General features: G+C 67.8%; 37 protein-coding genes and 1 tRNA gene. 24 read left to right on the forward strand and 14 right to left on the reverse strand.

Annotated features, from left to right (window positions below; genetic code table 11):
- The first annotated feature begins 344 nt into the window (after nucleotides 1-344).
- Nucleotides 345-818, forward strand: coding sequence for a hypothetical protein (locus HOV77_RS02300; protein ID WP_290856840.1), 474 nt, complete (start codon nucleotides 345-347; stop codon nucleotides 816-818).
- Between the two features lie 100 nt (nucleotides 819-918).
- Entirely contained in the window at nucleotides 919-1,545 is a 627-nt protein-coding gene (locus tag HOV77_RS02305) for a hypothetical protein (protein ID WP_290856842.1), read from the forward strand.
- A gap of 2 nt (nucleotides 1,546-1,547) precedes the next feature.
- Here HOV77_RS02305 and HOV77_RS02310 read toward each other — a convergent pair whose 3' ends face one another.
- The 3 genes from HOV77_RS02310 to HOV77_RS02320 form a co-directional block, all read right to left on the reverse strand.
- Nucleotides 1,548-1,952 (reverse strand): hypothetical protein, encoded by a 405-nt coding sequence (locus tag HOV77_RS02310; RefSeq protein ID WP_290856844.1) that lies wholly within the window; start codon nucleotides 1,950-1,952, stop codon nucleotides 1,548-1,550.
- Nucleotides 1,949-3,145 (reverse strand): hypothetical protein, encoded by a 1,197-nt coding sequence (locus HOV77_RS02315; protein ID WP_290856847.1) that lies wholly within the window; start codon nucleotides 3,143-3,145, stop codon nucleotides 1,949-1,951. The genes HOV77_RS02310 and HOV77_RS02315 overlap by 4 nt, the downstream gene beginning before the upstream one ends.
- Nucleotides 3,146-3,279: 134 nt before the next feature.
- Nucleotides 3,280-3,987: an XRE family transcriptional regulator gene (locus tag HOV77_RS02320; RefSeq protein ID WP_290856851.1), complete on the reverse strand. Its 708-nt coding sequence runs from the start codon at nucleotides 3,985-3,987 to the stop codon at nucleotides 3,280-3,282.
- Between the two features lie 114 nt (nucleotides 3,988-4,101).
- On the opposite strand from HOV77_RS02320, the gene HOV77_RS02325 reads away from it, so the two are divergent.
- A complete protein-coding gene (locus tag HOV77_RS02325; protein ID WP_290856856.1) occupies nucleotides 4,102-4,482 on the forward strand; it encodes a hypothetical protein in 381 nt (126 codons plus the stop codon).
- 98 nt (nucleotides 4,483-4,580) lie between these two features.
- Here the strand turns inward: HOV77_RS02325 and HOV77_RS02330 are convergent, their stop codons facing one another.
- The gene (locus HOV77_RS02330; protein ID WP_290856858.1) at nucleotides 4,581-5,147 is read right to left on the reverse strand and encodes a dihydrofolate reductase family protein; all 567 of its coding nucleotides are present in this window, start codon (nucleotides 5,145-5,147) and stop codon (nucleotides 4,581-4,583) included.
- Between the two features lie 201 nt (nucleotides 5,148-5,348).
- Between HOV77_RS02330 and HOV77_RS02335 the strand changes: the two genes are divergently transcribed.
- Entirely contained in the window at nucleotides 5,349-5,927 is a 579-nt protein-coding gene (locus HOV77_RS02335; RefSeq protein ID WP_290856860.1) for a dihydrofolate reductase family protein, read from the forward strand.
- On the opposite strand, the gene HOV77_RS02340 is transcribed toward HOV77_RS02335, so the two are convergent.
- A complete protein-coding gene (locus tag HOV77_RS02340) occupies nucleotides 5,909-6,619 on the reverse strand; it encodes a helix-turn-helix domain-containing protein (protein WP_290856862.1) in 711 nt (236 codons plus the stop codon). The genes HOV77_RS02335 and HOV77_RS02340 overlap by 19 nt on opposite strands.
- A gap of 165 nt (nucleotides 6,620-6,784) precedes the next feature.
- Between HOV77_RS02340 and HOV77_RS02345 the strand changes: the two genes are divergently transcribed.
- Complete coding sequence (locus HOV77_RS02345) at nucleotides 6,785-8,095, forward strand: ATP-binding protein (RefSeq protein ID WP_290856865.1); 1,311 nt, start codon at nucleotides 6,785-6,787, stop codon at nucleotides 8,093-8,095.
- Between the two features lie 81 nt (nucleotides 8,096-8,176).
- The gene (locus tag HOV77_RS02350; RefSeq protein WP_290856938.1) at nucleotides 8,177-8,737 is read left to right on the forward strand and encodes an RloB family protein; all 561 of its coding nucleotides are present in this window, start codon (nucleotides 8,177-8,179) and stop codon (nucleotides 8,735-8,737) included.
- A gap of 45 nt (nucleotides 8,738-8,782) precedes the next feature.
- On the opposite strand, the gene HOV77_RS34735 is transcribed toward HOV77_RS02350, so the two are convergent.
- The gene (locus tag HOV77_RS34735) at nucleotides 8,783-9,922 is read right to left on the reverse strand and encodes a cellulose binding domain-containing protein (RefSeq protein ID WP_363259496.1); all 1,140 of its coding nucleotides are present in this window, start codon (nucleotides 9,920-9,922) and stop codon (nucleotides 8,783-8,785) included.
- 207 nt (nucleotides 9,923-10,129) lie between these two features.
- Between HOV77_RS34735 and HOV77_RS02365 the strand changes: the two genes are divergently transcribed.
- A complete protein-coding gene (locus tag HOV77_RS02365) occupies nucleotides 10,130-11,047 on the forward strand; it encodes a ParA family protein (RefSeq protein WP_290856867.1) in 918 nt (305 codons plus the stop codon).
- Nucleotides 11,048-11,063: 16 nt separating this feature from the next.
- Complete coding sequence (locus HOV77_RS02370) at nucleotides 11,064-11,480, forward strand: hypothetical protein (RefSeq protein WP_290856870.1); 417 nt, start codon at nucleotides 11,064-11,066, stop codon at nucleotides 11,478-11,480.
- An 8-nt stretch (nucleotides 11,481-11,488) separates the two neighbouring features.
- Here HOV77_RS02370 and HOV77_RS02375 read toward each other — a convergent pair whose 3' ends face one another.
- Entirely contained in the window at nucleotides 11,489-13,660 is a 2,172-nt protein-coding gene (locus tag HOV77_RS02375) for a UvrD-helicase domain-containing protein (RefSeq protein ID WP_290856872.1), read from the reverse strand.
- 350 nt (nucleotides 13,661-14,010) lie between these two features.
- Here HOV77_RS02375 and HOV77_RS02380 point away from each other — a divergent pair, with 350 nt between their 5' ends.
- The 3 genes from HOV77_RS02380 (at nucleotide 14,011) to HOV77_RS02390 (ending at nucleotide 19,850) form a co-directional block, all read left to right on the forward strand.
- Nucleotides 14,011-16,170 carry a DUF262 domain-containing HNH endonuclease family protein gene (locus HOV77_RS02380; RefSeq protein WP_290856875.1) on the forward strand — a complete coding sequence of 720 codons (2,160 nt, stop codon included), beginning with the start codon at nucleotides 14,011-14,013 and terminating at the stop codon, nucleotides 16,168-16,170.
- Between the two features lie 84 nt (nucleotides 16,171-16,254).
- Nucleotides 16,255-18,123: an ABC transporter ATP-binding protein gene (locus tag HOV77_RS02385; protein ID WP_290856881.1), complete on the forward strand. Its 1,869-nt coding sequence runs from the start codon at nucleotides 16,255-16,257 to the stop codon at nucleotides 18,121-18,123.
- Complete coding sequence (locus tag HOV77_RS02390) at nucleotides 18,120-19,850, forward strand: ABC transporter ATP-binding protein (protein ID WP_290856885.1); 1,731 nt, start codon at nucleotides 18,120-18,122, stop codon at nucleotides 19,848-19,850. Before HOV77_RS02385 ends, HOV77_RS02390 begins: the two co-directional genes overlap by 4 nt.
- Before the next feature lie 25 nt (nucleotides 19,851-19,875).
- Here the strand turns inward: HOV77_RS02390 and secA2 are convergent, their stop codons facing one another.
- Both secA2 and HOV77_RS02400 read right to left on the reverse strand, forming a co-directional pair.
- A complete protein-coding gene (gene secA2, locus HOV77_RS02395) occupies nucleotides 19,876-22,281 on the reverse strand; it encodes an accessory Sec system translocase SecA2 (RefSeq protein WP_290856887.1) in 2,406 nt (801 codons plus the stop codon).
- A gap of 40 nt (nucleotides 22,282-22,321) precedes the next feature.
- A complete protein-coding gene (locus tag HOV77_RS02400; protein WP_290856889.1) occupies nucleotides 22,322-23,350 on the reverse strand; it encodes a S66 peptidase family protein in 1,029 nt (342 codons plus the stop codon).
- A 152-nt stretch (nucleotides 23,351-23,502) separates the two neighbouring features.
- On the opposite strand from HOV77_RS02400, the gene HOV77_RS02405 reads away from it, so the two are divergent.
- The 7 genes from HOV77_RS02405 to HOV77_RS02435 all read left to right on the forward strand — a co-directional run bounded on the left by HOV77_RS02405 (nucleotide 23,503) and on the right by HOV77_RS02435 (nucleotide 31,724).
- Entirely contained in the window at nucleotides 23,503-25,008 is a 1,506-nt protein-coding gene (locus HOV77_RS02405) for a family 10 glycosylhydrolase (RefSeq protein ID WP_290856892.1), read from the forward strand.
- A 95-nt stretch (nucleotides 25,009-25,103) separates the two neighbouring features.
- Complete coding sequence (locus HOV77_RS02410; protein ID WP_290856894.1) at nucleotides 25,104-27,437, forward strand: ATP-binding protein; 2,334 nt, start codon at nucleotides 25,104-25,106, stop codon at nucleotides 27,435-27,437.
- Complete coding sequence (locus HOV77_RS02415; RefSeq protein ID WP_290856897.1) at nucleotides 27,434-27,838, forward strand: roadblock/LC7 domain-containing protein; 405 nt, start codon at nucleotides 27,434-27,436, stop codon at nucleotides 27,836-27,838. Before HOV77_RS02410 ends, HOV77_RS02415 begins: the two co-directional genes overlap by 4 nt.
- On the forward strand, nucleotides 27,828-28,217 hold the full coding sequence (locus HOV77_RS02420; protein WP_290856899.1) for a DUF742 domain-containing protein: 390 nt from the start codon (nucleotides 27,828-27,830) through the stop codon (nucleotides 28,215-28,217). Before HOV77_RS02415 ends, HOV77_RS02420 begins: the two co-directional genes overlap by 11 nt.
- Nucleotides 28,198-28,785, forward strand: coding sequence for an ATP/GTP-binding protein (locus tag HOV77_RS02425; protein WP_290856905.1), 588 nt, complete (start codon nucleotides 28,198-28,200; stop codon nucleotides 28,783-28,785). Before HOV77_RS02420 ends, HOV77_RS02425 begins: the two co-directional genes overlap by 20 nt.
- Before the next feature lie 204 nt (nucleotides 28,786-28,989).
- Nucleotides 28,990-30,294 (forward strand): Ig-like domain-containing protein, encoded by a 1,305-nt coding sequence (locus tag HOV77_RS02430; protein ID WP_290856910.1) that lies wholly within the window; start codon nucleotides 28,990-28,992, stop codon nucleotides 30,292-30,294.
- Nucleotides 30,295-30,425: 131 nt separating this feature from the next.
- On the forward strand, nucleotides 30,426-31,724 hold the full coding sequence (locus HOV77_RS02435; protein ID WP_290856912.1) for an Ig-like domain-containing protein: 1,299 nt from the start codon (nucleotides 30,426-30,428) through the stop codon (nucleotides 31,722-31,724).
- Nucleotides 31,725-31,764: 40 nt separating this feature from the next.
- On the opposite strand, the gene HOV77_RS02440 is transcribed toward HOV77_RS02435, so the two are convergent.
- Nucleotides 31,765-31,840: transfer RNA gene (locus HOV77_RS02440), tRNA-His, on the reverse strand.
- 88 nt (nucleotides 31,841-31,928) lie between these two features.
- Nucleotides 31,929-32,525 (reverse strand): oligoribonuclease, encoded by a 597-nt coding sequence (gene orn / locus HOV77_RS02445; protein ID WP_290856915.1) that lies wholly within the window; start codon nucleotides 32,523-32,525, stop codon nucleotides 31,929-31,931.
- A 61-nt stretch (nucleotides 32,526-32,586) separates the two neighbouring features.
- Between orn and HOV77_RS02450 the strand changes: the two genes are divergently transcribed.
- The gene (locus HOV77_RS02450; RefSeq protein ID WP_290856917.1) at nucleotides 32,587-33,819 is read left to right on the forward strand and encodes a glycosyltransferase 87 family protein; all 1,233 of its coding nucleotides are present in this window, start codon (nucleotides 32,587-32,589) and stop codon (nucleotides 33,817-33,819) included.
- A gap of 726 nt (nucleotides 33,820-34,545) precedes the next feature.
- Here the strand turns inward: HOV77_RS02450 and HOV77_RS02455 are convergent.
- The 3 genes from HOV77_RS02455 to HOV77_RS02465 form a co-directional block, all read right to left on the reverse strand.
- Entirely contained in the window at nucleotides 34,546-35,673 is a 1,128-nt protein-coding gene (locus HOV77_RS02455) for a hypothetical protein (RefSeq protein ID WP_290856920.1), read from the reverse strand.
- 64 nt (nucleotides 35,674-35,737) lie between these two features.
- Nucleotides 35,738-37,381, reverse strand: coding sequence for a copper resistance protein CopC (locus HOV77_RS02460; protein WP_290856922.1), 1,644 nt, complete (start codon nucleotides 37,379-37,381; stop codon nucleotides 35,738-35,740).
- Between the two features lie 43 nt (nucleotides 37,382-37,424).
- Nucleotides 37,425-38,066: a zf-HC2 domain-containing protein gene (locus HOV77_RS02465; RefSeq protein ID WP_290856925.1), complete on the reverse strand. Its 642-nt coding sequence runs from the start codon at nucleotides 38,064-38,066 to the stop codon at nucleotides 37,425-37,427.
- Between the two features lie 67 nt (nucleotides 38,067-38,133).
- Between HOV77_RS02465 and HOV77_RS02470 the strand changes: the two genes are divergently transcribed.
- From HOV77_RS02470 to bcp, 5 genes are all read left to right on the forward strand, one after another.
- The gene (locus tag HOV77_RS02470; RefSeq protein ID WP_290856927.1) at nucleotides 38,134-38,694 is read left to right on the forward strand and encodes a sigma-70 family RNA polymerase sigma factor; all 561 of its coding nucleotides are present in this window, start codon (nucleotides 38,134-38,136) and stop codon (nucleotides 38,692-38,694) included.
- A gap of 53 nt (nucleotides 38,695-38,747) precedes the next feature.
- Nucleotides 38,748-39,293, forward strand: coding sequence for a MauE/DoxX family redox-associated membrane protein (locus HOV77_RS02475; RefSeq protein WP_290856929.1), 546 nt, complete (start codon nucleotides 38,748-38,750; stop codon nucleotides 39,291-39,293).
- Nucleotides 39,244-39,993 (forward strand): thioredoxin domain-containing protein, encoded by a 750-nt coding sequence (locus HOV77_RS02480; RefSeq protein WP_290856931.1) that lies wholly within the window; start codon nucleotides 39,244-39,246, stop codon nucleotides 39,991-39,993. Before HOV77_RS02475 ends, HOV77_RS02480 begins: the two co-directional genes overlap by 50 nt.
- Before the next feature lie 93 nt (nucleotides 39,994-40,086).
- Entirely contained in the window at nucleotides 40,087-41,118 is a 1,032-nt protein-coding gene (locus HOV77_RS02485; RefSeq protein ID WP_290856934.1) for a hypothetical protein, read from the forward strand.
- 4 nt (nucleotides 41,119-41,122) lie between these two features.
- Entirely contained in the window at nucleotides 41,123-41,593 is a 471-nt protein-coding gene (gene bcp / locus HOV77_RS02490) for a thioredoxin-dependent thiol peroxidase (RefSeq protein WP_290856936.1), read from the forward strand.
- Nucleotides 41,594-41,857 lie beyond the last annotated feature (264 nt).

Raw genomic sequence — 41,857 nt, forward strand, 5'->3', positions numbered from 1 at the left:
GGAGCATGGGCTAATTCACGCGGACTCTTAATCCGCGGGTTCGGGGTTCGAGTCCCTGGCGGCGCACCAGCACACAAGCCGGTCGAGTTTCGACCGGCTTTGTTCTTTCCCGGGTACTCCGACGACGTGTTGATCTCTTCGGTGGAACGTTCGAGGGCCCGTCGATCTTCAACAACCCCCCAAACGTTCCACCCGCGCGTCGGTCTGACGACGGCTGGTGAACGTCACCACTGGGCACTTGCTCTTGCCGGGCGTAACGCCGACAAACAACAGGTCTTGATCAAGAGGCGCACGTCCGCCATGATCTAGATTCGATCGACGTCTCTCGACGAAGGTGAGTACGCATGAAGCTCCAGTTCGGACAGTCCGCTCGCAGGCTGTCGACGCTCGCGGCCGTAACAGCCGGCATGGTTCTCGTCGTGTCCAACCCTGCGTCTGCGGCGTACAACGACGGCTTCGCCGCGAGCACGACGAACTCGTGCGGGTCGGCGATCTTCGTCGACTACGGCGAGGGCGCTTCGGGCGGCGGCAACAACGACGACTACGTCCTCATCCGCGACAACTGTTCCGACAGCCATGGCGTACGGGCGTGGGCGTGGGTCACCGAGCACACCTCGGCCGGTGATCTGACTTATCCGCTCGGGTCGAAGTACAACGGCAACGGAGTCGCCGGGGCTGACGTCGTCTGGGATCCGTTTCTGGACGGCAATGTGCGGGCCGGCGACACGGTGAAGCTGAAGATCTGCCTGGTCGACGGCAGTGGCGACACCACCGGTTCGTACTGCGGTTCGGCCACACACACGAGTGTTGACGGGTAAGACGCCACGTTATTGCGTACCCGCCGGTAGGCAGTCGAGTGCGGTGTATTACGTTGTCGCGCCAGGAGCCTGAACACCAGTTTGCGGAAGGCGGCGCCTGATGACTGCGTACACCGTAACGATCACCCCCGACGATCCCGGTATGGCGGTGACGACGATTCGGCTCGACATCACCGACAGTGCCGCCGCTATCAGCGAGCTGCGGCTGACCCCGGGCGCCGGTGGCGGGCTTGCCGCCGGCGGGTTGCCCGTGCTGGATCTCAACAATCTCGTGGCTGCCGTCGTCGCCTCGGTCGTGCCGGCGTCGAGGGCTCCGAAGCCCGCTGCCGCCACGACGCCGACCCCGGCCGCAGCTGGCGTATCCACTGAGGACGCAGCTCCCGCGCCACTGGCGCTGAGCCGGAAGGCAGCCGGGAAGCGGGCCGCCGCGAAGAAGCCGGCGGCCAAGAAGACGACGGCCCAGAAGACCACAGCGAAGAAGACCTCAGCGAAGGCGGCCGAAGCCAAGAGCACGCCCGCCAAAGCCGCCAGGCCCGCCAAGGCGGCGAAGAAGACCACGAGCGCGCCGGCGGAGCGTGCTAGCCGGACGTATCGCCGGGTCCCGGACGACTTCGAGCAGGTGCTACGGCAGGCCGGGGACAGCGCGAACATCGTCGCCGACCACTACGGCGTTCCCCGGCATACCGCGTACAGCTGGATTCGCAGCGCTCGCAAGAAGGTCGCCTGAGCTCAGACGCTTTCGACGAACAAGTCGTTGGCGCAGAACGCACCGGGATCGAAGTCATCCGCCCAGCCGTATGGCAGGACGGTCATCTTCAGCAGCTCCGGTGTGGCTTCGAGGTCCTCTTCGAGGAATTCGGTGATCTCGACGATCGTCGGGGAGGTCTCGCCGCCGCGGAGATAGACCGCCGCGGTGGGGGTGGCCAGCGCCAGCGGGTAGCGCACGGACACCATCGCCTGGTACCCGGCGTCGTCCGCGAGCAGGATCCATTCCTCGTCGCCGGGCTCCCAGGCCACGGTGTAACCGGCCTCGGCCGCTGCGGCGTCGGCGGCCTTCTTGGCCTGTTCGCCGGACCAGCCCGCGTACGCGGCCGGGTCCTGGAACGGGGCCAGCGCAGTGTCGAGGTTGATCACTCTGGGCTCCCCGGTGTGACGTGGACGGTTCCGTTCTTCTTACGGTAGACGTTGACGACATTCGTGGGTTGACCAGTGCTGCCGTGTACGCCGACCGGCTGGTCGTAGACCACCTTGGCCTTGTTGGCGTAGTCGCTCGGGTGGCCCGGGTTCTGCCCGTACCACAGACCTTTCTGGTCGGCGTAACCGGCGGCGTCCAGGCTGAGCTGGTCGACGTCGGTGCCTTCGTTGAAGTAGCTCTTGCCCTCGGGAGCCTCGCCGTAGGTGTGGCGCTTGTTACCGGCCGCATTGGCCCGGTAGGTGCCATCGGTGAGGACGCCGTGCCGATCTCGCTCCGACGGCCGCGGGGTGAAGTCCGGATCGTCGATCTTCGGCGGGCCTTTCGGGGTGGAGGTCGGCAGATCGTCTCCGTGCTTGCCCGCGCCGGACCGGCCGAGCTTCTTCAGCAGGTCCTTGAGCTTTTCCAGGATCTCGCCGAGCTTCTTGACCATCGGGATGAGCTTCTTGAGGCTGGACAGCAGCGCCCGGACGAACTTCTGGATCTTGTTGACCCAGGTCGTCACGAGCGACACCACCTGGCCGATGACCACCGGTGTGGCCAGACCCAGCGTCAGCCCGGCCTCGGCCAGCCACTGCGGCAGGCGGGCGGCGAGCGTACCGATGAACTGGGCGATCAGGTCACGCACGATGCCACGGACGAGGCCGACGATCAGGCCCGCTCCCATCACGGCGTAGTGGATGCCGTGGGCCGCCTTGCTGATGCCCTCCATGACGTTCAGGTGCTCACCGGCGTGCTGCCGGTACGCATCGCCCGAGGGTCCGATCCACGACGCGGTCTCCGCCTTGATCGCGTCGGCGTAGTACTTCTGCGTGTCCATGACGTATTTGGCGACGTTCTCCCAGGTCTGGGCGTGCGCCGAGATCTCGTCGGGATTGCCGGCGAGCCAGTCGAGCGCCTCCTTCAGCGGCTTGACGTGCTCCATCAGCCAGGACACGCCCCACGCCACGAGCGAGCCCAGCGGGTCGATGACCATCCCCAGCACGTCGAGCGCACCGCCGACCGTGCCGAGCGTGCCGTCGACCCAGCTGTCGTTCTTGATGCCGTCGGAGATCTGGGCGGCATCCTCGATGAGGCCGAGCCCCGTGTACCAAGTGGTCGACGACTGTGTCTGCGCTACCAGCGGATTGCCCACCCGCGTCCCTCCCCCGTCGCAGCGCCCTCCCCTAGGACTGCTCTGCCGACCCTAGACAGACGGGTGAGCCATAGACAAGACCCGACGGGTCCCTTGTGGACAACTTCATCACTCAAGCGACGGTCCTGGCTGCCTCAGGGCAGCCGGACGCGGGCCGTCTCGGTCGATCCGACGAGTACCCCATCCGCGTAGACGACCGCGACCGCCCAGATCTCGCCCCGACCGGTACGCAGAAGGTCGGACCAGTGGTAGTCGAAGGCGTACTCAGACCGGCAGGAGTGGACGACGCCGTCCGGGGCCCGGCGGATCTCCAGAGCCACCTCGACCGCATGCAGGCCGGCCAGGCGGTCGATGGTGCCGAAGCCCTCGAAGCGTGCCCAAGCCGCGCCGTGCAGAGCGGAGTACCGCAGCTGGACGCTGCCGAGGATCACGCGCCGGTCGTCGAGGGAAAGCCTTCGCGCCGTCACTGTGATGGCGTCCGGCGAGCAGCCGGCGGCGTCGGGATCGGCTCCGTCCACGACCGGTTCGGCGGGCCAAGGCGAGTCGGGGAACGCGTCGAGCGAGGCTGTCAGTTCGACTCCGTCGCGGACGTCGCACCACAACTGCCGCCACTGTTCGACGTCAGCGCCGCAGGCCTGCACGTACGCCTGAACCACCGGCCACGACGGCAGTTTGCGCCCGTCGGTGGCCTGCGCGAGAGCCGATCGCGAATAGTGCGTACGCGCTGCCAGGGTGCTGTAACTCGGTCGGCCCGCCGACTCACGCAGCTCCCGCAGCCGGCTCGCGAATCGGGCCAGGATCCCCGTCGAAGGGTCGAGTGGCTGCTCTCCCCGGCTCACCACGCTGCCCCCATCCAGTGACGTTCATTGATTGTCCACGAACGACGGCCGCATTGCCAGTGGCGCTCGCTCCCCAAAGACTCATATCTATGCAACCCGTCACCGGAAGGAGCGGACATGGTCCGTAAACGCCTGTTCCGACTGCGAGCAATCTTGCTCGCACTGCTGGTCAGTGGCGCGCTGGTCGCCGTCACCGCAGCTCCCGCCGAGGCTGTCAGCGGGGGCGGCTGCCGTGGCGGCACCATCACCGCCTGCATCAGCTACAACGCCCCCTACATCGTCGGCGACGCCTATTTCTACGGCGACACCGAGGCGTGCGGCCACACCGTCGAGATCTACGACAGCTTCGGGCGCCGCATGGCCTACCAGGGATACCGGTACTGCAACTACGGCTGGAACCCCGGGGTGATCTGGGTACCCGACCACCACGGCACCTACGAGACAGTGGCGTGCTTCGACAACTACGGGTGCAACTACAGCTACTGGCTCTACTACTGATCGACTCCGCGCGTACGCTCGCTGCCTTCAGTCGCCGGACGCGGCTGAAGGCAGCGGCCGGTACGTGGCGATGATGACGCGGCCCAACAGCATTCCGGTCAGCTGCCGGGCGGCCCGGTCAGCACGGTGGGCACGTATTCGAGCAGCTGGAGACGGCCGTCGAAGGTCCGGGTGCGGACGAGGTCGAGGGCCACGTCGGGGTAGCCGTCGTAGATCCGGTCCTGGCCCGTGCGTCCCGTGATGACCGGAAAGACCACCACTCGGAAGCGGTCCACCAGGCCCGCGTTCAGCAACGCGCGGCACAACGTCAGACTTCCAAGGGTACGCAGAGAGGCGGAGCCGTTGTCCTTCAGTTCGCGTACCGCCGCGACGGCGTCACCGGCGATCAACTGCGTGTTCGGCCAGGCCAAGGGCTCACTCAGGCTGGTCGAGAACACGATTTTCGGGGTGTTCGCCAGCGACTCGGTGCCGGGTTCTCCGGCTTCGGCAAGTCCGGCCATCTCGCGGTAGGTGTTGGCGCCGAACAGGAGCGTGTACTCCGATTCGGGTTGTTCCGCCAGCCAGGCGAGATACTCGGGGCCCTCCAGCCCCCACCATCCGGGCCAGCCCTCGGCGGCTCCGTATCCGTCGAGCGAGGTGATGAAGTCGACGAGTAGTTCGGGCATTGCGCGTACCTTCCGTCGAGCTCAGCGGGCGGTCATCACCTGAGCTTGCCACCGATGACGCACCCGCGCCGATGCAACGCCGGGCCCATGTCCGGAATCCTGCGATGGCCGTCCGCCCCGGTGTCGGTTCCGTACAAGACGCCTGCCTAGCATCGTGAGTGAATGACTGAGCCAGGTGAAACCGATCAGGGGGAAACACAGATGCGGAAGTTGGTCTACACGGGGTTCATGTCGCTCGACGGTGTGGTGGATTCGCCCGGCGGCGGCCCGGGTGAGGAGCATCGCAGCGGCGGCTGGGTGTTCAAGGACATCGAGTTCCTGCCCGAAGCGTTCGCGCTCAAGGGCGAGGAGCTGGCGGACACGACGGCGCTAATGTTCGGGCGGCGGAGCTACGAGGCGTTCGCGCCGATCTGGCGTGACTCGGAGGACCACGCGGCGTACAAGGAGCTGCCGAAGTTCGTCGTGTCGAGCACGCTGAGCGAGGAAGACCTCGCCGACGGGTGGGGCCCGACCGCCGTTCTGCGCTCCGAGGAGGACATCGTCGAGCTCAAGAAGGGCGAGGGTGGTGCGATCTTCATCCACGGCAGCGCGGAGCTCGCCCGCCGGCTCTCGGACGCCGGTCTGATCGATCAGTACAACCTGCTCGTCTTCCCGATCCTGCTCGGCGACGGCAAGAGCCTGTTCAGCCGGTCGGACAAGGAAAAGCAGATGCTCAGCCTGCGGGAGTCAGCGGCGTACCCGAACGGAATCATGAAGGTGATCTACGACGTGACCCGCTGATCCAGGTCCAGGGCGATCGCGCCACCGACGCCTTCGCGCAGCTGCACCGCCGTACGCCCGATGAACCGGCGCAGCGCGACGGCCAGATGGGGCGCGTCGAAGTAGTCGAGTTCGAAGACGACGTCTGCGATCGGGGTGCCGGCGGCAAGGAGAGCTGCGGCGGCACGGGCTCGCTCGATTCGGCGTACGGCGCCCTGAGTGAGCCCGGTCGCCACCCGGAAACGGCGTTCGACGGATCGCGGTGACAGCTCGACCGGGTGGCCTCGGCGTACCTCGCCGACGAGCGGGTCGCGAACGACGGCTCCTGCTCGCACGAGCCGCGCCACCAGGGCTTCGACGTCGTCCGGACCGGGGCTCTCCCAGCGGTCGCCGGCGAGCGGGAAGGTTCGCCGGGTGACGTCCGGCAGTTCCACTCCGCCGTCGACGAGTGCGGTGACCGGCAGGCCGCGCAACGAGGTGCCGACGGCGAATTCCACGCCGACGAAGGTCGCGCCTTCGGGCACGGGCGCGGTGCCGGCTGCCGTCTCCGGGCCGGTGACCGCCGCGTACGCCGTGCCTTCCCGTTCCCAGAACACCAGGCCCCAAGAGACCCCGGCGACGGACGTCATCTCGGTGACCTGCTCGCTGGTGCAGGTCCACACGGTGTCGATCCACGGCGAGTCGGACCCACGGGTCTCGAATCGCAATCCCACAGGGCCAGGATAGGGCGCTCGTACCGGCGAGCAAGCTACCCTCGCCCCGGGCACTCTCAAGCGCGCTCTGTCTGCGCCTCTGCCGCAGCGATAGCCTGAATTTCGTCGAACTCTGACGAAAATTTGCGCCTGTGCACCTCTCAGACGTGCGGTACTGTGTGTATCGTGCTCATCAGGTTCGAAGTCGGCAACTTTCGGTCGATCGCGGAGCGAGTCGAGCTATCGATGGTCGCCGTGGACCGGGACCGCGAAGCAGCGAGGGAGGCGGCCCACCTCGGCGAGAGTCTTCTGACCCTCGCCGCGGTCTATGGACCGAATGCGTCTGGAAAGTCCAACGTCGTCGGTGCGATCGCTTGGCTGCGTGGCGCGGTCGAAGACTCGCTCCGGTTTTGGGAAGACGACATACCGCTCGAGCCGTTCGCTTTCGGGAATAGCCCATCCGAGCCGAGCGAGTTCGTGATCGAAACCACCGTCGATGGGATTCGCTTCGAGTATGTGCTGGAGCTCGACGTCGACCGAATCAGGTACGAGGGTCTATTCCATTACCCGGAGAAGAAGCGCCGCAGGATCTTTGAACGCGAAGGCTCCGAGCTGAAGCTACAGCGCGGCCTAAGCAGCCTGTCGGGCACTCGTGAGCTACTTACAGATCGAACCTTGACGCTGTCAGCCGCGAGGCGGTTCGATGAACCGCTCGTGAGCGAGTTCGCGAGAGAAATCCTGCGGATCCAGGTACTCGGCCAGGTACCTGCCCGCATGCGCAGCGCGACTTCGAAATCCGCCTGGTTACGTCAGACGGCGCGACACCGAGTGGACACGCGTCGCTGGTTTGAACTCCAGGACGACGCTACGTCGTCAGCGTCTCTTCCCGACGATGACGACGGCGCATGGTCCTCATTGAGCAAACGCCAGCAGGCGCTTGGTCTGCTACGCCTTGCCGACCTGGGCATCCACGATGTGATGATCGACGAGGACGAGAGCCTCGATATCGGACTCGCCGATGTTCGTCGACAACGGCGACTCCGCCTTGTTCATCGATCTGGGGCGGATTCCATCCCGCTCGACTTCGGCGCCGAGTCTGAAGGAACCAGAACCTGGTTCGGGCTCATCGGCCCTGTGCTCACAGCACTACAGTTCGGCTCGATGGTCGTCTTCGATGAACTGGACGCAAGTTTGCATCCGACACTTTCGGCCGAACTTCTGCGCATTTTCCGAAGCCCCGTCACAAATCCGCGTGGCTCACAGCTGATCTTCACATCTCACGACACCAGCCTGCTCAACCAGCTGAATCGGGATGAGGTTTGGCTGACCGAGAAACGGCCGAACGGCTCGACACGCCTGGGAGCGCTCGCCGATTTCGCCGGCGAGCGGGTGCGAAAATCGCAGAACCTCGAAAATGCCTATCTGCATGGACGGTTTGGCGCGCTGCCCCAGGTCGACCAACTCGAGCTTCTGCGGGCACTCGGACTGGTCGGTTGATCCAGGGTGGGACATAGACGACGTACGCCCAAGTCTCTGAAACGCACGACTGCCCAGCGCGAAGAACTGCGTACCATCGTCGTGTTTTGTGAGGGACGGAATTCGGAGCCCGATTACATCAATGGGCTCAGGAGGCTGCCGGAGATTGCGAATGACACGGCTCTGAATCTGGAGCTGCATCCGGAGCAGGGTGTTCCACTCACGCTGGTACGGATGGCTGCCGATCGGCTCCGCGACCCGGAAGTGGACGAATGCTGGTGCATCTTCGACGTCGAGTGGCCGCAGCATCATCCGAACCTGCATGACGCCAAGCAACTAGCGGCCGCGAGGGGGGTTCGCCTGGCCATCTCGAACCCATGCTTCGAGCTCTGGCTCGTCTTGCACCACCGCGACTACACGAAGTTCGCCACAACAGATGCAGCTGAGAGTGAAAGCCGGAGACTCGACGGACGCGCCGGAAAGAGCATCGACAGCACTGCATACATGCCACTACGGAGGCAGGCCGCACGTCGGGCCGAGCGTCTGGAGCAAACCCATCGGAAGAACAGCACTTACTTTCCCGACGACAATCCGTCATCCCAAATGCACCATTTCTTACGAGCAGTGGAACGCCGCCGCGACCGCGCTACCGATGTGGAATAGCCGGTGTTGGGTGCCGCGTTTGCGGCACCCAACACCGAATCTGCATCACGCGTACGTGATGCCGAAGCTGTTGCAGGTGAACGCCTGCTGACCGGCGGTGCCGGACAGCTCGAAGCCGAACTGCACGTCGCCGACGGTCACGTCGGCCCACCAGCCCTGAGTCCGCAGCCACTTCAGTACGGCCAGCACGTCGATGCTGCCCGAGTTGGTGTTGCTCGTACGCAGGAACGAGAACACCGCGTTGCTCCCGTTGTTGCCCTTGTACACGTTCCAGGTCTGGCCGCCGACGCTCACGTTGGTGAACGACGGCACCGCGCCGTTGGCGTCGTAGGAGTCGGCGATCGGGCCGACCGCGCCGCTCTTGTTGGTCCACAACATCACTTCGTACGCGTAGTTGTTGGCCCAGATGTCGTACGCGGTCTCCCAATCGCCGCCACTCGGCACGCTCACGTTGAACGTCGAGTTCAGGCTGGTCAGCGAGCTGATCGTCCGGTTGATGGTCTTACCGGTGTGCGGGTACGACTTGACCCCGGACGTCCGGGGATGGTTGGCGATGACACCCCAGTTCGTCCCGGTACGCGCCCAGATCGTCTGCGGTCCGGCCCCGGAGCCCCAGACGTCGTTGTTCAGGGTGTACCCGTTGTTGGTCCAGGAGTCCCACTGCCCACTGGCCACCCAGACGGCGTCCGACGGCACCCCGGTCGACCCGCTGGAGCTCGGCGAGGCACTGGGCGACGCGCTCGTCGCTGACGGCGTGGGCGAGCTGGTGACCGTGCCGGTGCAGGCCGTGCCGTTCAGCGTGAAGCTCGTCGGCACCGGGTTCGACGAGTTGTTCCACGATCCGTTGAAGCCGAACGAGGTCGACGCATTGGTGGCGAGCGAACCGTTGTAGCCGACGTTCTTGGCGGTCACCGTGGAACCGCTCTGGGTGATGGTGGCGTTCCAGTACTGGGTGACGGTCTGCCCGGCGCCGAACGACCACACCAGGGTCCACGAGGAGACGGCGCTCCCGAGGTTGGTGATCGTGACGTTGGCACCGAAGCCGCCGGGCCATTGGGAGGAGACCGCGTACTGGACGGTGCAGCCGGCCGCGGCCGACGCGGGAAGTGCGGTGATCACGGCGGTTCCAGTCGCGGCCACCAAAGCTGCCACGCCCGCCAGGACGACAGGAGCACGTCTACGCATGACTTGACCTTCCACGAGGTGGTCGGCGCGGGGCGTCGTTGGGCGACGGTGGTGGAGGCACCGAAACGGCGACGGCGACGAACGGCCAGCAACTACCCTGGTAGACCACGGTTGAGTTTGTCGTGTCGTTAAACTTATAAGTTCTTCGATGCCAGGTCAATCATTCACCGGATCCCGGGGGCAGCGCCCGGATGGCACGATGCCTTCATGCCCCGCGTCGTGTCTGTCATCAACTACAAGGGTGGCGTCGGCAAGACCACGATCACTGCCAACATCGGCGCTGAACTCGCGCACCGTGGTCGCCGTGTCCTGCTGGTGGATCTGGACCCGCAGGCGAGCCTGACGTTCTGCTTCTACACCGCGGAACATTGGGAAGCCACGATCCAGGAAGCGCAGACGGTCCTGCAGTGGATCGGCCCCCTGCTCAGCGGCGGCGAGCCGGGAGCACTCGACGAATTCGTGCTGACCCCGCCGCGAGTCAACGAAGTGGTGAGCGCGAACGGCGGCCGGCTGGACATCGTGGCGTCGCACCTCGGGCTCATCGACGCCGACCAGGACCTCGCGATCGAGCTCGGCGGTTCTCGCGTTCAGGTACGCAGCCCCAACTTCCTGCGAGTGCACCGCGTCCTGGCCGACGCGCTGGCCAGCCCGGCGTTCGACGATTACGACGTCATCCTGCTGGACTGCCCGCCCAACTTCGGCATGATGACCCGGGCCGGGATCGTGGCCAGCGACGGCGTCCTCGTGCCCGCCCGGCCCGATTACCTGTCCACGCTAGGCATAAGCTACCTGCGCGGTCGCCTGTCGGAGCTGATCGACGACTACGCTCGGGCGGCTGGGCTGGCCGGATCGGCCATCCACGACGTCGCGCCCGAGATCCTGGGAGTGGTGGTGAACATGGTGCAGTACGCCGGAACGCAACCCATCAACGCCCACCAGAGCGGCATCCGTGGCCTCGACCCCTTGGAGATCAAGGTCTTCGACCAGCGGATTAGGCAGAGCAACAGTTTGTTCGGCGGGTCCGAGAGCGGATTGCCCGTCGTTCTCGCACCGGGCGGCAACGCCGTCGTGCAATACGAGCTTCAACAGTTGACCAGCGAGTTCCACGCCCGGATCCGAACCTGACCTCCTAGGGAACCCGATGACCGACGCAGCGATCGACCAGACGCACGCTCTCCTGCTCCACCTGGCGGACTTCCTGAAGAAGCTGCCGTCGGATCAGGTGGGTGACCTGCTGAACGGCGAGGCCAAGCTCGCGGTGATCCCCAAGGGCGCCCGCGTCGGCACCGGCCCCACGAGCAGGACGGCGAAGGCGGCCCCGGTCGCGATGGACGCCGAACAGATTGCGGCAGACCTCGCCCGCATCGACGACCGAGCCGCAGCGAATCGCTACATCGACGATCTGAAGCTGACCGTGCCGGCGCTCAAGGAACTGTGCAAGCAGTTGGACGTCCCGGTTCCGGCGAAGGCGACCAAGCAGGTAGTCGTCGACACGATCGTGAACCTGCTCGTCGGCCGCCGGATCGACAGCGACGCGCTGCAGCGGCACGCTCGCTGACGGACCGCTCAGATGTCGGGCCCGCCGCCCGGATCACTCGGCGCCGTCGGCGGGGTCAGGCGCCGGCGCACCATCGTGAGCACCTGCTCCCACTGCTGCTCGGGCAACGTCTTACGAATCCGCTCGGCGACGTACTCTGCCAGGCGAGCGACCTCGTAGCCGACTTGGTCTCCCGTGACTGCGCTGGGGAGCGTGACTCGCGTACCGGGCACGCGGTCGAGAGGCAACGGTTCGCCGACGCAGATGACGGCCAGCTCCGTCGTGGCCCGGGTGAAGGCGACGTAGAGCATGCGATGGCCGCGCTGGTCCTCGTCGACGATCGCCTCCGGCTCCACGACGATGACGACGTCGAACTCCAGACCCTTCGCGTCCGCCGGGCTGATGAGCGTGAGATCGCCATCGGCTTGATCGCCCGCACCGTCGACCCAACCGACTCCTGCCTCGGTGAGCGCCACCTCCACCTCGCGGCGGCACTTGGCCGGGCAGATCACCCCGACGTATCGCCCGGCCTTGGTATGCAACTGTGCGGTCGTCGCGACGAGCCGCGCCCGCTCCGCCACGCCCACCCGCAAGACAGTCGGCGCGGCGATCCCCACCTGCACCGCTTGCGGCGGCGTGATCGAAGGTGCGGCCTTCGTCAACAGTCGGCCCGCGAAGGACATGATCTGCTCGGGCACGCGATAACCGAACCGCAGCGGGCGTACCGCGACGGGCTGGTTGTCCGGCAGATGCCGGGTGATCTCGTCCCACCCGTCAGCGCCCCAGGCGCCTGTCGCCTGTGCGAGGTCGCCGACAATCGTCATCGACCCGTCCGTCGACCGACGGGCGATCGAGCGCAGTTGCATCGGCGACAAATCCTGCACCTCGTCGACCACGACGTGGGCATATCTGGCGCGTACGCCGTTGATCAGCGCGTCCGCCTCGTCCAACAGCGGCAGGTCGGCAGCCGACCACCGTTCCTGGGAAAGCCGGTCGCTGCCCCGACGATGCAGCAGGGTCAGCTCCTCCGCCGTGAGGATCCCAGCAGCCGCCGCCGCTAGCCGAGCACGGGACTGGAACAGGTCGCGCAGGAACGCGGCTCCGGTCAGCTGCGGCCACAGTCGCTCGACGAGCGCGTCGACCGCAGGCTGCGGGCCCGGGTCCGCGCCCAGCCGCTCGGCCAGCGCCGTCGTCAGCCGACCCCGGAACAGCCGGCGGCGTTCGGCGTAGGTGCCAGGCGCGGACCGGCAGGCGGTCAATTGATCGGCGACATCTGGACCGGGCAGCGTGACGTAGCCACCGGACACCTGCAGCCGTTCGGCCGCCTCCGGTGTCCCGATACGCAGGTCGAGGGCCCGAGCCAACAGCATGGCGAGCCGGGCGTCACCCTTCAACCGGGCTACCTCGGGTGCCTCCGTGCGCCCGGGTCGTCCGTCGACTGGCGCGAGCTGATAGACGTCGCGCATCGGCACATCGGCGTCGCCGAGCGCGGGCAGGACCCGGCTGATGTACCGCATGAAGGTCGGATTAGGCCCGATGACCAGGACGTCGTCGCCCGTAAGCCGCTCGCCGTGGTGGTAGAGCAGCCACGACACCCGATGCAAGGCGATCTCCGTCTTACCCGTCCCCGGGCCGCCCTCGATGACCAGCAGCTGGTCCATCGGCGCCCGGATCAGCTCGTACTGTGCAGCCTGAATGGTCGCGACGATGTCGCGCAAGGCGCCGTCGCGACGGCGGCCGAGTTCGGCCAGCAGCGCCGCGTCGATTCCCGAACCGACACCGGGGAGGACCAAGTCCGCGAAAAGCACGTCGGCGTAGTCGAGGATCATGTTGTCCTGACACTCGAAGGTCCGCTTCCGGACCAGCCCTTGCGGCTCCTCGGGACCGGCCAGGTGAAAGGGCGCCGCGGCGTCGGCCTGCCAGCTGACGACCAGTACCTCCCCCTGGTCGTCCGTGATCAGGTGCCGCCCGATGTAGAGAGCCGGGCCGTCCTCGTGATCGATGCGGCCGACCGCGACCGCCCGGCTGTCGACGAACTGGGCGACCTGCGCCTCCCCCAGCCGCTTGAGCGCTCGGGCAGCCGCCTTGTCCGCTGCGGCGTCGGCCAATCTCCTGGCCTCGCTGATCCACCGCTGCCAGTGCAGCTGAGCATCGTCGAAGTACCGTTGTTCCGCCGCGATCTCGGTGGCTTTGGCCGTCACGAAGCGCCTCCGGGCAGGCTCGGGTGCACGGCCAGCGTAGGCGTCAGCCCCGATGCCGGGCAGTCACCGACCGGACATCCAGCGAACCCAACCGGGTCCATCACGATCCGTGCCCGACAGTCCGCTGAGGGTGTGGCCGACCCGGTCCGCGCATCATCCGAGCCATAGTCAACCCATCAGCTCGGACATCACAGGAGCGATATGTCGGCCTACAAATGGCGAGACGGGCACTGCGCATACCCGATGATCGGTGCTCGACCGCGGTAACCGTCCCTTATGGTCATCTGGCTCAGGCTTCCACCGAGTGGGCCCGACGGCGCACAAGGTCACGTCGTCCGGAAGGGACACAGATGCAGGCTCGGACGCTGACTCCGGCGATGATCTTCGGTAACCAGGTTCGTTACGTTGTCCCGCTGTTCCAGCGCCCTTACGTCTGGACCGAGCAGGACCAGTGGGCTCCGCTGTGGGATGACGTCCACCGCATTGCCGAGCAGCTCCTAGCCGGGCCTGCGGGCTATGGACTGCAGCAACCGCCGGTGCACTTCCTCGGCGCGATCGTCCTCGATCAGCCGTTGACGCCGACCGGCTACATCGGCGTACGCCATGTGGTGGACGGGCAACAACGCCTCACGACGCTCCAGCTGATGCTGGACGCCGCGGAGTGGGTGGCTTCCCGACATGGTGCCGCCATCGACGCGCAGGCGCTCCGAGTCCTTGTCTTGAACGAGTCAGCGATTACGCCGCATCCCCACGAGGTGTACAAGGTCTGGCCGACGGATCGGGATCAAGCTGCTTTCCTCGCAGCGATGGACAACTCCACGGAGGTGCCTAGCGAACTCAAGTACAGCGCCGTCGCCCGGGCCCATCAGTTCTTCACCGGGGCCATCGAAAAGTGGGCGATCATCTCCGACGACCCAGCCCAGACAACCGCCCGGATCCGAGCGCTTGCGCTGACCCTTCGTGAGCATCTCAAGATGGTCGTCATCGATCTCGAACCCGGCGACAACGCCCAAGTGATCTTCGAGACGCTCAACCACCGTGGCGCCCCGCTACTCGCAGCGGACCTAATAAAAAACCTGGTCTTTCAAACTGCCGCGATCCAAGGACTCGATACAGCCGAGCTGTACAACCGATACTGGCGCGAGCTGGACAGTGACTACTGGCGTCAGAAGGTCGCCCGCGGCCGTCAGTACATCCCGCGCATCGACATCTTCGTCAACTATTGGCTGGTCATGCACCTCCGACACGAGGTGCCGGCCGACCGGATCTTTGTGGAATTCCGCGACCATCTTATGGCTGGTCAGTCGGCGATCGAACCGACCCTGGCTGAGCTGGCGCAGGACGCCGCCATCTACCGGACCTTGGATTCCCATGCTGCAAGCTCCGCTATAGGGCGCTTCCACTACCGCACCATCCAGGCGCTCGATTCCGCAGTCGTAACCCCGTTCCTGCTGGCCCTATTGCGTCAACCTACCGGCGCTCTCTCGGTCGCCCAACGGGACAAGGCCCTCGCCGCGCTTGAGAGCTGGCTCATTCGTCGAGCGGTGTGCCGGTTGACCAGTAAGGACATCAACCGGCTGGTCATCGATCTTTTGCAGAAGCTTGCCGAAGCCGACCCGGCTTCGGCCGGCGACGCCACAGAAGCGTTTCTATTGGCGCAGACTGCCGACTCCCGGGTGTGGCCGACGGATTCGATGGTTCTGGAAGCACTCGCGTCGATGCCGGCGTACAAGGTGCTGTTACGCGGTCGCCTTCGTATGCTTCTCGAGGCAATCGAGGATCACCGACGCACCGGCAAGAGCGAGCAGGCCGGATGTCCCAGAGGCCTCACCATCGAGCACGTCATGCCGCAGGCGTGGCGCGAACACTGGGTGCCCGACCTCGACGCCGACATTGACCCGGCAAAACGGGATCAATTGCTCCACACACTCGGCAACCTGACTCTCGTCAACAACAAGCTCAATCCCGCCATGTCCAATCGTCCCTGGACCGACGCCAGCGCCCAGAGCCGAGGACTGGGGGGCAGCGGCAAGCGGTCGGAACTCCTCCACCACAGCACACTCAAGATCAATGCCGATCTCGTCGAACTGGCTCCCGAGGGCTGGCATGATGCAGCCATTCAGCAGCGAACGAAGGCGCTCGCGACGGTCATCACCGAGATTTGGCATAGGCCCGGCCAGGATCTGGCAAGTGCAGTCACTTTGGCGGACGCTGAGCTCGAGACGCTTCCCACGACAGAACTCGCCGACATCGAGCAATCGCCGAGCACAAGGATCAGCAAGTACGAGCCCATCACCGAATGGCTCAAGGCTCAGACGGCCGACGCTCTGCCGCTGAGCTTCACGGAGCTGGAGGACATCCTCGGCCAGCTCCTTCCACCGTCCGCCCGACAGCATGCGCCGTACTGGTACGACCATCAGAATTCCCTCGGAAAAGCCATCAAAGCGGCAGGCTACCGACCTCAAGGTGCCGACTTGACGGCTGAGCAGGTCACGCTCGTTCGCGATTGACCTCAGCGCAGGTTGCCGGTGCGCATTGCCGACGTACGCGAAATGGGTGTGAACGGCATATGACGTGCTGGGTAGCCTGAGGTCATGCCCCCACGCCTTCCGCATCGTGATCCCGGCGTCCCCGACACTCGAAGTCCGTTTCGTTACCTTTGGTGGCTCGTCACCGCGCAGAAGGCTCGCGTACTGCGGGGCAGCGTCGTCGGCACGCTCTGGATGGTGGGGTTGTCCGTACGCCCGCTGCTGATCGCCCGCGCGATCGACGACGGGTTGCGTACGGGGGACACGGAGGCGTTGCTGTTCTGGGTCGGTTGCATCGTGCTGGCCGGCATGGTGCTGGCCTGGCTGGGAATCACCCGGCATCGGACCATGACGTTCATCCGGGAGGACGCGACCGCCCGGTCGGCGCAGGTGCTTCTCCAGCACATCACGCGGGTCGGGTCCGTTCTGCCCAAGAAGATCACTTCGGGCGAAGTCGCGACCGTCGGGGGCACCGACGTCACGCAGATCTCGTGGGCGCTGACGATGACCGGGCCTGGGGTCGGCGCGGTGTTGGCGTCCGCCGTGGCCGCGGTGGTGCTCTGGTCGGTGAATCCGATGCTCGCCCTATTCGTGCTGCTGGGCGTACCAGTAGTGGCGGGCTGTGTGTGGCCGCTGCTCTCCCGGCTGCAAGGCGTGGACAGCAGCTACCGGCATGAACTGGGCATCTTGACCGCCCGAGCCGGGGACATCGTGTCCGGTCTGCGAGTGCTGGCCGGCGTCGGCGGCCGCGATCTCTTCCTGCGCCGGTACGCCGCCCGGTCGCAGACCTTGCTGGACAAGGGATACCGCGTCGGGTCGATCATGAGCTGGGTGCAGGCGCTGACCGTCGGCATCCCCGGCCTCTTCCTGGCGCTCGTGGTCTGGCTGGCGGCCCGGATGGCGGCGAACGGCGACATCAGCGTCGGCGAGCTCGTCGCGGTCTACGGCTACGTCGCGATCCTCATCGTGCCGGTGTGGTTCCTGCTCGAAGGCGGCTACATGGCCGTACGCGGCCTGGTCGGGGCGCGCCGCATGATCAATGTGCTGCGGATCGAGCCGGACGAGGTGGGCGCAACCGGTCGGGAGCCGGGTCCGGAGGTGAACTCGGCGCTGCACGATCCCGAGTCCGGACTGATCGTCCCGCCCGCCCGCATGATCGGGGTGGCCTGCGACGACCCGGCGGAGGCGATGGCCATCGCCGACCGGCTGGGCCGGTTCTCGGCCGAGCCCGCCGAGCAGACGGCGACCTGGGGCGGCCTGCCGATCACGAGCGTCGACCTGGCCGAGGTACGCGAACGGATCCTGGTCGCCGACCACGAGTCGTACCTGTTCGCGGGCACCCTTCGCGAGGTGCTGACCGGCAGCGCCGACCCCGCCGGCCCCGAAGACGGCGGCACACCCGAGAAGCAGATCAGGGTTCCGGGTCGAATCATGGGTCAAGATTCGACCCGGAACCCTGATCCAGCGCCAAAGACAGCGCCCAAGACAGCGCGAGAGCCAGCGCCGGAGGCGATAGCAAAAGCGGTGTACACCGCGTCAGCGGACGACGTGGTCGAGTCCCTCCAGGCCGGCCTGGAAGAGCCGATCGACAGCCGGGGCCGCAATCTCTCGGGCGGCCAGCGCCAGCGCGTACGCCTGGCGAGAGCGCTGCTCGCCGAGCCGGAGTTGCTGATCCTCATCGACCCGACGTCGGCGGTCGACTCGCATACGGAGGCTCGGATCGCCGCCCGGTTGAGAGATCACCGCGCCGGGCGTACGACGGTCGTCTTCGCGACCTCTCCCCTGCTGCTCGCCGGAACCGACGAGGTCACCTACATCTCGCAGAAGAAGGTCATGGCCACCGGCAGGCACGAGGAACTGCTCGAGGAAGCGCCCGGATATCGGGCGCTCGTGGCGCGCGACACCGAGGACGAGACGACGGGAGCGGCGCGATGAAGAAGGGGTTGCCGGTCGCCGATCGCAAGACGGTCTGGCGCGAGACCGCCGAGCTCACCAAGCGCGAGCGGAAGGTCGTCGTCGCCGCAGTCGCGCTGCACATCGTGGCCGCGCTCGCCGGCCTGGGCGGGCCGTACCTGCTCGGCCGAATCGTCAACGTGGTGACCGCCGGCGGTGGTACATCCGATGTGGACAAACTCGCGCTGGCGGTCGGGGCCTGCGTACTCGTTCAGGTACTCGTGTCGCGTCAGGCGCAGTACCTCGGCCACCGGTTCGGCGAACGTGCCAACGCCCGGCTCCGCGAGGACTTCGTCGCCCGGACGTTGGCGCTGCCCGTCTCGGCGGTCGAACGGGCCGGCACCGGCGATCTGGCCACTCGCAGCTCGGTCGACGTCGCCGCAGTCGGCAACACCGTGCGTACCGTGGTTCCGACGCTCCTGATCTCCGCGATCCAGCTGCTGCTGATCTTCGGCGCCGTGATCGTGCTGAATCCGCTGCTCGGGCTGGTCGCGCTGGCCGGCGTACCCACCACTGCCGCCGTGGCACGCTGGTATCTCCGGCGGGCCAGTCCGGCGTACCTCCGAGAAGGCGAGACGGCCTCGGAGTTGACCGAAGCCTTGACCACGACGGCCGAAGGAGGCCGCACCGTCGAGGCCTTGCGGCTGGCCGAGGAGCGGGTGGCGCACGGGACCGGCAAGATCGGGCAGCAGTGGCAGGCGCGCCGCCGGACGCTCGCGTTGCGCTCGGTGTTCTTCCCGATCGTCGAGGCCGGCTACGCGCTGCCCGCCGCCGCGATGCTGCTCGCGGGCGGCTTCTTCCTGCGGCACGGGGTCAGCCTCGGCGTCGTCGTCAGCGCCACGCTCTACGTCCAGCAGGCCATCGACCCGCTCGACAAGGTGATGATCTGGCTCGAACAGGCCCAGCGCGGGCTCGCGTCGTTCGCGCGCGTGCTGGGCGTCGGCATGGTGCCACCCGAGCCCCGCGGCGAGGTTCCGGCCGTGAACCAGCGCGAGCTGGTCGTCCGCGGCGCGAGGTTCGCCTACGGTGACGGGCACGACGTGCTCCACGGCATCGATCTAGCGGTACGCCCAGGGGAGCGGTTGGCGATAGTGGGTCCGTCCGGGGCCGGCAAGTCCACATTGGCGCGCCTGCTGGCGGGGATCGACGCGCCGCGCGAAGGGGTCGTGACGCTCGGCGGGCTCGCGGTGACGGCGATCGACCCGGCCGAACGACGTCGCCGGATTGCGCTGGTGACCCAGGAACACCATGTGTTCATGGGCAGTCTGCGGGACAACCTGGCGTTCGCCGCCCCCGGTGCGACCGACGACGACATGCTCGAAGCGCTCGTCGCCGTCGGGGCCGACTGGTACGCCGATCTCCCGGACGGCTTGGACACCGAACTCGGCGACGGCGTGCGTACGCTGGGCCCGGCCGACGCACAGCAGCTGGCGTTGGCCCGGCTGGTGCTGGCCGATCCGCATACGCTGATCCTCGACGAGGCGACTGCGGCGCTCGACCCGACGACGGCGCGCCGGACCGAACGGGCGCTGGCCGCCGTCCTCGAAGGACGGACGGTGATCGCGATCGCGCACCGGCTGAACACCGCCCACGACGCCGACCGGGTCGCGGTGCTCGAAGGGGGCCGGGTCAGCGAACTCGGGAGCCACGACGACCTCGTACGCGCTGGTGGCGCCTACGCTTCGCTCTGGCGCTCCTGGCACGGCTGACCCCTCCGCACTTTACGGCTGCGGGTCAGGAGCGCTTGCCCAGCAGAGCCCGCGCCGCCGCCGAGATGAACCGCTCGATCTCGGAGCCGAACGGGTTCTCGTGCACCATGTAGGTCCAGGTGGAGGTCGGCCGGGGCAGGTCGGAGTCGGCCGTGGTCCACTCGGGGTCGGTCAGGTCGGCCTCGGCGAAGGTCTCCAGCGTGCTGGCCTGGATGCCGTCGATCAGCTCCTTGAACGCCGGGATCGCGACCCGGTGGTACTCGTCGAGCGGATCCTGGCGGCCGAGCGCGCGCAGGTGGACGCCTTCGCGTACGTCGGACAGCATCGCGAGGTGGTCGGCCCAGGCCCGGTCGAGGTGGGCCAGCGCGATCAGGCGAGCGGCGTTCTCGGTCGCCTCGTCACCGATCTCGTCGGCGATCTCGTCGTAGCGTTCCTTGTCCGCTTCGAGAACCCACCGCGCGGCGAGGTCGCTGTTGAGCAGCTCCCGGCGCTTGGCGGCCAGCAGCTGCCGCTGCCGCTCCACGAGCACGCCGTACTTCCAGGTGTTGCGGTGGATCTCGAAGTGCACGCCTTCGGAGACCTTCTGGGCGTGGCTGACGGAGTAATCGACCTCAGGCCCGGTCATCCGGCCGTCGGCGGCGACGTTGGCCGTGAACGGCTCGCCGTTGCGCACGATGAGGCTGTCCTCGGGGCTGACGAAGAACACGGAGCCACCGGGGTCGCCCTGGCGGCCGGCGCGGCCGCGGAGCTGGTCGTCGACGCGGCGGCTGTCGTGCCGGCCGGCGCCGATGACGTAAAGGCCGCCCGCCTCGACGACCTCGTCCCGGTCGCGCTCGTCCCGGCCGCCGAGCCGGATGTCGGTGCCCCGACCGGCCATCTGGGTCGACACGGTGACCCGGCCCAGCGCACCGGCCTCGGCGATGATCGCGGCCTCTTCGGCGTCGTTCTTGGCGTTCAGGACGACGCATTCGATGCCGGCTTCGCGCAACGACCGGGCGAGCCGCTCGGACTCGGCCACGTCGAGGGTGCCGATCAGGACCGGGCGGCTCTTCTCGTGCGCCTCGGCGACCTCGGCGATGATCGCGTCTTCCTTCTCCTCCGCGGTCGCGTACACCCGGTCGTCTTCGTCGACGCGGATCGACGGAGTGTTCGGCGGGATCACGGCGACCTCGAGGCGGTAGAACTCCCGCAGCTCGTCGCCGACGTTGACGGCGGTGCCGGTCATGCCGCAGACCGTCGGGTAGAGCCCGACGAAGCCCTGCACGGTGATGGTCGCGAGGATCTCGCCCTCGGCCGTCGAGTGCACGCCCTCCTTCGCCTCGACCGCCGCCTGCAGCCCGTCCGGCCAGCGACGACGCTGGGCGACCCGGCCGCGTACGCTGTCGACGAGCTGAACCTGCCCGTCGCGGACGATGTAGTCGACATCCCGATGCACGAGTACGCGCGCATGCAGCGCCAGGTTGATCGCGGTGAGCTTGTCGAGGTTCTCCTTGGCGTACAGGTCGATGCCGTCCCACTCGCGTTCGACCAGCCGGGCGCCCGCCTCGGTCAGCTGAACGCTGCGCCCGCCCTCGACCCGGATGAAGTCCCGCGCCTTCTCCATCTTCGCCACGATCTCGGCGGCCTTCTGCGCCGGCGAGACGAGCTCCTCCACGCTGCCGGCCAGCACCAGCGGCACCCGGGCCTCGTCGATGAGGATGAAGTCGGCCTCGTCGAGGATCAGCGTCGCCAGACCGGGCATGACCTCGTCACCCTTAGAAGTGACGAGCTGGTCACGGAGGAAGTCGAAACCGGCCTCGCTGACGGACGCATAGGTCACGTCACAGGCGTACGCCGCGGCCCGCTCGTCGTGCGTCGAGGTCTCGCCGATCGAACCGACGGTGAGGCCGAGCAGCTCGTACACCGGGCGCATCCACTCGGCGTCCCGATGGGCCAGGTAGTCGTTGACCGTCATGATCTGCACGCGCGCGCCCCGGGAGGCGTACCCGAACGCGGCGATCGCGGCGGCCAGGGTCTTGCCTTCACCGGTGGCCATCTCGACGACCGTGCCGGCCAGCATCGACATCGCGCCGAGCAGCTGCGTGTCGAACGCGCGCTCGTCCAGCGCCCGGCGAGCGGCCTCCCGGCCGAGCGCGCAGATCTCCACGAGATCGTCGTCGTCGATCATCACCGGCTGGGCCCGCTGGAGCGAGTCCACGTATTCGGGGGACTCGTCCGGCTCGCCGTCGTCGGCCGCCTCCGACGCGCCGGTCAGCCGGTCACCCAGCTCGATGGCCCGCGCCTTCAGCTCGTCGTCGGACAGCGCCTTCAGCTCCTCCTCCAGCTCCTCGATCCGAGGCAGCAGGGCCTCGAACGGGGCGAGGCTGACGGTCGAGCCGGGGCGTTGCATGAACGTACGCAGCTTCTGGCGGAACTTCGTGGCGAGACCCATGCCCGCAAAGGTACAAGGCGATGGGCGATCGGAGGAGACCCTAGCTCAACGTCTGAACAATCCGCTGGTCGGAGCCGTCCACGACGACCTCGGCGAGAGCACCGTTCACCAGGGCGAGCTCCGGGGCGACGTGACCGCAGTCGACATCGAGGATGACCGGAATGTCCAGCTCACCGAACGCGAAGCGTACGGCGTCGTCCTGGGTGAACGAACCGGCTGCCGGGGCGTCCGTACGCCCGACGAGGATGGCGTTCGCGTGATCGAACCAGCCCGCCAGCCGCAGGCTGTACAGCTCTCGCGCAGCGTCCGGGGCGGCGTGCTCGCACACCTCGACGTAGACGATCAAGCCTTCCGGCGCATGCTCCTCGGCGAACCGCCGCACATCCCCGTACGGCGTACCGGCGAGGCACGCGATGGTCTCGACGCATCCGCCGATCAGCCGTCCGGTCGCCCGGACCGGTCCCGCGCCCGGATCGAGCAACCGCCACGAGCCCGGTCGATCCAGGTTCGGGTCGACCAGGTCGGGCTGACCGATGATGTCGTAGAAGCCGGGCGCCTTGTGGTGCGTCGACGCGCGTTGTTCCAGCACCGCACCCGGTTCCGCCGACAACGCGTCCAGGTAGTGCAGGATGCCGTCCGGCCGTCGCGTCGGCGTATGCATCAGGTTCTGCCCGTGCAGCGTCGCCACCCCGGTCCGCGTCGTCACCGCCAGCAACAGGGTGGAGATGTCGGAGTACCCGACCAGCCAGGCCGGATCGGATTCGGCGATCTTGGCGTAGTCCAGCCGTTCGACCAGGTCGACGGCCAGCTCGCCGCCCCACGGCGGCACGACCGCGCCGATACCGGGATCGATGAGCATCGCCGTCAGCTCCGCCGCCCGCCGCTCCGCCGGCGCGGACACGATCCCGGAACCGTCCATGCACTCGCCGACGGTGACCTCATAGCCGCGCTTCGCCAGGTCCGCGAGCACGAACTCGAGCCGCGGCCGGAACCGCTCGTCCACGCCGCTGGAGGGCGAGGTCACTCCGATCCGGTCGCCGGGTCGCAGCGGCGCGGGGAACTTGATCACGACGTCTCCTTCAGGCGCAGGCTGAAATCGTACTGTTTCATGATCAGGGGAAACTTTGCGGTGTGATAGCAACGCAGAATTGACCCTGATCATGGAAGCCGGACGCCGGACGCGCGGGTGCGCGTCGCGGCAACTCCGGATAGAGTCCGCCAATGCGCGCGAGGTGGGTGTTCGCGGCGACGGCCTTGGCTCTGCTGGCGAGCCTGGGGCTGTGGGCGGCGGCCGACGTGAGCCGGCCGGGCCGGGCGATCGGCGAGCAGGCGGCCGGGGCGGCGGTCAACCGCAACGCCTGCGGCCGGAGCGCACCCCGGGAACTGCGCGGCATGTGGCTGACCACGGTACGCAACATCGACTGGCCGAGCCGCCCGGGATTGCCCGAGGCCACCGTGAAGGCGGAGTACCAGCAGTGGCTGGATCTCGCCGTCAAGATGAACCACAATGCGATCTTCGTCCACGTACGCCCGAGCGGGGACGCGTTCTGGCCGAGCGAGTACGCCCCGTTCTCCTATTGGCTCACCGGTCGCAAGGACAACACGAACCCGGGCTGGGATCCGCTGAACTACGCGATCGACGAAGCGCACAAGCGGGGCATCGAGTTCCACGCCTGGTTCAACCCGTACAAGGCGAGCCAGGATCCCGTCGTCCCCGTGGGCTATCCGCATCCGGAGTGGACGGTCACGTATCCGCTGAAAGCCGAGGAGCGGCACGCGTACTTCGATCCGGGGATCCCGGAGGCGCGCAAGTGGGTCGAGGACTCCATCCTCGAATCGGTGCGCAAGTACGACCTCGACGGCGTGCACTTCGACGACTTCTTCTACCCGTACCCGAAGGCTGGGCAGGAGTTCCCCGATCAGGCGAGCTACGCCGAGTACGGCGGCGGCAAGAACAAGAACGACTGGCGGCGCGACAACGTCAACCTCCTCGTGCGGGAGACCTACGAGCGCATCAAGCAGACCAAGCCCTGGGTACGCTTCGGGATCAGCCCGTTCGGCATCTGGCGCAACGACGACAGCGACCGCCGCGGCTCGGCCACCCAGGGACTGGAGAGTTACGCGGCGATCTACGCCGACACGCGTACCTGGGTTGAGGAGGGCTGGCTCGACTACATCGTGCCGCAGCTCTACTGGTACATCGGCTTCAAGATCGCCGACTACGCGGTGCTGCTGCGCTGGTGGACCGAGCTGGTCAAGGGCACCGACGTCCAGCTCTACATCGGACAGGCCGACTATCGCATCAACAACGCCGGGGTCTGGAAGGATCCCGGGGAACTGGAACGGCAGATCGCCCTCAACCAGAAGTCGGGCGTCCTCGGTAGCATCCACTTCAGCGCCAAAAGCGTGCGTACCGACAAGCTGGGCGCGGTGACGCGCTACCGCGACGCGCACAACGCGACGCCAGCGCTCATTCCCGTCTCGGCGCGACTCAAGGCCGATCCACCGCTCGCTCCCACCCTGGTGGTACGCCGAACGGCGGAACACACCACGATCAGCTGGCGTCCCACCGAATCCGGCCCGAAGGCGTACCGGTATGCGGTGTATCGGGACGGGGTTCTCGTGGCGACCGTTCCGGCCGGAACGCGTACTTGGACCGACGGAGCGTCAACGGGAAGTTACTGCGTGACGGCGCTCGACCGGTCGTGGAACGAAAGCCGAGCCTGAATACTGCGGTAAGCGGTGATCATCGCCTACGATCACCGGGTCGCTCCCCCCAAGCGGCTCCCCTCAGTATTCCAAGCCCGCCCAAGAGGTCATCTGTGAACAGACCCCTTCTCCTCCGGCGTACCTGGACGATCCGGTCGCGGGTTCTGCTGCTGTTGCTGGCGCCGTTGCTGCCGCTCGTCGGCATGTGGGCGTTCAGCACGTCGCTGTCGGTGTCGGCCGCCGGCAACCTGCTCGACGCGCAGACCAACGCCGAGAACGGAGCACTGCCCGCCGGTGCGGTCGCGTACTACTTGGAACAGGAACGGAAACAATCGGCTCAACTGCTGGGCGGCGACAGCAGTGTGGCCGGTGCGCTGAAGGATCAACGGGCCCGCACCGACCAGCAGGTCGCCAAGCTGCGGCAGCTGGCCGAAGGCGACGATCTGCAGAGCTCGGCCTCCCCGGCGGCACTACAGCGCATCGGCGAGATGCTGACCGCGTTGGACTCCCTGCCGACCGCCCGCGCCTCGGTGGACACCGCTCGGTACTCGCGGCTCCAGGCGGTCAACGCGTACACGGCGATCATCGAGAAGGCGTTCGCGGTGTTCGCCACCGCGATCGAAGTCGACGATCACACCTTGGCCCGGGCGTCGACGACGACCGCCACGATCAACGAGGCCCGTGACCTGTTCTCGCTGGAGGACGCGCTGATCAGCGGGGTACTGGCGGCGGGCGGCAGCTACGCGCCCGGCGAACGCGGTCTGATCGTGCAGGCGATCGGCGCACAACGCCAGCTCTACGAGGTCGGTACGCGCGCACTGCTGCCGCAGGACGCCGAGACCTACCAGCAGATCGTCACGAGTGAGGCGTACGCCCGCATCCGCGCGGCCGAAGACAAGATCACCGAGTCCACTGCCGGCAAGCTGCCTGGCATCGATCGGAAGCAGTGGGAGTCCGACGTCACGGCGGTGAACCTGGAACTGTCGCATCTGGAGGATCAGATCGCCGGGCGGGCCATCGAGGCGGCCACCCCGGCGGCGACCCGGATCATCCTGCGGCTGCTCATCGCCGGTCTGCTCGGTCTGCTGCTGATCATCGGCCTGGTGTTCCTGTCGATCCGGATCGCCCGGTCGATCATCCGGCGCATTCACGAGCTGCGCGCGGAGGCGCTCGACGTCGCCGAACGAAAGCTGCCCGACGTCGTCCGCCGATTGCGCCGGGGCGACGAGGTCGACGTGGACGCCGAGGCTCCCCCGCTCACTCCGGCCGACGACGAACTGGGCCAACTCGGCGGCGCGTTCGCCGAGATGCAGCGTACGGCGATCGCGGCGGCGGTTCAGGAGGCGCATCTGCGGGCCGGTCTCAACCAGGTCTTCCTGAACCTGGGCCGGCGCAGCCAGGTGCTGGTCCACCGGCAGTTGTCGCTGCTCGACGCGATGGAACGCCGGGTCACCGATCCGCAGGATCTCGAGGAGCTCTACCGGATCGACCACCTCGGCACCCGGCTGCGCCGTCACTCGGAAGACCTGGTCATCCTGGCGGGCGCGGTGCCGGGCCGCGGCTGGCGCAACCCCGTCCCGCTGCACGACGTGCTTCGCTCGGCCGTGTCCGAAGTAGAGGAATACACCCGGATCACTCTGATCCCGCTGCCCGAGCTCGCGCTCGTCGGCCGGGCCGTCAGCGACGTCGTGCACCTGATCGCCGAGCTGCTGGAGAACGCCACGGCGTTCTCGCCGCGCGACACCCACGTGCAGCTGTCCGGGCAGCTGGTCCCGAACGGGTTCGCCGTGGAGATCGAGGACCGCGGCGTCGGCCTGCCCCAGGAGGCGATCGACGAGGCCAACGAGCGGCTCGCCGACCCGCCGGACTTCGATCCCGCGCACAGCTCGCGGCTCGGCCTGTTCGTGGTGGCGCGGCTCGCCGTGCGGCACGGCATCAAGGTCACCCTCCGGCCGTCGCCCTATGGCGGCGTCACGGCGGTCGCGCTGCTGCCGCGCGAGCTCGTGGTCGACGAACGGTCCGCGCAAGGCGAACTCACGGCGGCCCGCCCACCCGTCGCGGTGGCCGCTCTTCCGTCAGGAAGCGGTGATACGCACAACGGAGCAGGCGTCGTCGCCACGTTGCCAGCGCCCGCCCTCGTCGACGAGGCCACCGCGGAACAGCCCATGATCGTGGTGGAACAGCCGATGATCGCCGCGCCTCAACCGGTGAGCGGGCCGCATCAGCTCAGTCCCGAAGGACTCCCGATGCGGCAGCGTCAAGCAAACCTCGCGCCACAGTTGCGCGTACAAAATGCTGAAGAAGAACGACCCGCGCGGACCTCGCGGCCGGCTGAAGCGAGCCGGACGATGCTGTCCTCCCTGCAAGCCGGCACGAACCGCGGCCGGGCCGAGGCCGCGCAGCAGGCGGACGTGTCTTCGTTGGATGGTTCGGAGGAGCAGGAATGAGCAACCCCGCCCACGGGCTGGACTGGCTGATCGACGACTTCGTGGCCCGGGTGCCCGCGGCCCAGCAGGCCGTGGTCTTGTCGGTGGACGGCCTGCTGATGGGCGCGTCGCGCAACCTGGCGCAGGCCGAGGCCGAGCACATGGCGGCGGTCGCGGCCGGTTTCGCGAGCCTGTCGCGCAGTGCGGGACGGCACTTCCAGCGCGGACCGGTACGCCAGACCATCATCGAGATGGAGACCGCCTTCCTGCTCGTGACCTCGGCCGGGCAGGGTTCCTGCCTCGCGGTGCTCGCCGCGGCCGACTCCGACATCGGCATGGTCGCCTACGAGATGGCGATGCTGGTCGAGCGGATCGGCCACAACCTGGCGACGCAGCCCCGAAGCACGGCGAATGCGCGCTGACGGCGAGCGCCCCGAGTCGCACGACTGGCTGGACGACGACGCCGGCCCGCTCGTGCGATCCTTCGCGCTCACCGGCGGCCGGGCCAAACCCGGTGCGGCGACGTTCGACCTGCTCAGCCACGTGACGGCCGCGCCGTTCGCGGTGCAGCGCAGCACCATCCACCTGCAGCCGGAGCACCGGGCCATCCTCGCCCGCGCTCGCGATCCGGTCTCGGTCGCCGAACTCGCCTCGCACCTCGGCTACGGCCTGGGCGTGGTCCGCGTGCTCCTGGCCGACCTACTGGAGGCGGGCGCGATCACCAAGGTCGACGCCCCCTCCGACCACCTTCCCGACGACGACGTACTCCAGGCGGTGATCCATGGCCTCCGAACCAGCTGACGGCCGGGCGCGGCCGGTGCCGACGGCGATCAAGATCCTGATCGCGGGCGGCTTCGGCGTAGGCAAGACCACGCTCGTGGGTGCGGTGAGCGAGATCCTGCCACTGCATACCGAGGAAGTTCTGACGTCGGAGAGCATGGTCTCCGACGATCTGTCCGGAGTGGAGGGGAAGACCACCACGACGGTCACGATGGACTTCGGCCGGATCACGTTCGGCGACAACGTCGTGCTCTACCTCTTCGGCACCCCCGGCCAGGACCGGTTCTGGTTCCTGTGGGACGAGCTGGCCCTCGGCGCGCTCGGCGCGGTGGTGCTCGCCGACACCCGGCGGCTGGCCGACTGCTTCCCGTCGATCGACTACTTCGAACGGCGCGAGACCCCGTTCATCGTGGCGGTGAACTGCTTCTACGGCGAGCAGCCGTTCGAGGCCGACGCCGTACGCAACGCGCTCGCGCTGGACCCGAACGTTCCGCTGGTCATGTGCGACGTACGCGATCGCAAGTCCGGCCGGGAAGTACTCATCGCCCTGATCGAGCACGTGCGATCGCTCCGGCTGGCCCGCCTCTGACCTCTTGGCGCCTCCGCGCTTTGGCGCCTCCGCGCTTTGGCGCCTCCGCGCTTTGGCGCTGGATCAGGGTTCTGGGTCGAATCTTGGGTCGTGATTCGACCCAGAACCCTGATCCGCTTCTCGGGCAGTATCCGGGAGCAAGCCCCACGAACCCCCGCTATAGGGCACGATATCCGTGAAGCGGACATAACGGGGGGCAGCGGGATGGCTGGGTTCCGAGCGATGATCATGGTCGCCGTACTGGGTGGCGCGACAGCGTTGGCGGGTTGCACCGCCACGAAACACGACGCCCAGCCGACGCCGAGCGCCGAAGTACCCCAGGAGAACCTGGCGCTCAGCGTGAGCCCCGCCGACCGGGCGGCCGGCGTACCGGTGAGCGCGGAGATCGGCATCAAACTCGGCGCGGGCATGGTCGACGGAGTCGACGTACGCGATGCCGCCGGGCAGCAGATCGCCGGCACGTTACGACCGGACGCATCGGCCTGGGTGCCCGCGACTCCGCTCAAGTACGCCCAGCGCTACACCGCCACGGTGACCGCCGTCGGCACGCGTACGCACCACGAGTCCAAGTCGGTCGTGTTCACCACGATGGCGCAGCCGTCCCAACTGGAGAGCGTCGGCTTCTACCTGTTCGACGGCAAGGAGTACGGCATCGGCATGCCGATTCCGATCGAGTTCATGCGGGACGTCCCGGTGAGCCTGCGGGCGGCGGTGCAGAAGCGGTTCTTCGTCACCAGCGACCCGCCGCAGCCCGGCGCATGGCACTGGTTCAGCCCGACCCAGGTGCAGTACCGCCCGGCGACGTACTGGCAGCCCGGCACGAAGCTGACCGTCCGGCTGGGCCTCAAGGGACAGGCGCTCGGCGGCGGCTACTACGGCGACGAGGACAAGATCGCCCGCGTACGCATCTCGAACGACCGGGTCGAGGTCAAGGTGACCAACCACCCGAAGCAGCTGCAGGTGATCAAGAACGGCCAAGTGATCAAGACGATGCCGGTCAGCCTGGGCAAGCCCAGCACCCCGTCGTCCAGCGGGCACATGGTCGTCATGGAGCAGGCGTACACGTATCGGTTCGACACCCGCGGCGAGCCGAACGGCGGCTACGTCGTGGACGTCAACTACGCCCAGCGCCTCACCTGGGGCGGCGAGTTCATCCACTCCGCACCGTGGAGCGTCGGCGACCAGGGGTACACCAACGTCTCGCACGGCTGTGTGAACGTCGGGCCGGGCAACGCCTCTTACCTGTTCACCGTGATGAAGGTCGGTACGCCGGTCACCATCAGCGGCACCGAGGTGAAACTCGCCCCGGGCAACGGCTGGACGGTGTGGGACATGGACTGGCCGACCTTCCTCAAGGGCAGCGCCGTCCCGGTCACCTCCGAGGTCGCCGACGCGGTCGCGTACGAGCCGTATCCGAAGCCGAAGCCGACCGCCACGGTCGCACCGAGCCCCGCTCCGGGATCCGTCGGAAACGCCCAGATGGGGACACCTACTCCCTCGGCCAGCTGAATCCGGCGTACGAACGGCGTGTTTTCCTTCACCACCGGCAACGAGTCCTTGTCGCGCCACGTCTTTAAGGCACGATAGATCGTCGAAAGCGAACCAAGATCGGGTTCGCGGAGCCGATGGATGAGGGGCACATGGAGCGCACCGTTTCCGGCCGGACCGCCACCAGGCGCGGCCTGCTCGCCGGCGCCGGGCTGGTGGGCGTGGCCGCCGGCCTTGCCGCCTGCACGTCCGACAAGGGCTCCGGCGGAACCACCGGCGGAGCGAGCGAGTCGCCGAAGCCCGACCCGAACGCCGCGGCGGCCACGGTCGTCACTCCGGCGAAGGACGCCACCGACGTCTCGGCCGCCGTCGAGATCGTCTACACGCTCGCCAACGCCACCTCGGCGACGGTCGAGCTGAAGGATGCCGGCGGCACGGTCGTCACCGGTGAACTGCGTGCCGACGGCAGCAGCTGGGTGCCGGCCAAGACGCTGAGCTACGGCACGGCGTACACGGTGACCGTGACCGCGACCGGGAGCGACGGCAAGACCGGGACCACGACGAGCAGCTTCACCACGATGGCGAAGCCGAGCAAGACGGTCCGGATCACCAGCTTCCTCGGCGACAACGCCAAGGCCGGCGTGGGCATGCCGCTGATGTACAAGTTCAGCCGGGCAATCCCCGAGGCCAAGCGGGCCGACGTGCAGAAGCGGCTGTTCGTGAGCAGCGAGCCGGTGCAGGACGGCATCTGGCACTGGTTCTCCGGCACCGAGGTGCACTACCGGCCCAAGGAGTACTGGCAGGCCGGTTCCAAGGTCGACGCCCGGCTGGCGATCGGCGGGCTCGACCTGGGCGACGGGTACTACGGCAAGGGCGACATCACGCTGGAGAACCTCAGCATCGGCTCGGCCGTGATCATGGTCGCCGACAACAAGACCAAGCAGATGACGGTGACCAAGGACGGCAAGGTCGTCCGGAAGATCCCGATCAGCCTGGGCAAGCCGAGCACTCCGTCATCCAGCGGCACCGTGGTGATCATCGAGAAGTTCGTGCACACGATCTTCGACACGTACGCCGAACTCGGCCCCGAGCTCGGTTACCGCACCCCGATCGACTATGCCCAGCGCCTGACCTGGGGCGGCGAGTACATCCACTCGGCACCCTGGTCGATCAGCGCCCAGGGCCACCGCAACGTGTCGCACGGCTGCCTCAACATGTCCCCGACGAACGCGAAGTGGCTGTTCAACCTGACGAGCATCGGCGATCCGGTGACCACCAAGGGCACCGAGCGGCAGCTGAAGAACGGCAACGGCTGGACGCATTGGAACATGACCTGGGACGAGTACGTCAAGGGCAGCGCCCTGCCGTTCACACCGGCCGGCTCAGCCACGCCGACACCCACTCCGACGGAGTCCGGGTCACCCGACCCGACCGCCAGCCCGTCCGCCTGAGCGCATGAAAAAGAGGCCCTCAAGGGGGCCTCTTTTCGTATGGGGTGATCGACGGGATTTGAACCCGCGACACCCGGGACCACAACCCGGTGCTCTACCAACTGAGCTACGACCACCATCATCGACCGCGGACCTATCAGCCCGCGGCGACCGACCAATGATAGCGGTACGACCACCGGCGGTGTCCACCGGGTATGCCGCAGGTTACGCGAGCAGCCCCGCGATCCCCTTCGCCGTGTCGACGTCCGGCCCGGGCAGCGGCACGAAGATCGTCTGCCGGTAGTACGCCAGCTCGCGGATGCTCTCCTTGATGTCGGCCAGCGCCCGGTGGGCCAGGCCCTTCTGCGGCTGACCGAAGTACACCCGGGGGTACCAGCGACGGCAGAGCTCCTTGATCGAGGAGACGTCGATCATCCGGTAGTGCAGGTGGTTGTCGAGCAGCGGCATGTCCCGGGCGAGGAACCCGCGGTCGGTCGCGATCGAGTTGCCGCACAGCGGAGCCGTGCGGGGCTCCGGCACGTACTGCGTGATGTAGTTCATGACGAGTTGCTCCGCCTCGGCCAGGGTCACGGCCGAACGGCGTACCTCATCGGTGAGTCCCGATTTCTCGTGCATCTCCTTGACGACCTCGAGCATGCCGTCGAGCTGCGCCTCTTCGGCGTGGATCACGACGTCGACGCCCTCTCCGAGCACGTTGAGATCGGGGTCGGTGACGAGCGCGGCGACCTCGATGAGCGCGTCCGAACGAAGGTTCAGACCGGTCATCTCGCAGTCGATCCAGACGAGAAGATCAGCAGCCATTGGGAAAGCGTACGACGGGTGTCTCAACGGTGGTTACTACGGCGTCCACTACCGTGTCTGCATGCCTGAGCCAGCGCGCAACCGCCGCCTCGCGATCGTCGCCGTCACCACGGCCGTCGCCGCGGTCGCCTTCTGGTGGCTGTTTCGTGGGCAGCACTTCTTCGACCTGAAGATCTACATCAGCGCCGAGAAGTGGTGGCTCGACGGTGGCGAGCTCTACGACTTCGCCCAGCCCGACGATCTCCAGGGCCGGCTCTACTTCACCTATCCCCCGTTCGCCGCCCTGGTCATGGCCCCGTTGGGGATGCTGCCGCAAGGTCTCGGGATCGGCTTGCTGACCGCGGGCACGATCACCGCCGTCGTGGTCACGACTTGGTGGGTCACCGGCGGGCTCGCCCGCCTCCTCTCCATTCCCCACTGGTACGCCTTCGGCCTGGCGACGCCGCTGGTCTTCTTGATCGAGCCGATCCGGACGACGCTGTCGTTCGGGCAGATCAACATGTATCTGGTCGCCCTGATCCTGCTCGATCTCCTGGTGCTGCTGCCGCGCAAGAGCCGCTTCACCGGGGTCGGCATCGGGCTGGCCTCCGCCATCAAGCTCACCCCGGCATTGTTCATCGTGTACCTGCTGGTCTCTCGGCGTACCAAAGAGGCATTCGTAGCAGCCGGCACCGCTGTCGGCGCGACCCTGATCGCGGCGCTGATCGCCCCGACCGCGACGCGCGACTTCTGGTTCGGCGCGCTGTGGGACACCTCGCGGGTCGGCCGGACCGACTACACCGCGAACCAGTCGCTGAACGGGCTGCTCAGCCGCCTGGCCTCGCCGGAAAAGCCGGACCAGGCGCTCTGGGCCGGGCTGGCCGTCGCGGTCGCGGTGTACGGACTGTGGCGGGCGTCGATCGCAGCGCGCGGCGGGGACGAGATCACCGGGCTGGCGCTGACCGGGCTGACCGCCGGACTGATCAGCCCCATCACCTGGGTCCACCACATGTACTGGTTCGTCCCCGCGATCGTCGCGCTCGTCGGAGCCGCGTACGCCGCTCGCGGGAACCGGCGCGGCTGGCTGCTGCTGGCCGCCGTCGCCGCGTACGCCGTCTGTGTGATGGGCGTCGACACCTTCGTGGACTGGGGCGTCGACCAGCGCCCGACCCCCGGCGTACGCGAATTCCTGCTGCGCAACGCGTTCGTGCTGCTGTCGCTCGCGCTACTGCCGCTGCTGCCGATACCTACCCGACGGGTTGCGCCGGAGCCCCTCGAAAACGGACCTATTGTCCGTTCTGGTACGCAGGACTAGACTTTCGGATAGAAGGGACGATCCACCGCGCAGGACCCGTCCCCCCACACGAAGGTTCCGGCCTTCGCTTTTACACCGTTCCCCCGGTGAGGGTGGGCCCGCTACCCGGCGGGCCCACCCGCTTTCCCCCGCTCGCCTTCCCCGCCTTTCCGCGCGCCCACCCCCGCCTTTCCGCGCGCCCACCCCCACCTTTCCGCGCGCCCACCCCACCCCGCCTTCCGCGCGATCATGAACTACCGGCCATGATCGGCCGGCGTGTCGTATCTCGTAGAGCCTGATCGTTCCCCGGCCGGCCTGATCGACTTCGCGCGACCGCCCGGCATCGAGGGGCCAGCGCATGATCCAGTGCCCGTCATCAGCGATTCCGGCCTGAATCGAAGATCATGTTCCCCAGGCATGCGCTGGTGATCCGAATTTCGCTGACCAGGGGCACTTGAGCTTTGTTTTCGCCGGTTCTCCGCTGGCTGCGGGCACTCGATCATGGTCGTCCGCCGCCCAAGGTCGGGCGCGTCCAAGATCGTCGGCTCCCGACAATCATGGCGGTCGGCGTAGTCAAGATCGTCGGGTTCCGACGATCAGTGCACTGAAACGCCCACGAATGTCGGCTTCCGACGATCTTGCAACGCAGTCGGCAATCGGCGGGCGGCGGGCGGCGTCAGGCGTCAGCCGACGGGTTCGGGGTCGGCGGGCGGGCGGCGTCAGGCGTCAGGCGTCAGGCGTCAGGCGTCAGCCGACGGGTTCGGGGTCGGCGGGCGCAGACCGCCCACCGCTGAGAACCAGCGGAACCGCCGGAAGGTCGTCGAGAACGCGCATCTCCTGAGTGGGTACGTCGACGGGCGGAGCAGTCCGGGGCAGGTCCGCCGAGGGTGGCGGCCACTCGACCGAAGGCGGCTCGGCAACCGGGCCGGCGGCCGAGGCGGCCGAAGAGCCCGAGAGGTCCGAGGAGTCCGGAGGACCCGAAGGAGAAGAGGAGGCGGAAGACGGCCGAGCCCAATCCTCAGGAGCCGAAGAAGCCGAAGAGGCCGAAGAAGCCGAAGAGGCCGAAGAAGCCGAAGAAGGGGAGGAAGGGACGGCAGCGGAGGCGTACACGGAACCCGGCCGGGGCAGGATCACGGGATTCTCCCGAGTAGGAGCATCCGTCCAGCTCACCGGCTCCCCGGAGCGCAGCGAGATCCCGGGGTCCCCCGGGGCGAGCACATAGACGACCTGCCGGGCGGGCCAGGCCAAGGTGACGAAGCCGAGCAGCAGCAGCACCGGGCCGAGGATCAGCAGCCCCCAGGTCGTCGAGTCGAGCCAGCCGAAGCGTACGGATGCGCCGAGCGAGACGTCGTCGAGCGAAGTCCCCACAGGGGCGGTGACGACGAGCGCGACGGTACGCCCACGCCATTCGGAAGGTTCGTAGGAGACCGAGCCGAGGCCGGAGCGTAGCCACATCGGCTGTTCCTCGACCCGCCCCAACGGCGCCGTGCGGGTGCCGGACAACACCCGGGACGAGACGTCCAACGGTCCACGTCCGAGCGAGACACCGTCCAGCGAGGTGTACGGCGAGCCCTGGAGCAGCGCGGAGACATCCGACGGCGACGCAAGCCCGACGAACAGCGGAGTGCCCGCGAAGGCGGTGATCCGCATCGACGTGCGCCCGGCTCGGGCGAACGGGGCATCCCGGCGCAGCAAGGCGTCGACGTCCGGCACCACGACGGCGTACCCCGGGTGAGCGACGGTTTCCAGCTCGGCCCGGAACTCACCCGCGGCGTCGCGGTGCTGCATCGCGTACCACGCAATGGCTCCGGCCAGCAGCGCCGGGGCCGCGACCGTCAGCAGAACCATTCCGACCAGCACGCGAAAGACACGCATGACTCGTCTCTCCCATCGTCGTCCATCAAGGACAACGGGCGGGCGCGCGCTTCGATGCGGTCTGCTATCCGACCGGCATGGTCACCGTCACCGATTCCTGGTCGGTCTCGGTCGTGCGCAGGGTGAACTTCAGCTGCCAGTCGCCCGGCGTCGGCAGGTTGATCGATCCCGACGCGTGGTTGTCGGTCAGCGGCAGCAAAGGCATCGAGACCGGCTCGATGCCCGCCGAGGGCAGAGCCGCGCTGGCCGCCCACTCCACGACTTTCAGCGGCCTTCCTTCCGGCGTGTACGCATAAAGGTGCACCACGTTCTGGCCGGTCTTCGCGGGGTCCACGTCGACCTGCAACGTATACAGCCCGGCCTTCACCGACGTGGTGAAATACGTCTGGGTCTGCTGAACCGCTTGGGGTTGATCGGCGGCGACCCGGGCCGGCGTGGTCTGCGTGAGGGCGGCCGAGACGCCGATGATGACGGCGGCGATGCCGAGCTCGACCCGGACCGCCCAGCGCAGCACGGAACCGGCCGGCGCGTTGTGGACGAACGATCGAGCCAGGTACGCGAAGCCGAGGATCACGATGACGAGCGCGACCTTGGCCAGGATGAGCCAGCCGTACGTCGTGGTGACGAGCGCCTTCAGTGTGCCGATCTCGATGAGCGCTTGCACGACTCCGGCGAGCAGTAGCGAACTGACCGCCAGCGTCGCCCACCGCGACCACACCGGCATGATCGCGGTGAGCTCTCGTTCGGTGGCGACCTTCGGCCGCAGCAGGAACAACGTGAGCATGGCGAGGCCGCCGAGCCAGACGGCCATCGCGCCGACGTGCACCATGTCGATGACGACGGTGACCGCTGGGACGGGCGAGGCGGCGGAGTGCCCGGCCAACGGCCAGGTCGCCGCGGTCAGCGCGAAGAGGATGCCGAGAATCACCAGGTCACTGCGGGTCGGTTCGCCGTGCGTGACGATGCGCTTCAGCGCGCCCGACAGCACGATCGCGGCGACGACCAGGAGTCCGATGCGGGCCAGCATCACCGCGCCGAACTGCGAGTCCAGTACGCCGAGCAGGTCGTCCGCCGTCGTCTTGGTCAGCGGTACGCCGTTGACGTAGGGCGCTTGCAGCACGAACTGCCCGAGGCTGGACAAGATCACCAGCCCGAACCCGGTGGCCAGGACGCGCCGGGGATTACGCCGAGGCAGCCGAGCCGGCCAGAGCAGCAGCAGAATCAGGGCCGCGCCGACGGCCAGCAGCAGTCCGGCGTACCCGATGTATTTGGCGACCGCGATCGAGATGGCGATGGGCCGGCTCGTGGTGCTGTCGTCCGTGGACGGTGTGGGGACGGTCGCGGAGGGCGCGCCGATGTTGAAGGTGAATCCGCCCGGGACCGGGTGCGAGTCGGCCGAGATGACCCGATAGCTCACCAGGTACGTGCCGATGGGCAGGTCACCGCGCAGCGGGATGCGCAGGACCGCGCCGTCGACGCTGGTCTCGCCCTTGTCCGCGCGGCTGCCGTCGGGCGCGGTGACCCGGATCTTGTCCTTGACCGGCGTGATCGACTCCGAGAACGTCATCGTGACCTCGGCCGGCGCGGAGGCCACCGTGCCGCCCTGCGGCGGGTTCGTCGCGACCACCACGGCGTGCGCCTGTGCGGGGCTCGCCACCCCGACGAGCACCACCAGCAACGCCGCGAACATCACCGCGAGCCGTCTCATTCGCTCTCCTGTTGATCACGAGGGGTCAGGTGGCGCAACGACGCTACCCGATGCCGCCGGAGGCCGGCGTACGCGCGCCCGGAACGGTGGGCACGACTTCACTGCTCTTGCGGCCGAGCGCCCACAGCAGCCCGGCCTGGGCCAACGCCACCACGTGCCCGATCTCGTGGGCCAAGTGGGTCGCGCCACCGGCGATGTCGAGGAGGCTCGTCGCGGCGAGGCAGGCGGCCAGCACGAACGCGACCGGCACGAACGCCCGGGCCCGATCGGGCTTCCACGCCGCCAATGCGAAGCCGACCGCCATCGCGATGTCGAAGGAGGCCATCTCCCGGGAGGCGTGCGGGTCGACGCCGACGCCCAGCAGCACGGGCAGGGCCAATGCGAGCTGCACCGCGGCGGCGATCGCGACCGCGATCCGCAGCACTTGACGGTCGCCGCGACGGCGTACCAGGCGAACCCGGCGATCCTGCTCGACGGCGGCCAGGATGCTCCCCGTCAGATCCGGTACGCCCACCGCGCGTACGCGGGTCAACCGGGTCACCCGCTCGGCCTCGGCCAGCCAGGACCGGCAGCCGTCGCAGCCGCCGACGTGCGCGTCCAGCCGGTCGGCCGGCAGCTCGGTGGACTCGCCGTCGAGGCGGGCGGACAGGTCCAGGCGTACGGCGTCGCAGCGGGTCGTGCTCATGAGCCAATAGTCGCCCGTCGGCACGCCGTGGTTCCCACGGGCCCATCGGCCAGTAATCTGGGTCCTCGTGCCCTTCCCGCCATCCGGAGCGTCCGGCAGCCTCGACGAGGTGACGGACTGGGCACTGCGCGCACGGGGCGGTGATGCGCTGGCAGAGGCGGCTTTCGTGCGCGCCACCCAGGTCGAGGTCTGGCGGCTGTGCGCCGCGTTGCTCGATCCGGGCACGGCCGACGACGTCACCCAGGAGACCTATCTCCGGGCGTTCCGGGCACTGCCCGCCTTCGAGGGCCGGTCGTCCGCGCGTACGTGGCTGCTCGGGATCGCCCGGAGGGCCTGCGCGGACCACCTCCGGCAGGTCGTCCGCCGCCGTAGGCTGGAACAACGCCTGGCGATGGCGGCCGCGACCGACACACCCGGTGGCGATCCCGCCGATCGGCACGGTTCCGGCGATCTGCTCGCCGCGCTCGGCGAGGAGCGCCGCAGCGCCTTCGTCCTCACCCAGCTCCTCGGCCTCTCGTACGCCGAAGCCGCCGAGGTCGAGGGAGTACCGGTCGGGACGATCCGTTCCCGGGTGGCGCGAGCCCGGTCGGAGCTGGCGGCCGAGGTGACCCGGGCCATGGCGGCCTGAAGCTAATTCACAGGGAACCGGACGAGGCAGGACGACGACTAATGACCATGTCGGTGAGCGGGTGGACCCGAACCCAGCCCTGGGTGTCGCTGGTCGTGCGGCTGGCGCTGGCCGCCGTGTTCATCGGGGCGGGCCTGCCCAAGATCTTCGATCTGCCCGGCAACGCCCGGGCGGTCAACGCATACCAGTTGATGTCGTGGGACGCCGCCCAGGTCGTCGGGGCGATCCAGCCGTTCCTGGAGGTCGGCATCGGCCTGCTTCTGCTGGTGGGCCTGCTGACCCGGTTCGCCGCGTGGTTGTCGGCCATCGCGCTCGTCGTCTTCGTCTCGGGCATCGTCTCGGCCTGGGCCCGAGGGCTGTCCATCGACTGCGGCTGCTTCAGCAAGGGCGGCCAGCTGCCGGTGGGCGTGGCCCCCAACTACACCTGGGACATCGTCCGTGACGTCGCCTTCTTGGCCCTGGCGGTCTTCTTGATCCTGTTCCCCTCCAGCAGGTTCTCGTTGGATCGCCAGTTGTTCGGCCCACCACTGGATATGGAGGAACCCATCGATGAGCAAGCGCGTGCAGGACAAGCGCGAAGCGGCTCGGATCGTTCGTGAACAGCTCGCCCGGGAGCAACGCCGCAAGCGCACCCTGTGGATTTCGATCGGCGTGGTCGCCGTCCTGGTGATCGGCGGCATGATCGGATACGCGGTCTACGCGAGCCAGAAGTCGACGAGCTTCAACACACCGGCCCACGCGAACGCCGACGGCACCGCCATCGTGACCGGGTCGGGCAAGGTGTCGGTCGACATCTACCAGGACTACCTGTGCCCGTACTGCAAGCAGCTGCATGACAGCGCGGGTCCGACGCTGGCCGCGCTCGCCGAGCAGAACAAGATCACGCTGAACATCCACCCGATCGCCATCCTCGACCGGTCCTCGACCAACCAGTACTCGACCCGGTCCGCGGCCGCGGCGGGCTGCGCGGCCGACGGCGGCAAGTTCCTCGCCTACAACGACGCCTTGTACGCCAACCAACCGGCCGAAGGCGGGGCCGGGCCGGCGAACGAAGAGCTCATCACGACCGGGCAGAACGTCGGGCTGACCGACGCCTCCTTCGCGACCTGTGTGAACGACGGCACCTACCTGACCTGGCCGGAGCACACCACGGACGCGGCCAGCGAGAAGGGTGTCAGCGGCACTCCGTCGGTCTTCGTCAACGGCACCAAGGTCACCGCGTCGCTCGACGCGATCAAGGCCGCCATCACCGCCGCGGGTGGTGACGCGTCGGTCGCGCCGACCCCTTCCGCCAGTTGATCCCCCACCCGAAGGACCCCTCCGTTGATCATGAACCCATGGTCCCCCTCGACGGCGTGTCGCCGCCCCAAACCTCATGATCAACGGAGGCGGGTGGCCGCACTCCTCGGTGCGGCCGTCGCCTGGACCGCCCTGCTGAGCTGGGCCGCTGCCACTCCAGCGGCGGCCCACGCGGCGGACGCGCCGGATGCCACGAACTACCGGACGACCATCACGGGCATCACTCCGGCTCTGCCGGGGGTGAGCGTACGCGCGATCGAGGCAGGCGCCCGGCTGGAGCTCACCAACCACTCCGACCGCGTCGTCGAGGTGCTCGGCTACAGCAACGAGGCGTACCTGGAGATCCGGCCGGACGGCGTCTTCGAGAACGTCAACTCCCCCGCGACCTACCTCAACGCGACCCTCCAGGGTGGCGTCGTGCCCCCGGCGAACGCCGATCCGGCCGCCGCGCCCCAATGGCGCAAGACCTCCGATCAGCCGATCGCGCGCTGGCACGACAAACGCGCCCGTTGGACCGAGTTGCAGCCGCCGGCCGCCGTCGCCGCCGATCCCGGCACCGGGCACCGCATCGCCGACTGGACCGTGCCGCTGCGGACGGCCGACGATCTATCCACACTGGAGCTTAAAGGTACGCTCGACTGGGTTCCGCCGCCGTCGGCCGCCTTGTGGTGGATCCTGACCGTCCTCGTGGCGGCCGCTCTCGCATCACTGGGCCTGGTCGCTGCTTTCCGCGTACAAGTGCTGGGAATGATTTTGATCGTGGGCGGCCTGGCCGCACTGACCTACGTGACCGCGCGGGAGATCGACGCCGGGGCGCGCGGGGCGTGGGAGATCATCGCGGGCGTGTTCGGCAGTGAACTGTGGCCCGCCGTGGCCGGACTGACGGCGCTGCTCGCCGGCGGGTACGCGCTGCGCAACCGGCCGTCGGGGCCGTTCGCCCTCGCCTTGGCCGGCGCGGGACTGGCACTGTTCGGCGGAGTGGTGAACGCCGCGGTCTTCTTCCGCTCGGTGGCCCCGATCCCGTGGCCGGACCTGGTCGCGCGGGTCCTCGTGCTGGTCGTTCTCGCGATCGGGCTCGGCGTCTGCGGCGCGGCGTCGCTCCGGATGCGCCGGGGCATAGGGTGAAAACATGCGACTGGAACCAGGAGACACCGCACCCGACTTCACGCTGACCACCTCGACCGGGGACGAACTGGCCCTCAGTGACCTGCTCAAGCAGGGCAAAAAGGTGATCTTGTACGCCTACCCGGCGGCGATGACGCCCGGTTGCACCACGCAGGCGTGCGACTTCCGGGACAACCTGGCCTCGCTGACCGCGCACGACTACAACGTCGTCGGCATCTCCCCCGACAGCCCGGCCAAGCTGGCGAAGTTCGTCGAGCGGGACGCGCTGACGTTTCCGCTGGTCTCCGACCCGGACAAGAGCGTGCTGTCGGCGTACGGCGCTTTCGGGGAGAAGATGAACTACGGGAAGAAGATCATGGGCGTGATCCGGTCGACCTTCGTGATCGACCCCGACGGGAAGATCGAGAAGGCGTTCTACAACGTCAAGGCCACCGGGCACGTCGCCAAGCTTCGGCGCGATCTGGGGATCGACTAGCTCCACCTCCTTGTGCGGCGGGGCCCACGCGTTATCCCGGGATAATGCGGCTATCCGAGCGTGGATAACCGCGCTATCCCGGCATCTTGTGATGATCTTGCCCGCGCGCCCGTTCAACGCTCGGTGCTTTCGCACCGCGCGCCTCGCGGCTCACTCCGCACGATCATGAACTATCGGGGCTCTTGTGACGGATGTGTGGGTGGCGTCGTGTCGAACGGGAGCGCACGCCGTGCCCTGTCTTACCTTTCGAGTGTCTAGTCCGAA

The sequence above is a fragment of the Hamadaea sp. genome (assembly GCF_013362815.1).
In the GTDB taxonomy this organism is placed as follows: Bacteria; Actinomycetota; Actinomycetes; order Mycobacteriales; family Micromonosporaceae; genus Hamadaea.

What these genes read in the sequence shown, in the direction of transcription:
- HOV77_RS02460 (WP_290856922.1), bottom strand. Translation starts at nt 37,381, where the DNA reads ATGAGACGGCTCGCGGTGATGTTCGCGGCGTTGCTGGTGGTGCTCGTC.
- HOV77_RS02420 (WP_290856899.1), top strand. Translation starts at nt 27,828, where the DNA reads ATGCGCGCTGACGGCGAGCGCCCCGAGTCGCACGACTGGCTGGACGAC.
- HOV77_RS02365 (WP_290856867.1), top strand. Translation starts at nt 10,130, where the DNA reads ATGCCCCGCGTCGTGTCTGTCATCAACTACAAGGGTGGCGTCGGCAAG.
- HOV77_RS02380 (WP_290856875.1), top strand. Translation starts at nt 14,011, where the DNA reads ATGCAGGCTCGGACGCTGACTCCGGCGATGATCTTCGGTAACCAGGTT.
- HOV77_RS02335 (WP_290856860.1), top strand. Translation starts at nt 5,349, where the DNA reads ATGCGGAAGTTGGTCTACACGGGGTTCATGTCGCTCGACGGTGTGGTG.
- HOV77_RS34735 (WP_363259496.1), bottom strand. Translation starts at nt 9,922, where the DNA reads ATGCGTAGACGTGCTCCTGTCGTCCTGGCGGGCGTGGCAGCTTTGGTG.
- HOV77_RS02325 (WP_290856856.1), top strand. Translation starts at nt 4,102, where the DNA reads ATGGTCCGTAAACGCCTGTTCCGACTGCGAGCAATCTTGCTCGCACTG.
- HOV77_RS02300 (WP_290856840.1), top strand. Translation starts at nt 345, where the DNA reads ATGAAGCTCCAGTTCGGACAGTCCGCTCGCAGGCTGTCGACGCTCGCG.
- HOV77_RS02480 (WP_290856931.1), top strand. Translation starts at nt 39,244, where the DNA reads ATGAGCAAGCGCGTGCAGGACAAGCGCGAAGCGGCTCGGATCGTTCGT.
- HOV77_RS02455 (WP_290856920.1), bottom strand. Translation starts at nt 35,673, where the DNA reads ATGCGTGTCTTTCGCGTGCTGGTCGGAATGGTTCTGCTGACGGTCGCG.
- HOV77_RS02385 (WP_290856881.1), top strand. Translation starts at nt 16,255, where the DNA reads ATGCCCCCACGCCTTCCGCATCGTGATCCCGGCGTCCCCGACACTCGA.
- bcp (WP_290856936.1), top strand. Translation starts at nt 41,123, where the DNA reads ATGCGACTGGAACCAGGAGACACCGCACCCGACTTCACGCTGACCACC.
- HOV77_RS02405 (WP_290856892.1), top strand. Translation starts at nt 23,503, where the DNA reads ATGCGCGCGAGGTGGGTGTTCGCGGCGACGGCCTTGGCTCTGCTGGCG.
- orn (WP_290856915.1), bottom strand. Translation starts at nt 32,525, where the DNA reads ATGGCTGCTGATCTTCTCGTCTGGATCGACTGCGAGATGACCGGTCTG.
- HOV77_RS02390 (WP_290856885.1), top strand. Translation starts at nt 18,120, where the DNA reads ATGAAGAAGGGGTTGCCGGTCGCCGATCGCAAGACGGTCTGGCGCGAG.
- HOV77_RS02305 (WP_290856842.1), top strand. Translation starts at nt 919, where the DNA reads ATGACTGCGTACACCGTAACGATCACCCCCGACGATCCCGGTATGGCG.
- HOV77_RS02465 (WP_290856925.1), bottom strand. Translation starts at nt 38,066, where the DNA reads ATGAGCACGACCCGCTGCGACGCCGTACGCCTGGACCTGTCCGCCCGC.
- HOV77_RS02330 (WP_290856858.1), bottom strand. Translation starts at nt 5,147, where the DNA reads ATGCCCGAACTACTCGTCGACTTCATCACCTCGCTCGACGGATACGGA.
- HOV77_RS02430 (WP_290856910.1), top strand. Translation starts at nt 28,990, where the DNA reads ATGGCTGGGTTCCGAGCGATGATCATGGTCGCCGTACTGGGTGGCGCG.
- HOV77_RS02435 (WP_290856912.1), top strand. Translation starts at nt 30,426, where the DNA reads ATGGAGCGCACCGTTTCCGGCCGGACCGCCACCAGGCGCGGCCTGCTC.
- HOV77_RS02370 (WP_290856870.1), top strand. Translation starts at nt 11,064, where the DNA reads ATGACCGACGCAGCGATCGACCAGACGCACGCTCTCCTGCTCCACCTG.
- HOV77_RS02425 (WP_290856905.1), top strand. Translation starts at nt 28,198, where the DNA reads ATGGCCTCCGAACCAGCTGACGGCCGGGCGCGGCCGGTGCCGACGGCG.
- secA2 (WP_290856887.1), bottom strand. Translation starts at nt 22,281, where the DNA reads ATGGGTCTCGCCACGAAGTTCCGCCAGAAGCTGCGTACGTTCATGCAA.
- HOV77_RS02415 (WP_290856897.1), top strand. Translation starts at nt 27,434, where the DNA reads ATGAGCAACCCCGCCCACGGGCTGGACTGGCTGATCGACGACTTCGTG.
- HOV77_RS02450 (WP_290856917.1), top strand. Translation starts at nt 32,587, where the DNA reads ATGCCTGAGCCAGCGCGCAACCGCCGCCTCGCGATCGTCGCCGTCACC.